The following is a 55298-nucleotide window of genomic DNA, read 5'->3' as shown; positions in this document are numbered from 1 at the left end:
CTGTGCAGAACACCTATCAGGTGCTTCTAGAAGAGCAGAGTCCTTCCCTACCTTGGCGAACTGTTGATATCTCCAGCGGTTTTGACAACAGCCTTGCGGGGGATGTTCCTTCAGAAATTGTCATGGTGGAGGATGGTCCTGAGATGAATGTGGCGCCTGAGCCCTTCACTCCTATCCGTGGCATGTGGTAGATCCGTGATTGAGGGGGTCTAGCAATCTGGTGAATGCAGCGAACTCATAATTCGCCTAAGGCGAGTTCGATCCTCGCGACCCCCATATTTTCTTCATTCAATGAGGTTGTTTTTCCTGGCTTTATTGCTGGTTCTACCGGCTTTTTTCGCGGCTGGAGAGGTTGCCTTGTTGCGGCTGCGGCCTAGTCGAGTACAGGTTTTAGTGGAAGAGCAGCAGCCCGGAGCTTCCGCCGTTCATCGTCTTCAGCGCCGTTTGAGGAGGGCGTTGATGGTGTCTCAACTGGGTGGAATGCTGGCGTTGGTAGCCCTGGGCTGGGTTGGCCGTGGTGTTGGACATCGCTGGTGGCCTCTAGCTGATCCTGCTAGTCGCTGGTTGGACGGGGGGCTTTTTCTGCTGCTTGTGGTGTTGGCCACCTTGTTGGCTGGTTTTCTTCCTAAGGCCTGGGTGCTGAACCGTCCAGAGGCTGCAGCTCTAAACCTCGCTCCATTGTTGGAGATGGTGATGCGTGTGCTTGCTCCCCTTTTGGCTCTTCTGGAAGCTGTCGCTTCGATGATGTTGCGGCTGGTTGGTTTGAATGCACATTGGGATTCTCTTGTTCCTGCTCTCTCTGCTGGTGAGCTGGAGTCTCTGATCGAAATTGGTGGTGTAACAGGCCTTCGTCCTGATGAGCGCAACATCCTTGAAGGTGTTTTCGCCTTGCGCGACACTCAAGTTAGAGAGGTGATGGTGCCACGTTCTGGCATGGTCACCTTGCCTGTTGGGGTCTGCTTCGCTGAACTGATGAGAGTGGTGCATAGCACCCGCCATGCGCGCTTTCCAGTGATCGGTCAGTCCCTAGATGATGTCAGGGGTGTGCTTGATTTACGTCGGTTGGCGGAACCCATCTCCCGGGGTGCTTTGCAGGCAGAATCTCCGCTTGAACCTTTTTTAGAACCAGCTGTAAGGGTTCTTGAGACCAGCACTTTGGCTGAATTGTTGCCGATGATCCGAAGTGGACAGCCTCTACTGCTTGTCGTTGATGAGCATGGCGGTACCGAAGGATTGGTTACAGCTGCCGATCTCACTGGTGAGATCGTGGGCGATGAGCCCCATGCAGACGACGATGAGCCTGATCTTGAGCTGATTGAGGGTCAGTCAGACACATGGATGGTTGCAGGAGATCTTGAGATCATTGAGCTCAATCGACAGCTCAATCTGGACTTGCCTGAAGCTGATGGACATCACACCTTGGCTGGCTTTCTGCTTGAAAAGTTGCAACACATCCCTTCTGCTGGAGAGGCCTTGCGCTGCGATGGTTTGCAATTCGAGATCGTCACGATGAAGGGTCCTCGTATCGAGCGTGTGCGACTGATTCTTCCCAGTCACGATCACACTGAGGAATGATCGTTGATAATTTCCCCGATGCGCCATGGCCTGCCGATGACCGATCCCATGGTTCCGGTGAAGGTCGGTGTGATCGGGATTGGCAATATGGGTTGGCATCATGCCCGTGTGCTCAGTCTGCTTAAGGATGCGCAGTTGGTGGCAGTCGCTGATCCCGATCCTGAGCGTGGTCAGCTGGCAACTGAACAGTTTGGATGCGATTGGTTCCCTGACTACCACAGCTTGCTAGGCGAGGTCGAAGCCGTCTGCATTGCTGTGCCGACATTGCTTCATCACAAGGTCGGGCAGGCCTGCTTGGAGGCAGGCCTGCATGTGTTAATCGAAAAACCGATTGCGGCCAGTCAGGAGGAGGCATCCGCATTGATTGTGGCGGCGAATAAGGCTGGACGGCTCTTGCAGGTTGGCCATATTGAACGCTTTAACCCTGCCTTTCGAGAGTTGATCAAGGTGGTGGAAAATGAGGAGGTTGTGGTTCTTGAGGCTCGTCGCCATAGCCCCCATGGTGACCGAGCGAATGATGTGTCGGTGGTGCTTGATCTGATGATTCATGACCTCGACTTGGTTCTTGAGCTGGCGGGTGCTCCGGTGGTAGGTCTGGCTGCTGCAGGGGGCCGCACTGCCGAGGGCCCGATCGATTACGTCAATGCCACGCTTGGCTTCAGCAATGGTGTGGTGGCTAGCCTCACTGCTAGCAAGATGAGCCACCGCAAAATTCGCAGTCTCAGTGCCCATTGTCGGGGCAGTCTTGTTGAGACTGATTTCCTGAATCACACCCTGCATATACATCGTCGTGCTCATGAGTGGTATTCAGCCGATCACGGTGAGTTGTTGTATCGCAATGACGGTTTTATCGAAGAGGTCAGCACGACTTCTATTGAGCCTCTCTATGCCGAGTTGGAGCATTTTCTTCAGTGTTTGCGAGGTCGTGAGACACCAGCCGTTGATGGGGAGCAGGCTTCGCGCGCGCTTCGTTTGGCTGACCTGATTGAACATGCCGTCGAACACCCCGGCATGGGGCTTTCCTTGGAGGAGCCCATCTGAGTCGTTAGCAACACATCCGTCCAACAACCCTCTCGGCTCGCACAGCGCTACTTTCTCAGGGGCTTCTTTGCAAATCGGCTGTTGCTCCATTCGCTTGCTTGTGGCGATTGGGCTTTGGACTCCATCGATTGCGTTCAAGGTTTAGAGCACTAAATTTTCAACCTCAGTTGTCTCGCTGATGGAATCAACAAGCACCGCACCGAGCGATCAATACCGTCGAAGAGTTCTAGGTGTGCCAGTGGATGCATGCCGCGATGTTCAGGCTGCGGCGATTGGTTTGCATGCTCGTGGTGGTGGCCAGATCGTCACGCTTAATGCGGAGATGACAATGGCGGCTAGAGAGAATCCAAGGCTAGGTGATGCTATTGCCGCGGCAGATCTAGTCATCCCAGATGGGATTGGCGTGGTTTGGGCGCTGAGGCGTCAGGGAGTTGTGGTGCCGCGTAGTCCTGGCATTGAACTGGCACGTTCGTTACTTGCCTATGCAGAGGCTCATGATTGGAAGGTGGCCCTAGTGGGAGCAACCCCGCAGGTCATGGATCGTTTGAGGCAACTCCTGAAGCAAGACCTGCCTGCTCTGCGACTTGTGATGTCTTCGCATGGTTATCAACCCCAAGATGCTTGGCCTGGCCTGGAAGCCAAGTTGAGAGTTTTGCATCCTGATCTTGTGCTTGTGGCTCTAGGAGTTCCCCGTCAAGAAACGTGGATAGCGCGCGTAAGGCGGGCATGTCCAGGCCTCTGGATGGGTGTTGGGGGAAGTTTCGATGTATGGGCTGGGATGAAAAAGCGAGCCCCCGAATGGATGTGTCAGTTAGGGCTCGAATGGCTCTATCGGTTGGGCCAAGAGCCCAGCCGATGGAATCGCATTCTTTGTCTGCCTACCTTCGTCTGGGAGGTATGGCGTCGAGGAAAAAAGCGTTGATTGAAATGAATGCTTCAGCGGAAGCCCACAGATGCTTGCCAAACAAAGACAAGCAGGAAGAAGAAAATGGGGATGAGTGGAAGAACATCCACTGCTGGAGCGTAGGCCTGATAGGCCTCTGGCAGTTGGGCCATCAGATCGAGAGTGAAGGCTGCCATCCCTAGTTGCTCAGCTGCGTTTCATGGACGTTACCACGTGTGATGTGCTGCTGAGTCCGGTTGCCAAGGAGCGAAATCCTCTGAAAAACAGTCATCTTGAATTGCCTGGCTAATAGCTGAGGTGAATCTGATCAGCTGGGTGAGGTTGTGCAGGCTTAGAAGCGTGAGCCCTAGGAGCTCCTCGTTGCGAATCAAGTGATGCAGATAAGCCCGGCTGTGATGGCGGCAGGCTGTACAGGTACAGCTTTGATCTAGGGGTGTGTGATCTTCACGAAAGCGGGCATTGCGTAAATTCCAGCGCTCGCCAGCGACAAGTGCTGTGCCATGTCTTCCCAGGCGGGTAGGCAGCACACAGTCGAATAGATCGATACCGCTGGCAACTGCAATCGCTATTTCTCGCAGGGTGCCAATCCCCATCAGATAGCGGGGGCGATCCTGGGGAAGCAGAGGAGAAACCTGGCGTACGATGCGATGAATGTCTTCAACCGGTTCACCCACGCTGACGCCACCGATGGCGATGCCAGGCAAACCAAAGCTGGCCACGATTTGAGCACTTTGCTCTCTGAGGTGGGGAAAACACCCTCCCTGAACAATGCCGAATAGGGCTTGATTTGCGTGTTGATGGGTGTTCGAGCAGCGTTCCAGCCATGCATGGGTGCGCTTACAGGCAGTCTCTACATCGCTTTCGCTGGCTGGGTATGGGGGGCATTGGTCGAAGGCCATAGCGACATCAGCACCAAGGGCCATTTGAATTTCGATGGCTCGTTCTGGCGTGAGTTCAATCTGGCTGCCATTACGAGGGTTGCGAAAAACGACCCCGTGATCATCAATACGATTCAGGTCTGCCAGGCTGAAAATCTGAAAGCCACCTGAGTCGGTAAGCAGTGGGCGGTCCCAGCCCATGAAGCGATGCAGGCCACCGGCATCGGCCACGATCCCCTCGCCTGGCTGAAGATGGAGGTGATAGGTGTTGGCTAACACCATCTGAGCTCCGGTGTCGGCCAGTTGAGTGGCTGTGATGCCTTTCACCGTTGCCAACGTGCCCACAGGCATGAAACGAGGTGTGTTGACAGAACCATGAGGAGTGCGGAAGCAGCCAACGCGAGCACGTGTGTGTGAACAGTGGGCGTTGATCTGAAAATCAAACACGGCTAGTGCTACGGCGATACTTCAGCGCCACAGGGCACCAGGCCGATCATGACCCTACGTTGGGCTTTGCCTTTGGCTGGAGGTTGGAGATCTTGCGCGCTCCCCTTTGGCTCCGGGATTTGGCTGGGGCATGGATCTTCTACTCCGTATTGCCTGCTTGGCCAGGGCTGAAGCCACGTTTTGAACGGATTGCTCGCTTTGCTCCTTGGATCGGATTGGTGCTGGGAGGACTGCAGTCTTTCCTTTGGCTTGTCTTGATCCGTGCCGATTGGCCGACCTCGGCAGTGACACTTTTGGTCATCGGGCTGGGTGCCTGGCTGTCGGGTGGTCTTCACCTTGATGGGTTGATGGACACGGCCGATGGTCTGGCGGCTGGTCGTGAGCGCTGTCTGCAGGCTATGGACGACAGTTGTGTTGGAGCTAGTGGAGTCCAGGCTCTGCTTGTGGTGGTGTTACTTCAGATTGCATCCCTACTTCGGCTTGGTTCTCTAGCCCCTTTGGCTTTGCTGATTGCTGCCTTTTGGGGGCGTTGTGCGCCGCTTTGGGCCATGGCGCGCTTCTTTTACTTGCGTGAGGGGCAGGCTGGCACCGCATCCTTTCATCGTCGTTATCGCAAGGGATGGCAGGAAGCATTACCAGCATGCTTAGTGCTGCTTTTGGCATTAACGGTTGTCCCTTCACTCATGATCGTGGGGTGGCCCAGTCAGATGGTTTTGATGGCAGGAATTGGTGTGGGTGTCTTGCCGGCGTTTTTAGTGCCTGAACTGCTTGGACGTCGTCTTGGTGGGCATAGCGGGGATTCTTATGGCGCTTCAGTCGTGCTGGTGGAAACAATCACGCTTCTGTTGCTGGCGGTCTTACTGCCGGCAGGCTGAGCAGAAAGGCATTCCCTTCGCTGGGAAGGGCTGGATCAAGGTTCGCTGGAGAGGTGATCAGTTGCAGCGAACCTCCCAAATCTTCAGCCAGTTGGCGTCCCAGGGCGAGGCCAAGGCCGCTGCCGGGGCGATCGCCACTGCTCTGGCCTCGAATGCCTCTGCTGAAGATGCGCTCACGCTCTTGCTTGTTGATGGGTTCACCTCCATCCCAGACGCATACTCCGTTTTGTTGCAGGCAAAGGCCGATAGGGCGGCCTGCAGGGCTATAGCGGAAAGCATTCTCCAGCAGGTTGGCCACGATTTCAGCGACCACTCCATCTCCTGAAGGACGTAGCTCTTCAGTCCAGGCAGGCCATTGGCTGGGTCCATGCCAAGGGCGTTTTTGCAAGGCTGATGTGGCTATGGCGCGTTCGATCAGTGGTGTTAGTAAGGATTTGATAGTGAGATCAGTGGCTTGAGGCAGTAATGGAGGCAGCAGCAATGGGGCCTTGATGCTTGGTTGGATGGGCAGATTGTCCTGGCCGATCTGGTCGAGGCTGGAGATATAGCGATCTAGTTGTGCTTGCTCGCTCAGCAGACCCTTGATCAAGGTGCGGTGACGACTATCGGGCTCTAGGCGCTTCATCAAGAGTTGGGCATAGGTTCGAAGCGCGGCTAGCGGATTGCGCAGTTGATGCACCATCAGGCTGATTTGTTCCCGTTGCTCGGCCAGCTCATCAAGCAGCCTGGCGCGCTCAAGCTCAAGACTGAGGCAATCGGTGATGGCACTCGCAGTAGCAAGCAGCCGTCGGTCTAGGCGGGTGGGCCAGGATGGCGAAGAGAGGGGTTTTTCGGCTCTGAGTACTCCAAGCAAGATCGTTCCTTCTTGAAGCGGGTACCAGCGTCGATCAGGTGAGGGTGCACGAAGCTCAGGGTCTGCCTCTACAGGTGGCAGGGATTTGTTCCCATTGGCGGGCCACTGACTTACGGCTTCCAGGCTGGGGGCGCGCCCGTCTCTTGCTTGAGCGATATAGACCACAAGCTTCTCTAGTGGAGCCTCCGCTTCGAAGCTGCTGAGTTGTTGCTTCACCAGATTGAGGAAGCGGTTTGACAGCTTCATGGCGAGCGATGTGCCTCTGGACACCGACACCAAGAGGCTGATACGAATGACACCTTGTAAATTCTGAAAAAAGTATTAAAATTTGAGCGCCGATTGGCTTGAAAGCCTCGCCCAGAGGCTGTAGCTCAAAGTCGGACAAGGCAGAGGTTGCACAAATTGTGTCACCAAAGCCACAGCAGAGGTTGCACAAATCGTGTCGCCAAAGCTACAGCAGAGGTAGATGCGTCCTCTGTTGGATCCTCGGCCTCGGCCGATCATGTTGAAAGTGATCCCTCAGGGTGTTGTAGCTCTGCTGCGATTCCCTGAGTAAGGCTTGCTGACATTTGGGCATCTTCATGCTCTTGCATCGTGCTTGAGCGCTATTTGCAGGACGGTCCTAAGCCGCCCCGTTCCTCTCTCCATCGCACTCCTATAAAGGAGTTTCCCGTTTATGTCTAAGAAGCGCAAGCGGATCAGCCGCAGACGATTGGCTGGTCAACGGGTGTTGGCTCATGTGCCTACTTTCCATCTCGAAACCGGTGAATACAAGCCTGTGACGGCAGCTCGTCGTTACATCGCCGAATCTGGTTTGGTCTCACCAGCGATCCTTAATGTTCGTCGTAACGAACACACCACTGATCGCTTTTTCTGGGGCGAGAAAGGATTGTTTAGTGCTCAGTACGCTGAAGAGAACCATTTTCTCTTCCCCTCTTTGCGCTTGATCGTTGACTCCGTTGGGGAAGAGGTCATGTTTGAAGGCCTTGAACTGACTTCCGACGACTGGGAGGAGATCGAGGAGTATGAGTACGCCTTCGTTTGACTATAAAGCGATTCCTTAGTTGAACCAAGAGTGCAAGGCCTGTTGCATCCGGGGGATTAGTTCTCCCGGAATGCAGTGGCCCCCTTCGAAGCTCACTAATGCCGTCTCCAATCCGCTTGTTTTTAGGCTTTTGAGGAGTTGTTCAGAGGCGGCGTAGGGAACTACATCGTCTTGGCGCCCATGTAGGAGAAGCACAGCGGGGCGAATGCTTGGCGCTACCCAATTTGGATGTGGGTATGCACTGCAGCCGATTAGGCCTGCTAGAGGTAGATCACAACCACTCGCCAGGGCCATTGCTCCCCCTTGAGAGAAACCCAGTAAAGCCGTTCTTTGTAGAGGAATTTCTGGGGTTTCCAGGGCTTTCAAGCGAGCCTGAAGTTGAGAGATCGCATCAGGAACGGCTGCCCAGTCGCTTGGAAAGAGTCCATACCATTGCCGGCCCAGACCTTGAGGATGACGTTGTTGTGCCCGTAGAGCCACTAGTTCTACGGGAGGCTCGATGACTTGGCAGAGCTCTCGGCCAAGGGGCATCAGATCGTCTGCATCTGCACCCCAGCCATGCAGCAGCACAAGCCTGTAGTAAGCACCTTTGGGAATGTCGCGGAGAAGGTTGTCGCTCACGGCAGGTGTTGTATCGCTGCTGCGTAGGTTGGCCCACGGAATGCTTTCGTCTCTGCTGCCATGGCTCCCATCGCCTTGTTGAGCGTTTCAAACAAACATGGGATTGTGCCTCTAGCGGAATCCTTGCATCGCATGCATGGGTTTCAGCTGCTTTCCAGCGGTGGCACAGCCAAAGTGCTGGAGGATGCCGGTCTGCCCGTGACGCGGGTTGCTGAGCACACAGGTGCAGCGGAAATTCTTGGAGGAAGGGTGAAGACTCTGCATCCTCGTGTCCATGGAGGCATCTTGGCGATGCGGGGCGACCCTGATCATGAGGTCGATCTGGAGCAGCATCAGATCCCTCCCATTGATGTGGTGGTGGTGAATCTTTACCCGTTTCGGGAAACAGTGGCCAATCCGCAGGTGAGTTGGGAAACTGCAATTGAGAATATTGATATCGGTGGCCCCGCCATGGTGCGAGCGGCGGCAAAGAACCATGCGCATGTGGCTGTGCTCACGAGGCCGGATCAGTACGACAGATTCCTAGTGGCTTTAAGTGATGGTGTGGATGACCAGCTCCGTCGTGAGCTTGCCCTTGAAGCCTTTGAGCACACCGCTGCCTATGACGTGGCCATCAGCCATTGGATGGGCGAGCGGCTGACTGAGCAAGCTTCCCAATGGCTTGAGGCTATTCCCCTTAGGCAGAGGCTGCGCTATGGCGAGAATCCCCATCAGCATGCGGCTTGGTACAGCGCTCCGCAGCAGGGTTGGGGAGGTGCCATTCAGTTGCAGGGCAAGGAGCTCAGTACCAACAATTTGCTTGATTTGGAAGCTGCCCTGGCCACTGTTCGGGAGTTTGGATATGGCACGGAAGGCGCTCAACAAGCTGTTCAAGATGCTGCCGTGGTGGTTAAGCACACCAACCCTTGTGGCGTCGCGATTGGCACTGGCGTGGCGTCGGCCTTAAGCCGTGCCTTGGATGCGGATCGGGTGAGTGCATTTGGAGGGATCGTGGCTCTGAATGGATTGGTGGATGCCACGACTGCTCGGGAGCTCACCAGTTTGTTCTTGGAGTGTGTTGTGGCACCAGGCTTTGAACCAGAAGCTCGGGAAATCCTTGCCACCAAGGCCAACTTACGTTTGTTGGAACTGGCACCAGGTGCCATTGATGCGGCTGGTCGTGATCACATTCGCACCATCCTCGGCGGGGTGTTGGTGCAGGACCAAGACGATCAATCGATTGATCCCACCAGTTGGACTGTGGCCAGCAAACGCTCGCCTAATGCTGAAGAAAACGCGGATCTCACCTTTGCATGGCGCCTGGTGAGACATGTGCGCTCTAACGCCATCGTGGTGGCTCGTGCTGGCCAGAGTCTCGGAGTTGGAGCGGGCCAGATGAACCGAGTCGGCTCGGCGCGACTAGCCCTTGAGGCAGCTGGCGATCAAGCCAGGGGAGCTGTTTTGGCTAGTGATGGCTTCTTCCCCTTTGATGACACGGTGCGTTTGGCGGCTAACCATGGCATCTGTGCCGTAATCCAGCCTGGTGGGAGCAAGCGTGATGCAGATTCAATCGCTGTTTGCGATGATTTTGGTCTGGCAATGGTGTTGACGGGAAAGCGCCACTTCTTGCATTAAGTTAGTAATAATCAAAGTTAATATCGAGCCAATTTGTTTGCCTATATTTTGACTTTGTTGATTTCCTTGATGAGTTTCATTCTGACTGAATTTGCTTTGGCTTTGTTCCTTGCTGCCAGTGAAATGCGCCCTGGCCCTGCACAAAGCAAGTAAAAGAAAGTAGTTGCATAAACACCAGACAATTCAAAGGCATAGCTATGGTTTTCGACCACGGCGAAGGGGAAGCCTTGCAGGCCAGTATCAAATAAGTGGTATGTAATGGCAAAAGCCATTGTCGATAGAAGGCCAAGCGCACAGAGCCTAGTAGCAAGTCCGAAAGCGATTCCAATTGGACAAATGATTTCTGTTAAAGCTGCTGCATACGTCCACAGCATAGGGTCGCCTGGTAGGAAGTTAAGGTGTTGGCTGATGACAAATTCCGAGAAGCCTTCTGGATTTTGGAGCTTCTCTAATCCGTTGTGGACCATCAAAATGCTGACCCCGAGCCGGAGTATGAGAATTCCAAATTCGGAGAAGTAGTTAATCGATTCTGACGATGAACTGGCTTGAGGTCCTAGGTCAGAGTCAGATCCCTTTGCTTTAGGGGTTTCGGAGCCGGCCATCATCACCATGGATTGCAGGTGAGCACTTTAGAGAATCGGTTTGCAGATCAAGGCGATAACAGGGTTGACTCGCTCAGAAAGCTGCATGGCGACGTGGTGGGCAGGTCAGTCCATGGGTGGCATGGAAGTCTTCTTGAACCTTCCATGTAAGTCGGCGCGAGATTTGTCGCACGACTTGCCTCAGCAGCTGGTCACCACTTGTCTGTACAAGACCATCTGGTAGCAGGGTGATCACTTTCGGTAGTTGGATCCACACCGAAAGATCCAAATCCCAGTTCACGATGGTGGTTTGTTGGACAGTATTGCTGGCTTCTGTTTCTGATGGCTCCAGTTTCAGCCCAGCCTTGAAGTCCACATCGTAGTGATCACAAAGGGGCAGATCTTGATGCGTTAGGTCCACATTGATGATTTGGTAGAGCCCTTGCTGCTGAGGAAGCAGCTTTAGGCCGATGCAAGGCTCCACTTCAAAGCCAAAATTTCCGAATCGACCAAGCGTGAGGAGATAGGACTGATCATCGAGGGCCTTGACCTCCATGGGTGCAGCACAGCGTTGAAACCAGCCTTGATGGTGGTCAAGATATGCCGCCACGTTTTTTGGCGGCGCAAGCATCTCCATGCGATCGGAAAAATGACTTCGATAGCAGCGGACTTGGGATTTGTCGCTGAGGCGCAGATATTGGTCGGCAGGTATCGACAAGGGCGGCACGGATGGTCATCCCTGGCTGGGTTGGCCTGGGATATTAACAAATGTAAAGCCAGGGTGTTGTTCAGCCGGAGGTTAGGTCGATCAGCTTCTGAATCACATGTTCAACTACTCGATCGGGTGTTGAGGCTCCGGAGGTGATGCCGACGCTCACGCTTCCAGCAGGTAGAAAATTACTTTCGATGAACAGATCTTCTCCCAGTGGCTTGTGTTGGATGCTGTTGTTATCACCAATACGTTCTGGGGTATCGATGTGGAAGGATCGGATTCCTCGGCTGATGGCGATTTCCTGTAGGTGAGTGGTGTTGGATGAGTTGAAACCACCAATCACCACCAGTAGATCTAGAGGCTCATCAACTAGCGAGAACATTGCTTGTTGCCGTTCCTCTGTGGCGTCACAGATGGTGTTGAAGGAAAGGAAATGTTTGTTGAGCTCTATTGGGCCATATTTTCTGAGCATGGTGCGCTCGAATAAACGACCGATTTCCTCGGTTTCACTTTTCAGCATGGTGGTCTGATTGGCTACCCCAAGGCGTTGGAGATCTTGATCTGGGTCAAAGTTTGCAGAGCATGCCTTAGCAAAGCGTTTCATGAACGCTGCACGATCTCCTTGGCCCAGGATGTAATCGGCGACTAGTTGGGCTTCATCAAGGTCTAAAACAACTAGATAGGTCCCTGCAAAGGAGCTGGTGGCCAAGGTTTCTTCATGCTTCACCTTGCCATGAATAATTGAGGTGAATTCTTGCTTCTTATGTTTCTCCACGGTGTGCCACACCTTGGAAACCCATGGACAAGTGGTGTCGATGATGTGACAGCCACGCTCATGAAGCAGCTCCATCTCCTGAACAGTGGCACCGAAGGCGGGCAGGATCACTACATCGCCATCATTGACGCAGGAAAAATCTTTGACACCTCCTTCAGCGTGGATGAACAGCACGTCCATTTCGCGTAAGTGTTCATTCACTGAAGGGTTGTGAATAATTTCGTTAGTAATCCAAATGCGCTCGCTTGGGTAGTGCCTACGGGTTTCATAGGCCATCGCAACTGCTCTCTCTACTCCCCAGCAGAAACCAAAGGCCTCAGCCAATTTCACCTGAAGCCGGCCATGTTGAAGCACATACCCATTGTCTCGAATCGAGCCAATTAGGCTGCTTTGGTAGGCCTTCTCAAGGTTGCTGGCGACTTCGTTGGCTCGCCCGAAGCCCCTACGGTTGTAACGCTCAGAGTGATGGAGTGAGCGTTTGAAAGCTTGTGTATCCATCGTGGCAGCAGCAATCTCCTGACTCTATGGGCAGCTCAACACTTTTGAAGCACAAAAAAGCCCGGCACAGGGTCGGGCTTAATGGGATTCAGGTTGTTGATCAGGGTTTAGTTGCCGGCTGAGGCGAAGTCGGGATAAGCCTCCATACCGTGCTCACCGATATCAAGACCTTCGATTTCCTCAGCCTCTGTTACGCGGATACCGCCAAACAGTGCTCCGATGACAGACCAGGCAATCCAACAGGTCACCACGGTCCAGATGGCGTAGGCAGCGCAGCCTACAAATTGAGCCCAAAGCTGACTTGCGCCACCCCCAACGAATAGCCCAAGGGCGGAACCATCACCTTGGATGTCAAAGCCCCATAGGCCGATCACGAGGGTTCCCCAGATGCCACAGATGCCGTGGACAGAGAAAGCTCCAACTGGATCGTCGATGCCTAAAGAGTCAAGGGCTGAGACCGAGAACACCACAATGAAACCACCGATTAGGCCTGCAACCCAGGCCCCTACCAGCGTGAGATTGCCACAACCAGCTGTAATGCTCACTAGGCCGGCAAGGATGCCGTTGATGATCATCGTTAGATCAGGCTTGCCGGAGCAGAGGGTGGAAATGATCGTTGCGCCGATGGCGCCACCTGCAGCTGCGAGTGTGGTTGTTACAGCCACGTAGGGGACCCATTGATCCATGGCGAGCTGGGAACCGGGATTAAAGCCATACCAGCCGATCCAGAGGATTAGAGCGCCAAGGGTGGCGATGGACATGTTGTGTCCTGGAATCGCTTGGGCCTTGCCACCGACAAATTTGCCGATGCGCGGACCGAGCAGCATTGCTCCCACCAGACCTGCCCAGGCACCGACAGAGTGAACGATCGAGGAGCCTGCGAAATCAATGAATTCAACGCCTTCGCCAAAGGCAGTGTTGAGCCAGCCCCCGTTCCATTCCCAGCTGCCAGCGATTGGGTAAATGAAACCAGTTAGCACTAGGGAGAACACCACGAACTCGCCGAACTTGACGCGCTCTGCCACGAGTCCTGAGACGATAGTTGCAGCTGTGCCTGCAAAGGCTGCTTGGAAGAGGAAGTCGACGCTTGGGACAAGACCTGCTTCGCTGATCAGTTCAGGGGTTACAGCAGGATCAAAGAACAGGCCGTTGAAATAGAGCCATCCTGCCGAAACAGGATCGCCGTACATCAGCGAATAGCCGATGAACCAGTACGACGATACCGCTAGGGCAAAGACAAATAGGTTTTTGGCGAGAATGTTGACCGCGTTTTTTTGACGACACATTCCTGCTTCGACCATCGCGAAGCCGGCATTCATGAAGATCACCAGAATCGTTGCAACCAGAAGCCAGAGATTGTTGGCTAGGAAGGCAGCATTCAGTTCTGGCATCTCGGCGGCATGGGCCGAGAGGTTGAAGAGTCCTAGGCCGAAGAGAGCCAAGGGCACGCAAGCCAGCCACGTCAGTGAGCGATTGGAGCTGAAGCCACGGATGCTGCGCAGGAGGAGCATTGGCCCCTCCAGGAGGCTGGCCTCCTGGAGGCGTACCGTGCGCCGCCTGGAGCGCGGAAGCGGAGCAGTTGTCATTGGAAGAAGCAGATCTGCAAAACGAGCTGGAAACCTTTGTGATAGCTCAAAGGAGAAACTTGCTCAACTTGGGATTTTTTTATGTTCATGTTGATACGAAATATGGGATTGGTGGACGCTTTTAGGTCTATTTGCGGGGGTGAAAGTTCATTTTGTTACATCTGGAGCTCTTTTTGCTGTGTCAACTCTGTGTCGTCTTGGTAGGCCTAAGGCCTTCCCAGGTGATCTTGTCGAGGTGAAATCCGAAGCAACAGGGAATGACTTCCACGCCAGCTGTAAGAGCCAGACGAAAGAGTTCGCCATAGCGAGGGTCTGCGCTATCCCCTGGGGCGAACGCTTGGACATCGTGGCGGCTGAGGCAGGGCACCAAGACTGCTCTGGACTCTGGCAGCACACCGATTAGCTCTTTGAGATGTTTTTGCCCTCGTTCTGTCACCGTGTCGGGAAAGAGGGCTAAGGAGTCTTCGATCCAGGTGGTGTTCTTGACCTCTAAGTAAATGGGTCTGGTGTCGGAGCAATTGGCATCAGGGGTTAAAAACAGGTCAATGCGGCTGCGTCGGTTGCTTCCATAAGTCACTTCCGCACGGATTGCTGCGATCGGACCGAGGACTTGCTTGAGGTGTCCGGCTTCAATCGCTGCTCTGATCAGGCTATTGGCCAAGGCTGTGTTGATACCCACCCAGCAGAGGCCGCCCTGGGCGCTGGGTGCCTCCGCTTGCTCCCATGTCCAGGCCAACTTGCGCTTGGGAGAAGGCGCATGGCGGATTCTCACTCTGCCTCCAGGATGAAGAACACCAGTCATGGGGCCTGTGTTGGCGCAGTGGGCTGTCACGATTTCGCCGCTGACTAGCTCCACATCGGCAAGGAAGCGCTTGTAGCGCTTCACCAATATTCCTTCATCGAGTGGTGGGAATGTGAGCAGTGGACTCCCTAACAATCCTTCCGGGATGGCCTTGGTCATGGGGATGCTTGCAGGGCTTGAGAATGCTGCTAAATGATCAGATGGTCTGAGGCCCAAGGATGGGGAGATCCTTAAAGCGTATTGCTCTGGTTGTCACAGTCGGCACCTTGCTAAGCAAGGTGGGAGGGCTGGTTCGTCAGCTTGTAATTGCGGCTGCCTTCGGGGTGGGAGCGGCTTATGACGCTTACAACTACGCCTACGTCTTGCCGGGGTTTCTGTTGATTCTCCTGGGTGGGATCAACGGTCCTTTCCACAGCGCCATGGTCAGTGTCCTCAGCAGACGGCCGCGGCAGGAAAGCGCTCATGTGTTGGCGGCGCTCAACACCATGGTTAGTGCTGCTTTGTTGTTGTTGACGGCTCTATTAGTGCTGGCAGCCAATCCGTTGATCACTTTGGTGGGCCCAGGTCTGAGTCCTGAGCTGCATCGGATTGCTGTGGTTCAGCTTCAGGTGATGGCACCAATGGCTTTGTTGGCAGGTTTGATCGGCCTGGGCTTCGGCTCCCTTAATGCTGCTGATGAGTTCTGGATTCCGGCGGTTTCGCCAATCATGTCCAGTCTTGCTTTGGTGGTCGGTGTCGGAGTTTTGTGGTGGCAGGTCGGCACGAACATCGGCTCCATGCAGTTCGCCCTTAGGGGTGGCATTGTTTTGGCACTAGCCACCTTGGTGGGAGCCCTGTTGCAGTGGCTGATTCAACTGCCGGCGTTGATCAGGCAAGGCTTGACCAAGATGAAGTTGGTTTGGGATTGGCATCATCCAGGTGTGCGGGAGGTATGGCAGGTCATGGGCCCGGCCACCCTTTCTTCAGGCATGTTGCAGATCAATGTCTTTACAGATCTGTTTTTTGCTTCCGGCATTTTGGGTGCGGCAGCTGGTCTGGGCTACGCCAATCTTTTGGTACAGACGCCTTTGGGGCTGATCTCCAATGCATTGCTGGTGCCACTACTGCCAACATTTGCCAGGCTCACTGCCCAGGAAGATCGGCCTGCACTAGTCACTCGCATCCGTCAGGGGTTGATGTTGTCTACGGCCAGCATGGTTCCTCTGGGGGCCATGTTCGTGGCTCTTGGAACCCCAATCGTTGCTTTGGTGTACGAGCGAGGGGCCTTTGATGCCCAGGCGGCCAGCTTGGTGAGTGGATTGCTGATGGCCTATGGCGTGGGCATGCCTGCCTATCTAGCTCGTGATCTGCTGGTGCGTGTGTTTTATGCCCTAGGTGATGGCACTACCCCCTTCCGACTTTCTACGGCAGGGATTGGCTTGAATGTGGTGTTTGATTGGTTGTTGGTTGGTGGCCCAACCCCTTGGGGCCCTCAGTTGCCATTCAATTTCGGGGCTACCGGTTTGGTGCTGGCGACGGTTGCAATCAATCTGCTGACCTGCGCAGCTCTCTTGGTGGGCTTGCATTCGCGACTAGGGGGCTTGCCTTTGCAACGGTGGGCTTTTGATGGCGTCAAGGTGCTTTGGGCTGGCCTGGCGGCAGGGTTTGCGGCTTGGGCTCTGGCGACCTTGATGCAATGGCCTCAGGACCTGCTGGGACTTTTGATTGAGGTGTGTCTGTCAGTGATCACCGGCCTTGCTGTATTCGCTCTCATCAGCATCTCTCTTGGTGTCGCTGAGGTGCGTGAGCTAGCGCGGGAGCTGCGTTACAGAGTTATTCCTCGCTGAGGCGAACTTCGCGATCCTCACGGACTTGAATTGGTAGCTCCAGATGGTCTCGGCCCACCAGCTGGGGTCCCTGTACCGAAACGATGCGTGCTTCGATCCCGAATTCCTGGAAGGCGTTTTCGAGCTCTTGAATCAGAGCTTTCTCCACCTGGTCCTCAGCATCGACAACTTTGCCGATGAGTCGCTCCCCTAGTGGTCCGATGCGTTGACGCATCACTTCACGGGCGTTGGTGACCTCGATGATCAGCACTGGCCCTCCATGGATGGCAGCAACCTTATCGGCAGTAGGGCTCCAGGATCTCCTCAAGGTCACGAAGTTGAGAGGCTGGGATTAGGCGCGCCAGTGGTAGGCGGGTGCTCCCTCCACCTAGGGGCACTTGCACTGATTCCAGGGCTTGGCGGGCTGCCACATTGGCGCCTTCATTGAGCCTGACGCTGCATTCGATGGCAAGGTTTTCTGCAAGCCCTGCATCGCCCAGATAAAGGTGCCAGCTGGCGATCTGAAGGTAGATGCGATCGGCAAGGGATAGTTGTAGCTCTTTTAAATCTGCTGGATCGATTGTCATAAGTGATGGTCTTGCTAGGTGGATGCTGGCTTGATGTTGGGATCAGGCTTGCTCTTCGGTGGTCTTGGCCTTGGGTCTTTTGACGACTACAAATGCAAGGTGGATGAAGAGTCCAGCAAGCCAGATTTCGCTGAACCAATCCAAGTGTGGCCATGGGTGGCGCATTTGTTGAATGAACCAAAGGCCACTGTTGAAAGCTGCAAAGGCCATGGCATGCAGGGTGAAGTTGACGATTCGAGCGAAATGTTGATAGGTCGGGTCGGTTGTGTCGGCGTTGCCGTACCAGCGAATTGGCATGAGCAGTGTCCTTGTAGATCTCTCGATTGTGGCGCTTGGATGAGACTCGGTTGACGAAGGCCCCCATGATGAAGTCTGATGTTTCCTTCTAAGCGCCTGTAGCTCAGCGGATTAGAGCATCTGACTACGGATCAGAGGGTCGGGAGTTCGAATCTCTCCAGGCGCGCTGATTAACTGCCCTTCGGGCAGTTTTTTTTTGCACTTGGGTCCGGCGGCAGTCTTAGGGCTAAGGGCTTTGCTTAAGACGTGAAGAACCATTGCCTACGATCCGAAAACTGTTGGGTTCTGTAAATGACGGATCGCTTCTTGGCTTCTATTAATGCTGCCCTGACGGATTCCGACCCGGCGATTGCAGGCTTGATCGATCAGGAAAGGCAACGTCAGGAGACCCATCTAGAGCTGATAGCCAGTGAGAACTTCACTTCTCAAGCTGTGATGCAGGCTCAGGGTTCTGTTCTCACCAACAAGTACGCCGAAGGTCTTCCCCATAAGCGCTATTACGGCGGTTGTGAGCATGTCGATGCGATTGAGGAGTTGGCGATCGAGCGTGCTCAGCGGCTCTTTGGTGCGGCTTGGGCCAACGTGCAACCTCATAGTGGCGCGCAGGCCAACTTCGCCGTCTTCCTGGCGCTGTTGCAGCCCGGTGACACCATCATGGGGATGGATCTATCCCATGGGGGGCATCTCACTCATGGTTCTCCTGTCAATGTCAGCGGCAAGTGGTTCAAGGTCGTTCATTACGGCGTGGAGCGTGATAGTCAGCAGCTCGACATGGAGGCTGTTCGTCAGCTGGCCCTGAAAGAGCGTCCTCAACTGATCATCTGCGGCTACTCGGCCTATCCCCGCACGATCGATTTTGCTGCTTTTCGCAGCATCGCTGATGAGGTGGGCGCTTACTTGTTGGCGGACATGGCACACATTGCCGGCCTTGTTGCGGCTGGGGTCCATCCGAGTCCTATCGCCCACTGTGATGTGGTGACGACGACCACCCACAAGACATTGCGTGGCCCCAGAGGCGGCTTAATCCTTTGTCGTGATGCGGACTTTGGCCGTAAGTTTGACAAGGCAGTGTTTCCTGGCAGTCAGGGCGGCCCTTTGGAACATGTGATTGCAGCCAAGGCTGTGGCCTTAGGAGAAGCTCTTCAGCCAGAGTTCCAGGTTTATAGCTGTCAGGTGGTGGCGAATGCCCAGGTTCTTGCTGGTCGCATTCAGGAGCGCGGGATTGCGGTGGTGAGTGGAGGAACAGATAATCACCTTGTCTTGCTGGATTTGCGCAGCATTGGGATGACCGGGAAGGTTGCTGATTTGCTTGTCAGTGAAGTGAACATCACCGCCAATAAGAACACAGTGCCCTTTGATCCTGAGTCGCCTTTTGTGACCAGTGGTCTGCGCTTGGGCACGGCGGCCCTCACAACTCGTGGCTTTGATGATGAGGCATTCCGTGAGGTTGCTGATGTGATTGCAGATCGTTTGCTTAAACCGCAAGATGAATCGATCAAGGCGCAGTGCTTGGAACGGGTGAGACAACTTTGTGGCCGTTTCCCTCTCTACAGGGATGTCCTCCAGCCAGCGCTTGCTTGACTGGCCCTTCGCTCTGGAATCACAGGTTTGCTCTGCCTAGGATTCATTCCATCGGCCCTTCTTAAGGTCGCTTGCTACAGGAGCAAACTTGACTCTCGCGAGCAGCCCCTTTGCGTTTGCTACGGCGAGCTTTGTGATAGCTGCTGTGCTTACCACTTTGGTTGTCCCACTCGTGCGGGCGCTAGGCCTTCACCTCGGTCTCACTGATCAGCCTGATTCCCGCAAGCAGCACAGCACTCCGATGGTGCGTCTTGGTGGCATCGCCATGGTGCTGGGATTTGGTTTGGCTCTGGCAGTGACATGGGGGCTGGGGGGGTTTGGTTTACTTGCGCCTGCGAAGGATCAGCTGATCTGGTCCACGCTGGCGGGGGCTCTTTGCTTTTTTGTGATTGGCCTAGCAGATGATTTGTTCGTTTTGTCTCCTTGGCCTCGTTTGGCAGGACAGGTGGCCGTTGCGTTTGCGATGTGGACTCAGGGGGTACGCATTGGAACGATTGAGTTGCCTTGGTTGGGGGAAGGCTCTTCTTTAATTGCCTTGCCGGATTTGCTTAGCCTTGCTGCCACGCTGGTGTGGCTTGTGGGTATTACCAATGCCATCAATTGGCTAGATGGTCTTGATGGTCTTGCGGCAGGAGTGGCTGGTATTGCCGCTGTTGGTCTTGTGTCGGTCAGTTTTTCACTTCATCAAGTGGCTGCAGGTTTTCTGGCAGCTGCTTTGGCGGGCTGTTGTCTTGGTTTTCTGCGCCATAACTTCAATCCAGCCCGCATTTTTATGGGTGATGGCGGCTCCTATTTCCTTGGTTTTACCTTGGCAGCAATCAGCATCGTGGGACCAGCCAAGGGACTCACCACCGTCAGTTTGTTGCTGCCACTGTTGATTTTGTCTCTACCTTTGGCTGATATGTCGGCGGTGATTATGGGGCGTTTGCGGGAAGGCCGTTCTCCCTTTTACCCTGATCGTCGCCATCTTCATCACCGTCTGCTGCGCGCCGGCTTCAGTCATCGCCGAACGGTGTTGTTGATCTACGTGTTTACACAATGGCTAGCAGCATTGGCCCTCGTGGTGGCCAATGCTGAAATGCGTTTTTTGTGGCTGGCTTTAGCGACAGCCATTCTCGTGGCGACAGTCGTGATCAGCCGTCGTCAACGTAGTGCTGAAGGTGTTTTCGTAGACCCTTCTAGCCCCCTTGCAGCTCCTAGTGATCCACGTGCCTATCGCGATGGTCATGGCTGAAGCTTCGGCTAGGCATGGTGTTGAGATCCTTTGCATTGGCACGGAGCTGTTGCTTGGCAACATCCTTAACAGCAATGCACGTTGGTTAGCTGAGGAGCTGGCTGCTCTGGGGCTCCCTCATTACCGCCAAACTGTTGTAGGAGACAACGTTGAACGTCTCAAAGAATCAGTTTTGGAGGCTGTTGATCGCAGTCGGATTCTGATCACCACTGGTGGCCTCGGACCAACGCCTGATGATCTGACTACTGAAACTTTGGCGGCTGCTTTTGATACGCCGCTTGAGGAACGTCCAGAACTTTGGTTCGAGATTCAGGCCAAGCTCACTGCTGGCGGCAGCATTTCTGCAATCAGCAATCGCAAACAGGCGTTGTTCCCTCGTGGAGCTGAAATCCTTCCAAATCCTTCCGGTACTGCGCCGGGGATGATCTGGTGTCCTCGGCCGGGGTTCACTGTGCTCACCTTTCCGGGTGTGCCTTCTGAAATGAAGCAGATGTGGTCCCAGACAGCCGTGCCATGGCTGCGTCAGCACGGAGGACTTGCTGACATCTTTGTGAGTCGGCTGTTGCGGTTTACAGGAATTGCTGAATCCACGCTTGCTGAAGAGGTGGCTGATTTGCTTGAGCAGGGCAATCCAACAGTGGCCCCGTATGCCGGCCTGGGAGAGGTGAAACTACGGATCACGGCCCGAGGGGCAACGGTGGAGCAAGCCAGGCAGCTATTGGATCCAGTGGATGCAGCGCTCCGTCATCGCACCGGCTTGTTCTGTTACGGCTCGGATGATGAGAGTTTGGCATCGGTTGTGCTGGATTTGTTGCGTCAACGAGGTGAGACCGTTGTAGTGGCAGAGTCTTGTACAGGTGGCGGCGTTGGTGCAGCTTTGGCTGCTGTTCCGAGAGCTTCTGAGGTTTTTCTTGGCGGGGTCATTGCTTACAGCAATGCCATTAAGCAAGCCCTATTGGGTATATCCACAGACCTTTTGCATCAGCACGGTGCAGTTTCGGATCCTGTGGTGCGGGCTATGGCTGAAGGGGCGCGTCAACGGCTGGGGGCAGATTGGTCCATTGCGGTGAGCGGTGTGGCAGGCCCTGGCGGTGGTACGCACGCCAAGCCTGTGGGGTTAGTGCATATCGCAGTAGCGGGACCGCATGGCTGTGATGCAAGCCCTGTGCAGTTCGGTGTTCGTCGTGGAAGGTTGGCAATTCAGGAGCTGAGTGTGGTTCGCAGTCTCGATCAGCTGCGCAGGCTCCTGCTGGATGGGAGCTAAGGTTTTCGGCTACTGCCTCTGAACCTTGAGCTCCGGCACCCTCTACGACAAGGTGTGGGATCTCCATCGGGTGGCTGACCTGCCTGGTGGATCCACTCAGTTATTTGTGGGTTTGCATTTGATCCATGAGGTCACCAGCCCGCAGGCTTTCGCTGCTTTGCAGGACAAGGGTTTGCCGGTGCGGTGCCCTGAGCGCACCGTGGCGACTGTTGATCACATCGTGCCGACGATTAGTCAGAAGCGTCCGTTTGCTGACCCTTTGGCTGAGGAGATGCTCAGCACCTTGGAACGAAACTGTGCCAACTACGGGATTGTTCTTTGCGGCCTTGGCAGTGGCCGCCAGGGCATCGTGCATGTGATAGCTCCTGAGTTGGGGCTGACCCAGCCGGGCATGACTGTGGCTTGTGGTGACTCACACACGTCCACTCATGGGGCGTTTGGCGCCATTGCGTTCGGCATCGGCACCAGCCAGGTGCGGGATGTGCTTGCTAGTCAGAGTCTTGCCATGAACAAGCTCAAGGTGCGCCGGATCTGGGTCGACGGTCAGCTTGGTTCCGGTGTTTATGCCAAGGATTTGATCCTTCATGTGATCCGAAGCCTTGGGGTCAAAGCTGGCGTGGGCTATGCCTATGAGTTCGCCGGACCAGCCATTGATGTGCTCTCTATGGAAGAACGCATGACCCTCTGCAATATGGCGATTGAGGGAGGCGCCCGCTGCGGATATGTCAATCCTGATGGGGTCACTTTTGACTATTTGCAAGGACGGTTTTATGCGCCTACTGGGGAGGCTTTGCATCGGGCAGTGGCCTGGTGGAGGAGCTTGGCCAGTGATCCAAATGCTGTTTTTGATGATGAGGTGACCTTTGATGCGGCCAGTATTGCGCCCATGGTGACCTGGGGCATCACTCCCGGTCAGGGCATTGCTGTAGACGAATCGGTACCGACTGCTGATTCGCTTGAGCCAAGTGAACGTCCAATCTCCGAGGAAGCTTGTCGCTATATGGATTTGGAGCCGGGAATGGCGATTGAAGGGGTTCCAGTTGATGTTTGTTTTATTGGCAGTTGCACCAATGGTCGTCTTAGTGATTTAAAGGCTGCTGCCGCTATCGCCAAGGGCCGCCATGTAGCACAAGGGATCAAGGCCTTTGTGGTGCCAGGATCGGAACAAGTCGCCAGGGCTGCGGAAGCAGAGGGGCTTGATGGTGTTTTTCGGAAGGCTGGATTTGAATGGCGTGAACCAGGCTGTTCCATGTGTCTGGCAATGAATCCTGATCGTCTTGAGGGGCGTCAGATCAGTGCAAGTTCCAGTAACAGGAATTTCAAGGGGCGTCAGGGTTCGTCCCGAGGCCGCACCTTGTTGATGAGCCCCGCAATGGTGGCTGCTGCTGCCATTACCGGTCAGGTCACTGATGTGCGCAAGCTAATCAGCAACACTGTTCCTTCTAAAAGCTTCCACCAATGACGATTGAGGCTATACCTTTCCCCCATGGCTCTATAGACCAGGTTCGGGGCCGTGCCGTGATGTTGCGTGGTGACGACATTGACACGGATCGGATCATCCCAGCCAGGTTTCTTAAATGTGTGAGTTTCGAGGCGCTGGGAGATCAGGTTTTTGAGGATGATCGCTTGGAACTGGGTGGTTCACATCCCTTCGACCTGAAGGTTCATCAGGGTGCTTCGATCTTGGTTGTTAATGATAATTTTGGCTGTGGTTCTAGTCGTGAACATGCACCGCAAGCTTTGATGCGCTGGGGTGTCCGTGCGCTGATTGGACAGAGCTTTGCAGAAATCTTCTATGGCAACTGTCTAGCGCTGGGAATTCCATGTGCAACTGCCGCCTTTGCTCAGATTGATGCCTTGCAGCAGGCGGTAGCAGCGGATCCGTCGCAGTGCTGGGGCTTCAATCTTCAGGCTCAGAAGTTGACGAGTGCTGCGGGTTCATGGGATTTACAGATTGAGTCTGGCCCTCGCGAGATGCTGCTTAGCGGACGTTGGGATGCCACATCGCAGTTAGTGGCTCAGGACGCAGCCCTAAAGCGCACGATGGCAGACCTCCCATACCTCAATGATTTTGTGGCGTCTCTGCATTGAATGTTGTTTGTTGAGGAAGCGGAAGATTGAATTTTTAGTGATTTGCTGCGGCAGATTATTTGCAGCGTGTCTATGAAAAGAGAAAGCGAGCTGGTCATGGTTTCTCTCCGTTATATCTGGACTGTGGTGCTCGTTCTGTTAGCTCCTCCAGCATTTGCGGCGCCAGTTGTGTCGCTCAATGTTGAGCCTTTTACAACACAGATGGAGCAGTTGTACCAATTCGGAGCGTGTAGGAGTTGTGATTTGCGCGGTGCAGACCTCCGTGATGCTCATTTGATTGGTGTAGACCTTCGCGATGCTGATCTGCGGGGTGCTCGTCTTGAGGGAGCGAATCTTGAGGGTGCTGATCTAAGTGGTGCTCGCTTGGATGATGCTCAGCTCAATGGGGCGGTGCTTACGAATACTGAGTTGAGTGGGACAGACTTGCGGCGTGCAGATTTACGTGAGGCTGTGGTGATCAATGCTTACTCACCAGACGTGCTTACAGAAGGAATGCAGTTTGCCGGGGCTGATTTAACTGGTAGTCATTTGATTTATGGGGGTGCTCCTTGATCAAGTGGATTAGAAAAGTTGATCTTCAAATTGATCGAATTGATTAATGGGTGTATATGGAACAAAAGGTACGCCGGTGCCTGTGAAGTTGAAATCATTAAGACGGAAACGAAAGCCACCGATGCCTTGGTAGGGGTTGAAGTAAAAACCGAAGTCATAGGAACGACGTTGCCAGCGCAGTTCGATGTTTGAGTTAATGATGTCGCCGTAGTAAATGGAGTCGGGGTCTACATTCATTCCTATGCCTGCACTAAGTACTAAAGGGCCTGCAATTTGCTGGTTGATGCCTATCCCAAATGTCCCTAAGTCAACGGCTTGGTCAAATTCAAATGGGCTTTCGCCTTCTTTTAGAGTTATTCCGCCGCTGAGCGAAAGTTGTGTGTAGTCAAGGAAAGGTTTGCTGAATGTTCCTAGAGTCAGGGTTGGTCCAGCACTAAAAGTAATGGTGTTTTGAGTAGCAGTATTAATTTCACTACTGTAAGCGCTTAATGTGGCTCTTAGATTAGTTCTAAAGTCCAGACCAGGTACGATAGCTACAGGAGAATACCGGTAGGCTGCTTCTGGCGTGAGGGCAGCAGGCTTGCCACGCCAGACTGGGTACCTACTATTTAGAGATCCATAGAAGTTGATACGCCATAGATCTGAAAGATTTTCATTGGTAAATGATTCCGCTTGATAGTTGCCTACACCAGTCCTGATGAGAAAGTTGTTTCTTAATTTCCCCCATGACCAATCACCTTCCTTTTGGAGGAAGGCACCATAGGCTGAATAAATATCAGTTTCTCCTAAGGATCCATTCCAGGCTTCGTAGCGATAAGCCGCAAAAAGGTTGGCCTGTAAAGAGCCAATCCAGGGGATATCAAAGTTCCTTTTGAGATCACCCCAGTAACGGCTTCCATTAGCAATGTTTTGGGGGTTAAAGGTGCTTATATCAGCATTAATATCAACATCCCACCCCAAAGTGCTCCCAGTTAGTTCTGCTTCTAGGCCGAATAAATCAGCGGCCGTAATTGGCTGGGTTATTTTTTGGCTGTCAATCGAGCTGTCAGGAGCGACGTAGCTTTTTGTCTCTCCGTCGATGGCTCGCTCTAGAAGGAATTGAGGCTGTAGGGAGAGGGTGTAGTTCTTTGTTAGCTCAATAGGTTTTAGATCACGGCCAACAAAGAAACCATCTCGATCATTATTGTCTATGCCAAATACCCAACGGTTCTCAACTTCTTCCTGCTTTTTGATGGTTTGTGTTCTGGAGACTGGGATGGGAAAACGATCTTCTATAATTAGTCGATTGCGGCGGCTTTGGATTACAATATCTCCACTAGGTTCTTCAGTGGCAATTACATCTTCGGCATCAATACGCGTTTGAGAAGGTGTGTAGGGATCATTGGAGAAGCCCATGCGATCTGCTTTCCATCCCTCTGGGTTGATCGTGACATTGGCGGCTTGAATCCTCCAGCGGCTGATCGATCCTGTGATTAGCTTAGTGTGCGCTACTTGCTTTAATTGAGAAACTTTAACTCCGCCATATGCATTTGTTTCTCTTGCCTCCCTTGCTGAGGCCAGATTTCCTCTTTGCAATCCAATGGTGAGAGCTTGTTGGAACTGGATGCTGCTAATACGTTGATCGATCTTGGCAATTGCCTTGGCGCGCAAAGCTTCTTGCTCTGCTGGAGAGAGCGTCGATGAATTCGTCTGGGCGAGTCTTTGTCGCGTGGCAACAGCTTGGGGAGGTCTGGTGCCAAGAGGGAGAGCTTCTGCTTGGGCTTTAGGGTCACCCTCTCCAAGGGTGATCGACTCAAGGGTCTCGTGGAGCCCTTGGCGAGTTATTCGATTAGCACGATCGGGGTCAGGACAACCCAGTGGTGGCGGAACGTCAACTTGCTGCGGTGCAGTTTTGTCTTGGCCCCAGCGGTATCTCAAGCCAACAAGGTAAGCATTACTTCCTTCCTTGACACCGCTATAGGTGCCGAAGGCTCCTGAGCGATGGTGAATGCGTCCCACAAGAGAGAGTTCTTGTGAGACTGCGGCTTCAAGCTCAAAGCTCAGATAGTTGAGCAATTTTGCATAGTTCTCGCGGTAGGTCTTCTCATAGTTGCTATAGGCCGTATTGAAGCTAATTCCCTCGATCACGCCAAAACTCAACCACGGTTGCACCCATAGCCGTGCTCCTATACCCAGCACACCTTCACCAAAGCTCTGCGCAGGTGTGTCTGCAAATGGTACTGATTGATTGAATGCTCCTCCAGCTTGTTGGTTGGCATGGTGAGCAAAGAGGTCTGTTTCTAGTTCAAGAGCGAAGGGGCCTGCACGAGCGATTCTTTTCTGCAGACCCAGGCCCAGGAGATATTCCTCCCTCATTCGGCCATTGAAGAGAAAGGTGTCTCCAAAATTTGAATCAATCATCTGGCCACCCCAAGCCGTTACGGCCCAGGGATGGGGATGCCAATCTGGTATCGGTGGCAGCACAGGTGGACAGGCCATGCCTGGTTGGTTGTTTGCGTCTTGTCGAGATTTCTCGGACGATTGTGGTGGCTGATCTAGCTGGACCCATTGATTGTTTTGGGCAAGACTTTGATCCCAGATCGTTGTTGAAGCGTTCTGGTTGCTGATAGCTCCAGCGGTGGTGCTGTTTAATTCAACGTCTAAAGCTGTGGGGAACCCGAGGCTTTTACTTTCTTGTATTGCTAGGCGCCGTGGTGGCTTTGAGGGGCTTTGTGGGATCTGAGCTGCATCGAGTGAATTGGGGCCAAGGTCGATTGCTGCGCTGTCGAGATCTAGAACGCCATAGACGTCCTCAAGCTCCCCTTCTTTTTGAATCAGGCTGTAGCGGAGGGAACTGGCTTGGAAGTACTGAGATCCCTTGCGGTAATTAACGCTACCCCTGGCATAAAGGGTGTTGAAGTTGCTGTCGAACTCAATGCGGTCTGCATGAAGGACGCCTCCATTGAGAACGGCCTTGACGTTACCTTCAGCGATAAAACGCTCTTGTCGGGCGTCATAGCGTTGGCGGTTAGCCCGAAGTTTGAGCTCTCGGGGAGGTTGGAGAGATTGTTCTGGAAGGCTGGGCTGGCGTTGAAGGCCTGCTGATTGCCTCAACTGCCCCCCTGATCTTGCGATAGGAGCCGTTTGGGTGGGCGAGGAGGTGACTTCTTTGTATGAGTTGCTTGACTGAGAATTTGCTTCAGCAGGGATTAACCCTGTCGCAAGAAAGAGCCCAATGAGAAGGGTTGGGGGACTGTTCGCCGCCAATAGGCTTCAGCTGGGTCAGCTGATCTTCCCATAATTGATGGAAGATATGAGCAGGCCTCAGTCCAGTGTGTTGCGTGACCCGAGAAGTTTCGCTTGCAAAGGCTTTTAGTCTTCGAGATCCTTACGGGCTGGTGTCCTCGAAGGATCGCTGGCCAAGAAGCCGAAGACGAAAACCGCAATAAAGAAGAAGACGACCGAGTAAACGGAGAGCTTGAGGGCGAGCATGGAGAGACCGTTCAGCTTCTAGTACATCGATGACATCTTATGGGGCATAGAGGGCACTTAGGGATGGAGGAGCAGCTTCAAGCCCGACGATTGGCGTGGATTGAAACTTTTCGAAGTCGCTCTCGGTGGGATCTCAAGCCAGGTTGGTATCGCGTAGGGGATCGTGATCGGTGGTCTCTGCTTCAAGATGATTGGGCTCAAATCCATCGACCCGACTGGGTTGCAAGGGGTTTATTGGTCTGGCCTCGAGGCGGAGTATGGCTGCAATTGCAGCAGGAGATCCTTTGTCCGGAAGATTGGAGACAAGCTCAAGCAAGTTCTTTGCGGCTGGTCTTGGGTTGGTGGGCTGATCAGATGCGGCTGTGGGTGGATGGTGTGTTGGTGCATGAGGGGGATCTGTTCGATACCACTTGTCGGTGGAGCCTTCCTGAATCGATCCCTTGGGAGCGACCTCTAACACTCTTGCTGGAGTTGAGGAGTCCTATTCATGACGATGGCGCGTTGATCAACAGTGAGTTGGTGCTGGAACCCAGGGCCGGTGCAGTGGATCTAGATCAGGTTCTGCTGCCTGAAGCGCTGGCGCTCTATTTAGAGGTGGGAGAGGTGTTGCCGGAGGCTTGGCTTGAGCTGGATCCGCACAGTCAGGAGGCAACCGTGGCTGTCGAACAGCAACTACGCAATGCAGCGCAGCCGCCGGGGCTGATCCATTGGATCGGCCATGCCCATCTTGATTTGGCCTGGCTGTGGTCAGTGGCTGACACTTGGCAGGCGGCAGAGCGCACGTTCCGCTCTGTGCTGCACCTGATGCAGCGATTTCCTGATTTCCATTTCAGCCACTCCTCGCCAGCTCTCTATCAGTGGGTTGAACATCACCGTCCAACTCTTTTTGCTGCGCTTCAGGATGCAAGTCGGGCAGGTCGTTGGGAGCCGATCAATGGCCCTTGGGTCGAGACTGATTGTGTGCTGGTGAGCACTGCTTCGCTTTGGCGACAGTTCACGCTTGGACAGCAGTACAGCCGATCAGCATTTCCGGAGTGGTCTCATCAGTTGGCCTGGCTTCCAGACAGCTTTGGCTTTGCCGCTGGTTTGCCAGCGGTAGCTACCCAGACAGGAATCCGTTGGTTCTGCACCCATAAACTGGCCTGGAATGCCAGTAATCCCTTCCCGCATCGACTGTTTCGTTGGTGCAGTCGTGGCCAGGCTGAGGTGCTAGCGCTGATGCTTCCGCCAATTGGCACTGATGGGAATCCGATGGCCATGCTTCGCGAGCAGCGGTCTTGGCAGGCGTCTACCGCTGTTGAAGAGGCTTTGTGGGTTCCGGGAGTTGGCGACCATGGAGGTGGCCCCACTGCAGAAATGCTAGAGCAGCTGCAGCTTTGGGAGGATCATCCTCAGGCTTTGCCCCAGAGGCCGGGCACAGTAAGGGCTTACCTTGTGACGCTTGAAGCTCATGCTGAGACTTTGCCGGTGTGGCGTGATGAGCTCTATTTGGAGCTTCATCGCGGTTGTGCGACGACCCGTCCCGATCAGAAGCGTCAAAACCGTCACCTTGAAAGGCTTTTGAGGGAAGCCGACCTGGCTATAGCTTTGCTGGCTTGCCAGCTTGGCGATAGGGCTGACGTTCCTGGAACCTCTGCATCTTCATTGCCAGATTGGCGGCCTTTGCTCTTTCAGCAATTTCACGACATCCTTCCAGGCACATCGATTCCTGAAGTGTTTGAGCAGGCTGTGCCGGTCTGGCGATCGTCATGTCGTGAATCAAGGCGGAGCCGCGATCAGCATCTGCAGCAGCTTTTTCGCAGTGGGGTGTCCTGCTCCGATCGATGCGATTCAGAGTCTTCGGGTGGGTGCTGGGTCTGGATGGGTCTACAGCCACTACAGCGTTGGTCGCCTGTGCTGAGATTGCCACGAGATCAATGGGGCAGCGCCGGTAGGCAGCTTCCATGCCAAGAGGCCAAGGGAGGCGGAACCTGGGTGCAGTTGCCTGTGCAGCAAGGGGTGACAGCCGTTCCGCTTCAGCGTTGTGTCAGTAAGGCCTTAGATGTTGTTGATGGCTTACCTGTTCGTGGGGTTGTGCAGATTCAGTCCCTTGACCAAGGCGGTTGGCGGATTAGTAATGGCCTTTTGCAAGCTGATTTTGGTGCCGAAGGCTTGCAGCAACTTTGGGATCGGAACGGGACACCTCAGTTGGCAGGACCTCTGATCTGGGGGCTTTTTCGCGATAGTGGCGAATTTTGGGACGCCTGGGATCTGGCGGCAGATTATCGCCAGCATCCATTGGCTCTGAACTGGAATAGTTCGATGGAGCTGGTGGAGCGCGGACCTCTTGTAGCGCGCTTGGTCTTGCGAGGTTGGGCTGGGAGCAGTGCTCTGCGCCTTGATGTGCAGCTGAGAGCTGATTGCCCCTGGCTCGAGCTGCGTCTAGGCGTGGATTGGCGTCAAAGTCATGAGCTACTGCGTTTGGAGGTTCCCCTGGCTTGCTCAGCGGTGAGATGGGCGGCGGATACCAGCGGTGGAGTCATTGAACGGCCTGCTGACGCTATGACGGCTAGGGAAAAAGCACGTTGGGAGGTCCCTGTGATCTCCTGGTTGGCGAGCGAGTCGGCGGCGCCGGGCGGTGGCCTTGCGGTGTTATTGGATGGGCCTCAGGGCGTTCATGTGTGCCCAGACAGGCTTGGTGTTTCTCTGCTTAGAGGGGCTACCTGGCCAGATCCCTCGGCTGATCGGGGTTGGCATCGTCAGCGATTAGCACTGATGCCTGTTCCCGATGGTTGGAGTCGGGAGGCTGTGCCTCAGGCAGCGTTGGCTTTTCGAGAGCCGGGCTGGTTGGGGCCTTCTGATCTCAAGGTGTCATGGTCAGGATTGCCGTCGCTGCCTTCAAAGCTGATTCCATTGGCTGTGACGTATGCCGAATTAAGGCAGCTGAAGCTCAGCGTGCTTAATGCCGGTGCAACACGCCAGTCTTGGGCCGTAGGGAAGACTTGGCGGGTTGGTAGCGCTCACGAGTCCTGTCTCGGCGAAGCGGTAGAGCTGAAGCCTGGAGAGTTGGCTGAACTATTGCTTGAGCGTGTCGATTGATGTGATCGTCAGTCTTCGTGTTCTTCAAAGGGGTCTTCGAGTTCTTTTGAGGGAGGACCAAAAGCTGTGTAGAGCCCGTATCCGGTCAGCCCGAAGGTGATGGTGACCATGGCAATGAGCAGGGAGTAGGTCTCGGAGGAGGAGTTTTCCATCACATCTCTCGACAGGATTAGTCCGTATGCGGACTATGACCATTACAGTAGGCATGCTTAATCACCATCCGAGACCGAAGCTCCGTTATGGCTCAAAGCACCCGTCTGGGAAATCTGATCAAATCTCTACCCGGCTACGCCCCTGGCAAGGTAGTGCCAGGTTGGGGCACTACCCCAGTGATGGCTGGGATCGGCTTCATGTTGCTGATTTTCCTGGTGACCATCTTGCAGATCTACAACCAGTCGCTTCTTCTCCAAAGCATCAGCTTTGAATAGATTGTCCTCGGCTCTGCTGGGCTGAGGCTCGCCTATGAATGTGTTCGGCATCGGTCTCCCCGAGATGGCGGTTATCGGCGCCATAGCCCTGCTTGTCTTTGGACCTAAACGACTTCCAGAGTTTGGTCGCACGCTTGGTAAAACCTTGAAAGGTTTTCAGGCAGCCTCAAAGGAATTCGAGCGTGAGATTCATAAAACGATGGCAGAACCTGAGTCCATCGAACAGGCTGCGACGGAAGAGTCCATGCAGCAAGACACCAATGCAATAGGTGAAACCCCTCAGGAGGCTAAAAACCCTCCCGCTAGCTGAGAGTGGTATGAGGCCGGGTCGTTTACGTCTATTGGTAGGCCTAGGTAATCCAGGCTCAAAGTATGTCGGTACCCGTCACAACATCGGCTTCATGGCCCTCGATAAGTTGGCTGCGCAGAAGTCAGTCAGTTTCAGGCCGCAAACAAAGTTCCATGGACTGATGGCGGAAGTGGCGGTTGGCTCAGAGAGGGTTCGATTGCTGATGCCTCAAACTTATATGAATGAAAGCGGTCGGGCGATTCGTGCAGCCATCGATTGGTTTGGCTTGGAGGTTGATCAGTTGCTGGTGCTTGTAGATGACATGGATTTGTCTTTGGGTCGACTGCGGCTTCGCGCCCAGGGAAGTGCAGGAGGTCACAATGGTTTGCGCAGCGCGATTCAACATCTGGGGACTCAGGATTTTTGTCGTCTGCGGATCGGGATCGGTGCTCCAGGTTGTACCTCTGAGGAACGAAGAGCTCGAACCGTCTCGCATGTGCTCGGGGTGTTTAGTCGGCAGGAGAGCCTCCTAGTCGATCAAGTGCTTGATGAGGTGCTGATGGGTTTGGATCTGATTCAGTGCCTTGGGTTGGAACGGGCAGGTAATCGTCTCAATGCTTTTCAACCGGAGGGTTGTTCTGCCTGCTGATGAGTCATTTGCCTGTCACCACGGCTCGCCTCTGTGTACACCGCCAAAGCTTTGCCGACCAACGCTTGGATGGGGAGGTCTCCGCTGGGGGGTTTCAGTGGCAGTTCAGCTGGGCTTTCGATCGGGGTGAACTGAAAGTGGAACCCTCTCTTGGGCGAGCACTGATTGAGGATGCTTTATTGCGCTTCCTCGTTAAGGCTGACTACCACCTTGAGCCTGGTGGGGATTATATGTTCACTGTTAGGGCCCGATTCTGAAGTTGGGTGGTCCGGCCCAAAGGAGTTGTTGCCCGAGGTGGTCTTCAAGCAACACCATTGCGGCTATGGCGTCTAGATGATGGGGAGGCAGGATCATTCCTCGGGGTAGCCAGCGGCGCCAGTTGCTTGGGGGCCATAGCTCCCAATAGCGATGGCGGGCGCGCAGTGTGCTCCCACGTTCTTCGACCACATGCAATGGGGCAATGTGCCGCAGAAGGTTTTGCCAGTATTCACTGCTGGTGCCGTTGCCGATCAAGATGCCTGCTAAGGGTGCTTGGTTTTGCCAATGCATGATGAGGTCGAGCACAGCGGCTGCGGCCACCACTTTCCCCTCAAGCACAGCATTTGTTGCTGTATCGGCAAGAACTAATCCACATTTATTGCGACCAGGATCTACGGCCACAAGCCTTGTCATGGTTTGTCTTCGGCAATCTTTGTCCAAGGACCACCCACGGGCTGCAGGACAACTGCTACCGGATCGGCTGTATCGCTGTTGCGGAGTGCCACGGCTTCTAGCTCAATCCGCTCTTGAGAACGGTTCAGTAATGCCTTGCCGAGCCGGTTCATCTCACTGCCATCGAACTGCAGTCCGGAACTGAGGGATCCGCGTCTTTTTACCTCTGCCAGAGTTGATGCAAGCAGGAGGCTAAGTCGGTTGCGCACGGTTTCGCTGCTCTTCTCGTTTTGGTCAAGAGTCGTTCGTGCGAGAACTTCGCCTTGTCGGACGATGTTGATATTTTGGCGAGCATCCGGGAAGGCATACACCACGTTCTCACCACGCAACACGTTTGCGGCAGAGCGCACATAGACCACCCAGGTGCCTGGCTTTCGGATGATCTGTTCGATGCGGTTGATGTCGGTGCGTGGCACGAGCAGGATCTGTCGATTGGCTTCTTCACCGGGACGTACGCGTCGAAAAGCCTCCAGGTTTGCTTCCTGAAGTAGGCGGTCGATGACGGCTTTCGCCTGGCTGGGGTTATCGAGCCGCAGGGTGGCTGCAGCAAGTTGCTGCCCACTGCTCAGCACAACATCCCCTCGACGTAAGGCAATGAGGTTGGTCTCGAGCTGCTTCAGTTCTTTTTCAGCCGCGCTAATCCTGCTGCGAACATTGGCTAGTTCAACTTCCGTTCGGCGGATGTCGGCATCTTTTTTGGAAATGTCGCGACTGAGACGAGCTCGTTCCGCCTCGAGCTGTTGTCTTTGTTTTTGTAGTGGTGCGAGTTCGTTGCGAAGGGCGGTAGCTCGCTTTTTGGCTTGCTTCAGTTCATTCTGAACCTGATTGCTGTCCGACCTGGCCTGCTTGAGATCCAGCTCGGCATTGAACTGGGCCGACCGACTTGAATTGAGGGCATCACGGCTTTGTTGGAGTTTGGCCTGAAGGTCATCCAGTTCAAAAAGTCCTACTCGCAGTTGTCGACTGACCAGCAGCATCAGTCCTAGGGACAGGGCGCTAATTAGGCTGCCAGTGAGAACGGTGATGAAGACGGCTGTCCTTCGCGGTCTGAGATTGAACAGGCTCAGCCTTGCTTTGCCTACACGGCTGCCAAGTCGATCGCCAAGGGTGGAGAGCACACCACCGAGGACGAGTAGGGAGAGGATCAGCAGCCAGCCGGTCACGACAATGGGCGGGTGGGATCAGGAATAGTGTCAACCCGTTTCACCATCCTGGACTGGGACGGGGATCAGTTGAATTTTTTAGCAAGGGCAATCGGATCAAGAACGGTGATTTTCTTGCGATCGATTTGCACTAGACCTGAATTGCGCAGGTCTCCCAACAGGCGAGTAATGGTGACGCGAGTGGAGCCGATTGCTTCAGCGATGGACTGATGTGAGAGGCGCAGGTCAATGGTGATTCCTTGTTCCCCTGGAACCCCGAAATCCCGGCAGAGGACTAGCAGGAAACTCACAAGCCTTGATGACATGTCGCGGTGAGTGAGGGTCTCGATCATGGTCTCGGTTTGCAAGATCCGACTTGAGAGACCCTGCAGCAGAAGTAACCCCACGCTGGTGTCGTTTTCGATCGCTTGGCGAACTGAGGTGGCTGGCGCTGTGATCATTTCGACTCGGGTGAAGGCTACGGAGTGATAAAAACGGTCCGAGCGATGGCCTGTGAGTAGAGAGAGCACTCCAAATAGGCTGTTTTCACGCAGCAATGCCACGGTGATCTCTTCACCAGATTCATAGACCCGAGATAGCCGAACCGCGCCGCGTCGAATGAGATAAACCTTTTCGGCAGGATCGCCAGGAAAGAAGATGGTTTTGGAACGCTCCACCATTTCGTTGCTGGCGCCATCCAGTTCACGGATGACTTCCAGCAGGGTTTTCTGGGGTGGAGCAGGCGAGTTGGCCATACTTCCTGACCCTTGAACATAGGGTTGCTGGGCGTAACGGCTGAAGCCGCGGATGACGCCGGCCATGGCTGCGCAGCAAACGGCAGAAATATGAAGTTAGGGAGTGGACCTCCACTACCATGTAGCAATGGTGACGGTTTTTAGTCTTCTTGCATTAATGCCGAGCGTTGGAAGGCTTGTAGATGTTGCAGGCCGGGTTCTGCCAGATTCAGCAAGTCGTTGAGTTGATTCCGGCTGAATGGAGCCCCTTCAGCGGTGCCCTGCAGCTCCAATAGGTGCCCATTGGAGCCCATTACCACGTTTAGATCCACATCAGCCCTGGAGTCTTCGCTGTAGTCGAGGTCGAGAAGGGGATAACTCTCCACTAAACCAACGGATACTGCAGCAACTTGCTCGATGACGGGTTGATGCGTGAGCAGCCCTTGTTCCAGCAAGCGATCGCAGCCTCGTTTTAAGGCAATCCAAGCGCCGGTGATGGAGGCTGTACGTGTGCCGGCATCGGCCTGAATGACGTCACAATCAATTCGCAGGGTGGTTTCCCCAAGAGCGGCCATGTCGATCACGGCGCGCAGGCTGCGGCCAATGAGGCGTTGAATTTCTTGAGTGCGTCCGGAAAGCTTGAGCAGTTCACGGTTCTGTCTTTGCGGGGTAGACCCAGGCAGAAGGCGGTACTCGGCGCTGAGCCAGCCTTTGCCTTGGCCTTTGCGCCAGCGGGGTACACCTTCTTCAACGCAAACACTGCAGAGCACTGAGGTGCGACCAGTGCGGATGATTAACGAACTGAGGGCAAAGCCCATTGGATCCCATGTGATCTGAAGGGGCCGCATCACGTCAGCAAGGCGGCCGTCAGCACGTGGCTGGGGGGATGTGAGCATCGTGCCGTTGGTGGTTGAGATGAACTGAGCCTGGCAGAAACAGGTGCTTTTACACCATGGATAGTGTCAAGAGCCTTGTTAAGCAGCTTTCCACCGCTACATTTGATTTCTGCTGGTTTTGTCGGGGCGATTGAGACTTTTATGACAGCCAGCCTGAGCCCTAGTCATCGCTCCGTGGATCCGTGCATGACGGACCATCGCTCGCAGGAGAGTGATGGGAGTCGGTCTTTGGCAGTAGTTGCTGATAGGCGTTTGCTGCATCTGGTAGCTCCTGAAGGGCAGCTTCAGGTTTATACAGCCCCCTATCGAGGCAGTTTTTCTGTTGTCTTGAGTCAGGCGTTAAGAGCGGCTGGGCTGGGAAGTCGTGTATTGGTGGCTCAGTTCCTCAAGGGAGGAGTAGACCAAGGCCCAGATGGGCGTGTGCGCCTATGTGGGCGACTTGAGTGGCTGCGCCCGGCGGTTCCTGGCTGTCTATCTGAGCCTGCTTCAAGGCTTGCCGTTGACTCCAGCGCGCCTGAGGCCGTGGAGGCCATTTGGCATGAATGTCGGGATCGCATCATGGCGAGTGATTTGGATCAAATGGTGTTGGATGAGGTTGGTCTGGCGATTGCTCTTGGTTATCTCGATGAAGCTGATGTGTTATCAACTCTGGAACAGCGCCCCGGCTCGATGGATGTCATCTTGACTGGCTCAGTCATGCCATCGATCCTGATGGCAATGGCTGATCAGGTCACTGAGTTGCGTCGTGGTTTCTAATGCTTAAAAACGATCGTTGGATCACCGAACAGGCCGCAGCAGGGATGCTTGAACCCTTTCAAGCCGGACTGATTCGACATCTTGATCCTGAGCAGCATCAACGGCCTGTACTCAGCTTTGGCTGTTCTTCCTTTGGTTATGACCTAAGGCTCTCTGCGAAGGAGTTTTTGATCTTTCGCCATGTACCAGGCACGGTGATGAATCCGAAGCGATTTAATCCTGCAAATCTCGAATCCACCCCTTTGCATCAGGACGAGGATGGCGAGTATTTCATCCTGCCGGCTCATTCTTATGGTCTCGGTGTGGCGCTGGAGAAGATGAAGGTCCCATCAAATATCACTGTCATTTGCCTAGGTAAGAGTACCTATGCCCGCCTTGGTATTATCGTTAATACAACTCCCGCCGAAGCCAGTTGGGAAGGGCATCTCACGCTTGAATTCAGCAATAGTTCTGGAGCTGATTGCCGTATCTATGCCAATGAAGGCATTTGTCAGCTTCTTTTCTTCGAGGGTGATCCCTGCGATACCACCTACAGCGATCGCCAGGGTAAATATCAACATCAGCCAGAACGCGTCACTCTCGCCAGGATTTGAACGAAAAAGATCTGTTGAATGCATGTCTGCTCTCAACAGATCTTTTTGATTTTGTAGACATTGATAGAGTGAAGCTACTGATCTCATCCCCCACGTATGTCAGACAAGCAGCCAAAATCCGCACCTCCTGAGGTGGAAGTTAATACCTCAGGTGATTATCTTGGTGGATGGGGACAGTTTGGCAACTCTTTTGTCTTTTGGGTGAGTGCTGTCGTTCTCGCTGCTTGTGTAGGAGTTTTGGCGTTCAGTATTAGCCTGCTTCAAGGTTAAAGATGAGATTTTTTGAAACTTAATTCTATGAGACGGACTTCTTTGCTGTTCAGGTTTTCTGCGGGCTTTGAAATTCTTGGTGGGATTTTTGCTCTTGTTCTGCCTGTTAAATTTTGTTCACTACTTTTTGGTTATACGCTAGTCACTGAACTGGTAGGTATTGCAAGATTATTTGCATTGGCAATCATTGCTCTTGGCTGGGCGTGCTGGGAAGTTTCCAGCCATGCGCCGATGCAAAATCCGAGAAGATCTCTTTGTTATTATAATATTGCTGTTGGCCTTTTGTTAGCGTCTATTGGTGTGAGTCAAGATTTAACTGGTGTTCTTTTGTGGCCAGGAGTATTTATTCATCTTGCAATAGGGATTTTGCTTTTGCCTGGCCTTACAAAACTAGAGATTTCCTAGCCAAGGGAATTGATTCTATTGATTTGGTTAAATGCCTAAATAGCTTATTCGCAAATTAGGCCGAGATATAAGAAGAATTTAGCTAGACAAGCAAACCTGCGATTGTTTAGAGATTGGGATATTGGGCCTAATCAGCTTTTAGAGCTAAGTTCAACAAGGTGTCTAAAGATCGCCTCAGCTGTTTAACTTATTGACCTTTCCTGTTGGCTTGCCGCATTCAGTCACTGTCTGCGAAGGAGAGCTGTCAAGCTGGAGTGTCTCTTGTGGCATTGGTGTTACTTCCAGTGAGAAACTGGGGTCGGCTAGCTAGGGAGCAGTGGTCATTCATCTAGTCTATTGGAGAGAATTTGTTAGCGATAAAACTACTGATAAGGAATAAGAAAGCACTTTAATTACTTCACTGAAGTAAGATTTATTTTCGCGTTATGGTCGATAGGCTGCTTGCGATACCTTGTTCTAGCCTTATGCGACTAGAGCTTTGGTCGCTGGACAATATTGATATTCTTCTTGATCTATTTAGTCGATATAATTATATTAGTTGATGGCTCAAGAGCTTCTGCGATGGCTCGTCATGTTATCGATATTTGCTTATTGACTGCTTTTAGATTAGCCATGGCTCATTGGCCTAATAGCCTCTAAATCGTTTTGCTTCTCTGTTCGTTCTTGTGATGCATTCAGGTTGCTGATAGCGCCTACACCGGCGAAGTTTGGTAGTGGTTGGTTTTGAATCAGAGCATCAGTTAATTGCTGTAGTTGTTCTTGAGTGCGTGCACCCAGTGAGAGACCCTGCAGTTTGCCTTTGTTATCAAAGAAGTTCAGCTGGGGAATGCCGTTGACGTCGTAGCGATCGACAAGGTCTTGCCAGCGGGGGTTGTCGACGTTTACCAGCACAACGTCGAGCTGGTCTTCCCTGTCACGTTCCGTTTTGAGCATGGCTGGGGCCATTTCACGACAGGCTTGACACCAATCAGCATAAAATTCGATCACGGTCGGTCGACCATTGGTGAGTGCGACATCTGGGTCGAGGGAGCGCCGTGCCAGTTGTTCGAGCGGTGCCTCAGCATTGAGGCCGCCCCGCAGCAGGAAAAGAACGACTGCTAATCCCAATGCTGTGAATAGCAGGATCAACCTTTGGCCTTGGCCGAGAGTGGAAGACGGGGAACTTCCGGTCATGATGGGCAAGATTCTCGATGCACTTTGGCAGGTCTGTTTTGTTGTTGTTGCTCGCTTCAATGGGCTAACTGGTCAGAAGTGAAGCGTCTTTTCACCATTCGTTGAGGCTGATGCAGATGCTGCGTCTCCTCGTTGTGCCCTTTCGTGCCCCCTCGTTGCTGTTGCTCTTTGGGGTGGCGGTCGTTATGGGCAACCATTGGTCGTTGCTTCAGTCTGAGCAGATAGACAGCCTCGGTATTGATGTTGAGCTCTTCTGGGTTGTTGAGCTCCTTCAGGCGGTCGTGTTGGTCGTGATTTGCACGATGCCGGATCTGATCTTGCGTCAGGTTTCCTTGCTGATGGCTGCCAGTCGTGCAATCAGTTTGCTGGTGGTTTTGTTGTTGGTGATCACCGCTGGCCTGTACCTACTGCACCTGAGCCTGCTTGCGGATGTTCTCATCCTTGCTTCTGCGATATTGCTTGCGCGCTTGGATCTCACTCGCATTCGTGTGGTTCCACCACCGGTTGTGATGGCGATTGCTCTGGGGTTGATTTTGCTTGGCGGGATATGGATTGGCCAGCAGATCTCTATGCCTTTACATCTCAGTCTCGCAAAGCTTTTTGCTGGATAGGCCTAAATAGCTCCAGAGGTTGCCGAGAACTTTTTTTGTATACAGGCGTGTCTCTGGGTAAGGGATTCGTTCTACCCAGAGCTCAGGGTCCGCAGCCAGTTCTGGGGTTAGCCAGTCGGCTACTGCAGCGGGCCCTGCGTTGTAACTGCCCACTGCCAGCCATGGATTGCCTTGCCATTGCTTCAGCAGCATTGCTAGGTAACGGGCCCCAAGTTCAATATTGGTTTCAGGAGTGGACAGCACTTGCTTGTTCAGAGGGCTATCGCTGAGTTCTGCCGCTGTTTCCGGCATCAGTTGCATCAGCCCTATTGCGCCTACTGGAGACTCCACGCCTGGCGAGAAGCGTGATTCTTGCTTTGCTATGGCCAGCAATAGTTCAGCTCGGACGTCACTGCGGTGACTCGCTTTTTTGATCTCAGGCCAAAAGCGATATGGATGTTGGCTGTGATGGAGCAGTTGGCGTGTGTGGCAGTCCTCTCCTACGAGTCGCAGGCTTGTTCGCCAGAGCTGACTTAGCCCCGTCCAGTTATCGCCGACGGCCATCCTGAGCCGCCCTTCCACCATCCTGGTGTTGGGATCATGTTGTGCGCGATCGACTTCAACCCTCAGAGTCCGCCACGTTTCCCAGGCCTCCATTGCGAGACCAAGTCGCCAGAGTTCGTCTACAAGCTTTTCTCCACTGCCTAGTGGGGTCCAGGATGGGAGCTCAGGGTTCGCAATTGATACGGGTTGCCCTTGCAGTGCAGGAAGATCAGCTCGACCAAGGCGTGCCTGGGCGCGCCAGGTGTAGTACCCATTGGGATGGGATCGGAGCAGCTTTTCCCAGATCTGGGTGGCCTCTCGATTGCGACCCTGTTTGGAGGCAGTGAATCCGATCCAGAACTGTTGCCTAGCGGCGAGGGGCTCCGGCAATTTTTGGCTTGGGATGCTTTCGAGAATCGATTGGGCCTTGTTCCATTGCTCTTTCAGCAGAGCGTCTCGGCTCAGATCCCATTGCAGTTGCCAGCTAGCAGGACTATCAGGCCAGCGTTGAAACACCTCGTCTGCTTGGATCCCATTTTCGAGGCGTACGCGGGCTGCCGCCACGCTGGGGGAACGATCAGCAAGGGCAGGCGGCAAGGACTTCAGCAGAGTCGCCTTCGGATGAAGAGGTTCACTGAGCAGGCTCACCGCTTCAAGGCTTTCAGCAGCCTTTGGATCATCTTGAGCCAGCTTCAAGAGCAGAGATTCGCCCTGGAGTTGTTCCTCCTTATTGCCTCGTAGCAGTGTCTGGCCAATGGCTAGGGCTGCTGCAGGATCAGGGGGTTGTTCTTGTAGGCAGCTCAGGGCTGTTCTGCCGTCGCCTAGTTGTGCAAGACCAAGGGCTAGTTCTTGTCGCTCTTGGTTTGAATGTCCGTTCCTTGCCGGAGCGCTGCAGGCGCTGCGTAGGACTTCTGCGGCACCTGGCCAGAAGACCCCCCAACGCGTGAGATGAATGGCTCTTTGATGGCGACTGTTGCTGGTATCCAGTTCAATTGCGCTGGCTAGTGCCGCTGGATGAGCAGGATGTTGCTGAAGGAGTTGCTGACGCAGTTCAGGGTTATGGCGCCCGAGGCTGTAATACGCATCAGCAGCCGTCGTCGTGTTTGGAAAACGTTTCAGCAGGCTTTGCCAAAGATGATTGGCCTTTGATTTTTCCCCAAGACGCTCGGCTGTTTGGGCTTGCAGCTTGAGGGCAACGGCTGCTAAGGGGCTGTTCCCCCAGCCTTGGCCGGCCAACAGCCTCTGATGCCTAAGGGTTGATCCTTTTGTCTTGCTCACGAGCAGCAATGAGGCATCTCGGCGTTGCTGGGGATCGATTGACCAGCGATAGGCCTGCCAGAGCTCTGTTTGCGACATTCTTGGCGTAAGTCGCTTGAGCTGTGGTTTTAAAAGGGCTTGCCCAGCGAGGCTTGCCGCCAAGCTGAGTAGGGCTGTACCTCCGAGTAGAGGGAATCCGCGAAAGGGGCTCGCGATCACGCCAGAGCAGAAACTGTTGGCATTCTGTGGTGATGAAGTTCAGTTGTGTGATGCAGTCTTCGCAAGGATTGATGCCGCTTGCTCAGGCTCACCGCTCTGAGTGTGCATCCGTTGCGGAAGCGGCATGATTCGTTGAGGGATTGTGCTGGCTTTGGCCCATGCCGTTGTGGCCTTGATGGATTGTGGCTTTGGTTGTGGTTTGAAGCGTGCCTGAACCCGTTACTTGGCTCTGGGCTCCCATGCTTTTGGCGTTGAGACTGTCTTCGATCATGTCCCCTCTCGCTTGAGTCTCAGGCGCATGCCCTTTAACCTTCAATCCACTTTTGAGACCTGATGGTCTTTGCTGCTCTTGACCCCTTAGGTGTTCCCCTCGGGACGGCCCAGGCCAGCTTCGGCACAGATGGCATTCGCGGTCGGGTCGGAACGTTGCTGACGCCTGCGTTTATTTTGCAGGTGGGCTACTGGTGTGGTCAGGTGTTGCCTGATCAAGGCCCGGTGTTGATCGGGATGGATTCCCGTAGCAGTGGGGCCATGGTGGCCTCGGCATTAACGGCTGGTTTAACCGCTGCAGGGCGGGAAGTGTGGACCTTGGGCTTATGTCCCACCCCAGCTGTGCCTGGATTAATTCGCAAGCTTGGTGCTGCAGGCGGTTTGATGGTTTCAGCAAGTCATAACCCACCTGAAGACAATGGCATCAAGGTGTTTGGGGCCGATGGTGCCAAATTAAGCCCAGCAAAGCAGGGTCTCATCGAAGCGGGGCTTCGCGGCGAGGCCATTGGTGACAAAGGTCGACCAACGATCACGAGTTGCGGCCCTGCTTATCAGCGCAACGAGCTTCTTAGCCACTATCGCGATGCCCTGCTTGCCTCAGTGCTGCATCAACGCCTGGATGGCGTGCCCATTGTGCTTGATCTCTGCTGGGGAGCGGCAACAGCCTGTGGTGCTGAGGTGTTTGCGGCCCTTGGGGCTGATCTCACTGTGTTGCATGGTGAACCGGATGGCAGGCGCATCAATGTCGGTTGTGGTTCTACCCAGCTCGAGCCGTTGCGTCGAGCTGTGATTGAGCGCGGCGCGATCATGGGCTTTGCCTTTGATGGGGATGCTGATCGGATGCTGGCTTTGGATGGACACGGTCGCGTCGTCGATGGTGACCATGTGCTCTACCTCTGGGGATCAGACCTTCAGGATCGGCAGGCTTTACCTCAACAAAGGCTTGTGGCCACGGTGATGTCGAATCTCGGATTTGAGAGGGCTTGGCAGCAAAGAGGTGGGGTTCTTGAACGCACGCCGGTAGGTGATCAGCATGTCTATGCCGCCATGGTGGAGAGCAATGCTGCTTTAGGTGGTGAACAGTCTGGCCATATCCTTTCAGCAGCTCATGGCCTTTGTGGTGATGGTGTGCTCACTGCTTTGCAGCTTGCCACTCTCTGTCATGGCAGGGGGCTGAGTCTTGGTGAGTGGTTGGATCAGAGTTTCCAGGCGTTCCCACAAAAGTTGGTCAATGTGCGCGTTCCTGATTTGGAACGACGTATGGGTTGGCAGCATTGTGAGCCTCTGCAGGAGGCGGTCTTGGCGGCAGAAGCAGCCATGGGTGAAGATGGCCGAGTCTTGGTAAGGGCGAGTGGAACGGAGCCGTTGTTAAGAGTGATGATTGAAGCGGCGGATTCTGCTGCCGTGGAGTTCTGGACAGCACAGTTGGCCGACCTTGCCGAGCAACACCTCAATCGGGGTTGCGTTTGAGTTGGCGAAGTGCAAGCTGCAGAGCACCATCCAGAGCATCCCCCTGGCCTTTGATCCAGCTTGCAGTAGGCAGTCGCTTGGCAATGGCTTGCTCGATCAGCTCGCGAAAGGGTTGTAGATGTTCAAAGGCTCCGCCGTTGCCACAGATCTTGGGAGCCGATAACTCAAGGCTTTGGGCAACTCCTGCGATCGCTTCGGCGATGCAGTGGGCTGATTGTTCAAGGATTGCGATGGCATCCTTATCGCCTACCTGAGCTTCTGCAACGACGAGTGGGGCGAGTTGAGCAAACCCGGCAGCACCGAAACTGGGCTGCACAACAAGGGCTTTGATAGCTGCTGCCGATGAGCAATTGAGAGCGCGCCAGAGTTTCTCGCGTAGAGGTCGATCGGGGATACGGCCATCGGCCATGCGCAGGCTGAGCTGTAGCCCCTTTTGTCCGAGGTTTTGAGCTGAGCCACCCTCATCAAGTAGCCAACCCCAGCCGCCACAGCGTTGTTCTTTTCCTTGATCGTTTCGCCCGATGCAGATCATGCCGGTGCCACTGATCAACACAATGCCTGCGTCTTGGGGGAAGGCCCCATGCAGGGCAATGCGTTCATCCCCAGTTGCTAGGCATTGGTTTGATGGGATGTTTAGACAACGCGCGAGCAAGTGCTGCGCTTGCTCTTGCAGTGGGGTGTCATGTTCTATTCCGCTTGCTCCGACGGCCGCTGCAGAGATCAGAGCTTTTTCAGATCTCAATCCAGCATTGCCGACAGCCTTGCTGAAGCTGCTTCGCAGTGCTTTCTCAAAGTGTTCTTCACCGTCAGAGGCGTGCAGGTGAATGACGCCGCTGCCGAGGCCCTCTGCAATCGGCAACCATTGATTTTGATGCCAGCGGCTTAGGCGGCATCGGGTTTGTGTTTGGCCTGCATCAAAGCCTGCAAGGAAAAGGCCGTTCACTCTGTCTGTTGGAGTTGCTTTTGTTCTGGCTGTGTTTGGGCCAGTGTGGCGAGGCAGAACCAGCCCACGAGTTGAACCTCAGGTCGAAAAAAAATGGTATCTGTGATGCCATGAACCGCAAGCCCAGCGATGGCGGCCAGGCTTGCTAGAGCGGGGAGGGCCAGCGGATGATTTGAGTTGAGGCCAGCGAGGCCCTTGCGCATGCCGGTAATTACTAGAGCGAGACTTGCCATGAGGCCAGCCAGTCCGGTTTCTACAAGGATTTCCAGGGGAACAGAGTAGGCACTTAGGGCGTTGAATTTGGGCTGTTGAAAGAGCGGATAGATCCTGTTGAAGGCAGCGTTGCCAGGGCCAATACCCAGCCACGGGCGTGCCTGAATCATTTCAAGGCTTGATAGCCAAACGTTGATGCGGAAGTTGTTAGAGCTGTCACTTCGCCCTGCGATCAAGCTTGTGATTCGGGTGCGGATGGGCTCAATCTGGGTTGCGGCTATCACCAGCATGGCTGTGCCTAAAACAATCACGATTAGGGGCAGCAGACGACGCCAGACGAGAGGCCAGTGGCTGGTACTGCGCAACAGCAGCAGCACCAAAATCACAGCTAGAGCCGAAAGCATGCCTAGCCATCCACCGCGGCTGAAGCTGAATAGGGTTGCTGTGATACCAAGCCCTAGAGCGACCATCGCGTAAAGCTTTGCTCCCAAGCCTTGCCATCTCAGTAGGGCTACTAAGGCCAGCGGCAGGATGGGCATGAGATAGCCGGCTAGCAGGTTGGGGTTACCAAGCGGACCATAAATTCGCACTGTCCCTGCAGCCACTGAATTGGGATCTGCCCAGTGGGCCATTTCCTCAGCAGGGGCATAGAGCTGCCTGATTGCGATCACAGAAGAGATCAGTTCGCCGGTTAGGAGGGCAGCCACCAGGCGATCCCACCAGTCGCTACTGGTGGCTAGTAGCTGTCGCATCAGTGCGTACACCCCCAGGTAGCTGATGAGTTTGATCAATCCTTTGGCAGCTGCTAATGGAACGGGTGAGAACCCTGTGGCGAGACATGCAATAGCGAAAAACACAAGTAAACAGCTACTGATGCTTCCAATTCGGCCAGCTGGTGTCACGCAGCCCCAGATGATCCATAACGCTCCGGCCGCGAGGATTGTTAGTCCAAGTCCGGTTCGAGTCAGCATGGGCAGGGTTGCTAGGAGCATCATCAACAGCAACCCCGCAATCCACTGCAGGCGCATTTGCATCGCCTCAGAGGAGGGAATGTGTCCCTGCCAGCGCAGTAGAAGGGGCTGTGGGGCCGCAGTCTTAGGCATCAGCAGTCGCTATGTTCTTCTTTACTTGGATTATCGACCTGTTGCCATAAAGCTTCGAGGTTGGACAGTTCAGGAGCTTGTTGGTCGTTGCGTTGGTAGAGCCTGCGGTAAACCTGTAGGCCCTGATCGAGCACATAACGTTCTCGCTCCGTCGGCACGGGCAGTGGGTTGGCCTTTTGCCAGGCATGGGAATCATTTTTAGGACGCTCGAAACAGTTGCTTTGTTCAATCAGCATCACCATCGGCTCGATAACAGACAGCACATCACTCTGGATAAAGAGTTCACGGCCTGGTTGCAGGGCTGTTGCTAAGGCGATTAACAGGGAGGGTTGCAGCACCCTGCGCTTCTGATGACGACGTTTAAACCAGGGGTCTGGGAACTGGATGGACACCCATTGCAGCTGATCTCTAGGCAGGGCATCAAGCCACTCCTCAAGGCTCACATTGACGTTGCAGAACAAGAAGCGGAGGTTGTCGAGTTCGAGTTCTTGGCGATCCCTTTCCGCTGAAAGCACAAGCGGGTGGCGAATCTCAACACCCACATGATTCCACTCTGGTTGAAGTGGAGCCAGGCTTAACAGGAAGCCACCTCGAGCACAACCGATGTCGAGATGGAGAGGGCGGCTGGATTGCGCAAACATTTCTTCCGGGCTTGGCAGTGGCCTTGGAAGTTGGAAGAAACGGCTGAGAGGATTGACGTGCTGGCGCACACTTAGACCGATTTGGCTGGTTCCGAGGAAGAGGGGTCATGCCTAAGCAAACCCCAGCAGGCCGTGTAACCGTGAATGTGGGTAGCGCCAACGCCTCCGGCAGGGCCGATTTCACCGTTGCAGAACACTCCAGCGATAGGTAGTTCTGCCATCAGTTTGCGTGCGATGTGTACATCACCATTGGGTACGCCGTAGAGGCCATGTCCTCGCCCGAGGCAAGCCATTAATAGGCCGAAGAGAGGGGGGCTGGTATTGCGCTCTCTTGCGGCACCGAGCAGTAGCTCAGATTCTTGCCGTGAGGCCTCAGCTTCCCGCAGCTGAAATTGCACGTTTTGGCCAGCTCTTATTTGCTCGGCGACGGCAACGGCACCATTCTTGGGATCTACTCCGATCAGGTTCCTCACCAAAAAAGCTCCTTGAGGCTGAGGTGCTCCGGTTCCTGCTAACACCAGATCGCGTCGTTCTATTCCTAAAAAAAGTGAATGCCGGACCATCTCTCGTTCTTCTTCTGAGAGATCATCTAACACGCGTTGTAGGCAGGCCATCGGACTGTCCCGCTGGTTTTCGTGACTGAGCTCCAAAAGAATATTTTTTTGCACCTGTTCAATGGCGAACACAGGACCAATCGGTTTGCAACCCTGTGCGACCACGACTTCCAGATTCCAGTCGCCCCCAAAGCTGCAGCCAACGGCGCCCATGACAACGCGGTCGTCAAAGAACAGGGAGCCATGAGGGGCATTATGAGGGCCGGCAATGCCACCGAGTTTGGTCGTGGTTGGGTAGGCGTAATCCAGGCCGCTAATGAGATCATTGATTGAGCGTGAGCTGGGATCCACAAGCAGCAACATGCTGCGGGCATTGAAAGGATCAGCTCCAACCCATTCTTGCCAGTGCTGAGCTGGTCCATCTAGGTCTGGTAATGACTGGGTTTCAAGGTAGAAGGGCTTGAGAATGGCTCCTGGCAGCTGCAGCATGGTGATGCTGAGAGCAGGTTCTTTTTCGAGCTCTGAGGCATTCCCTTTGGCTGTGGTGCCAATCACGCCTCCACCGGCACACCCCAACCAGTGGGTTGCTTTCAGTCGACGCTGCAATAAAGGCAGCAATCGCTGTAGATCGCTGGCGTAGTGGGTGGAGGCAAAGACGAGTGCTAGATCGGCCGAGCTGCCCCCCGCCAGGGCTGCCGCCACCTCGTTAACCGCAGCTTCAAGGGAAGGTTGGCTGGACAATGCCGTTCGGCAGCTGGCCTGGGATGAGCTGCGTCTGAACCAATTGAGCGGAGAGAAGGGCTCCATGAATTGGACCCTAACAACACTGACGGAACTCAGGCCAGCATTGATAATGACGCCTTCACGAACCTCCTAAGTGCCTGAACTCCCCTATCGCACTCTGGTCTGGCTGACCTACCGCCTTGCGGCAATGTTTGCACTGGGCCTGCCATTTGTTTTGTTGATCTGGGCTTCGGTGCGTCGGGAGGCTTCGATGGTGCGTTTACTGACCATCTATTGGAAGATTGCCAGTTTGCTAGCCATCAGCGTGCTGTTGCTGACCGATCAAAGGCCTATTGGTTATCTGACGACCTTTTTGGCACCCTTGTTGATGGTGGCTTCAGTTTGGTTTTGGGTAGACCTTAATGAGGAGCTTGCCGATTTACCCCCCTGGCGGCCTCTGCCATTAACGGTGCGTATTTGGCGCTGGGCTCTGAGCGGATTCGGTCTAATGGCCGCGGCTATGGCGTCAACCAGTCTTGCTTGCGTCAAGGACGTTGCAGGGGCTAATTGTCGCGTCTGGCTTGAGGCTCCGCAGGGGTTGCATCGGGTTGCGGAGCGACTGTTCGATTTCGTTTTCGGTGGACAGTGGACCGAAGCGGTCGCCGCATTTATTGGTTATGTGGCCTTGGTGGCTTATGTCGTGGGCTTGCTGCAGTGGCTCCTGGTGCGACTTCCCCGTCAGGGTCGGGTTGCTGGTGAATTCTGACCCTATTGCCTTTGATGCGATAGAGGAGCTGTGAGCAAAATCACCTCAGGTCTTGCGGCGCGTCAACACAACACAGAGAACTTGCAGAGAAGCTATGTGCATCGAGGACAGGTTGTCCTCACAACCAAATCAGGACAATGACATTCGACAAAGCCGAGCTGATTACCGACAAGTTCTTTACGCTGATTGCTGCAATTTGTATTGCTGCGGTTATCTGTGGATCACCTTCCGCAGAAGCTAATACAAATTCGAATGCAGGCCTTTTAGAGCAGGCGAGCAAAGAAGAGACATCTTTTCTATCTGGTTTGCCTGACGTTGACCCTATGCCATTGCCGGATTCTGCTACTGGAGCTTTTTGATGGAGGCTTGATCATTGAATCCACTGCGCGATTGAATGATTTTTTGGCACCCTTTCGATGCTTTGAGTTTTGCTTTTTCAAGCAGAATGTTCAATGACTGCCGTTCTGGATGCGTGTGTGCTGCTTGTGAGCTGATGTCATCACCGCATTGACTTGGATAAGCCTCTGGATATCGCTAGTGACGCAAAGGCTCAGTGCTGATGACATTGGTGGTGACATGGTTGTGATGGATGGGGGGGCTGTCGTGGAGCCCCCCCCCCTTTTTTTTTTATTGATGTTCGAGCACGCCCACGCAGCGTCCGCAAAGGGTGGGATGTGTCGTGTGCTGGCCGACATCAGTTTCGTAGTGCCAACAGCGTTCGCATTTGCTACCGCGAGCCCTGGCAACCTCGATCGTCGCTAAGGCGTTGTCCTGACTTGCCAGTAGTTCTGCCCATGGTTCACCACCTACTTGTAAGTGAGATACCAGCAACCAGTCGCGCAATCCATCCACATCGGGATCTCCTTGCTGCCTGAGCCAGTCGAGTGCTTCCTGGAGCGCTTCGCTGTGCGCTTCCAAACGGACAGCTGCTTCAAGTGCCGCACCCAGCTCTCCTTGGCTTCGGCAGTCTTCTAGAACGCGGTTCACGGCGCTGCGCAGTTCACGTAGCTGGTGCATTGGCGCCATCATTGAGGGGTCTCGCCAGGTCTCTGGGACCGTGGGCCATCCCCTACGAAAGACAGAGTCTTCCGCTACGGAGTAGGGCAGGTTCTGCCAGATGTCTTCCGCCATATGACATAGCACTGGGGAAATGGCCCCAGCTAAACGCTCAATGATGAGAGCCATCGCCGTTTGACAGCTGCGTCGGCGACGTTCGGATGGTGAGCTCACATAGAGCCGGTCCTTGGCAATATCGAGGTAGAAGTTCGATAGGTCGACCACGCAGTAGCTCTGGAGTAACTGGAAGAAGCGATAGAACTCGTAGCGATCAAAGGCCGTTGAGATCTCATCCATGACCTCAGCTGTGCGTTGCAGCATCCAGCGATCGAGTAGGGGTAGTTCTGGCACGGGAATCGCGTCGCGCTCGGGATCGAAGTCGTGCAGGTTTCCCAGCAGATAGCGGGACGTGTTACGCACCTTGCGATACACATCTGCGATCTGACGCAGAATGCTGGCTCCGATCGGAACATCGGCGGAGTAATCAACAGAGCTCACCCATAGGCGCAGAACGTCGGCGCCGTAGGGAGGTTCTTGTTTCTGGTTTTTGCCACCGTCGATAATCACCGCTGGATCGACGACATTCCCTAGTGATTTGCTCATTTTTCGGCCCTTCTCATCGAGGGCGAAGCCATGGGTGAGCACCTGCCGATAGGGAGCTTGGCTGTTGATGGCTACGGAGGTCAGCAAAGAAGACTGAAACCAGCCCCTGTGTTGGTCAGAGCCTTCTAGGTACAGCTCAGTAGGGTAGGCGAGGCCCTCTTGTTGACTGGCAACAGCCGCCCAACTCGAGCCCGAGTCAAACCATACGTCCATCGTGTCGGTTCCTTTACGCCATCGTTCAGCTTCTGCGGCATAGGCCGGTGGCAAAAGCTCGACTTCATTGCGTTCCCACCACACGTCGGCACCATGTTCTGTTATCAGGGCCTTGACATGAGCAAGGGTCTCGTCGTTCAACAGCACCTCATTACCTTCTCGCTCGTAGAACACTGGAATCGGTACGCCCCAAGTGCGTTGTCTGGAAATACACCAGTCGCCCCGTTCTCGCACCATCGCTTCCATGCGATTGCGGCCCGAGGCTGGTAGCCACTCCACGCTGTTGATGGCTGTCAATGCTTCATTGCGGAAGCCTTCGACAGAGGCAAACCATTGCTCTGTGGCGCGAAAAATGGTGGGTTTCTTTGTTCGCCAGTCATAGGGGTAGCGGTGGGCATAGGGTTCGTGCTTCAGCAGAGCACCTCTTTCCTCAAGTGCCGCAATGATGGTGGGGTTGGCGTCTTTGAGCACGTTGAGACCAGCGAATGGACCCGCCTCGCTTGTCATTGTTCCGCTTTCGTCTACTGGGCAGAGCATGCCCAGGTCGTGCTTTTGACCTGTGTTGAAGTCGTCGACACCATGGCCTGGGGCCGTGTGCACAAGACCAGTTCCCGATTCGGTGGTGATGTATTCACCGCCGATCACGATTGGACTGTCTCGATCCAGTAGTGGGTGTTTGTAGATGAGACCTGCAAGAAGGGCTCCCTTGACCGTGGCGCGAGCTGTGAGTTCCAGCGCGAGGGTGTCGCGTAACGATGGCAACAATTCAGCGGCCACTAGGAGTAGTCGACCTTGGTTGTCAACTGCAAAGGAGTAGTCGAGTTTCTCGTTGACCGAAACCGCAAGGTTGGCGGGCAGAGTCCAGGGGGTGGTGGTCCAGATTGCAATTTGCAGAGCCTGGCCGAGTTCGAGGCCGTTATTCGGCAGCTCTAGGCCCTGATTGCCAAGAGATGTGCGTAATTTCTCGGGCAGCTTCGCTGCTGGAAAAGCAACGTAGACACTTGGGCTGGTGTGACCGTCTGGATATTCCAACTCCGCTTCAGCAAGGGCTGTACGGGAGCTGGGACTCCAGTGCACCGGCTTGAGTCCCCGATAGATGTATCCCTTTTGAAACATCTTGCCGAACACTTGGATTTGGGCGGCTTCGTATTCCTTCTGGAGCGTTAGGTAGGGATGCTCCCAGTCGGCCCAGATGCCCCAGCGGCGGAAGCCTGCCATTTGGCTGTCCACTTGCTTGCGTGCAAAGGCTGCAGCTTTCTTGCGCAATTTCAGTGGTGTGAGTGCTTCGCGCTGCTCTTGATTGAGGTTCTGCAACACCTTCAGTTCGATCGGAAGGCCGTGGCAGTCCCAACCGGGCACGAAACGCACTTGACGGCCACGCAGGATTTGATGCTTGTTGATGATGTCTTTCAGCACCTTGTTGAGGGCATGGCCCATATGCAGGGCTCCATTGGCGTAGGGCGGCCCGTCATGAAGGGTGAAGTTTTGGCCCTGATTGTTCAGGCCAAGCTCTAAATCAATGCCTTGTTGCTTCCAGAACTCTTGTAACTCTGGTTCTCGTTGGCTTGCATTGGCGCGCATGCCAAAGCTGGTCTGTAGGAGGTTGAGAGTGTCCTTGTAAGAGGTTCGTGCAACACCATCCGGTTGTTTTCCCTGGGTCACGGTGTCGCTGCAGCAGGAGAAATTATCAATGGAAGGCTGTGTCGATTCAGTTTTTACCGCTGGTGTCTCTTGAATGTCTTTAGTGTCTGAAGTTGTGTATGGCTCGCTATCTCTTGGGGCCTTGGCGGGAGCCACCTTAAGGATGTCTTTGGGCTGTTGGGCTTGAGATGGCTGTTGAGTCTCAGTTGGCTGTTGGTCAAACGTTTGCTGTGGCGTTGAAGTCTGCTGCTGGCTTGCTTTCGGCTCTGGGCGTTCTTGAACCTTTGCTTCAGGGTGTGTTGAGTCCTTAGGGGAGTCAGTTTTGCCAACGTCAATAGTTTGGTTGCTCTTAGCGGGTTGCTGATCTTCTGATCGTTGCTCAGCGGTCTGATTGGGGGCTACCGATGTCTTGAGGCTGGTATTGGTTTGAGCCGTAGAACTTTCTTTAGGCTCAGAGTTGGTTTTTGCTTGATCGGCTGCTGCCGCCTCGGTTGACACCGCTGGGGGAGTGTTGGCGGCTTGTTGATTTGCTGATGAAGGTTGGCTTGTAGATGGCTGTTGCTCAACAGCTCGTGCTGCGTCTTGGTCGGCGGTTGGTTCAGGCCGCACCCATTTTTTCTTGCTTGAGTTTGCTTTTGGCCGCACCCGTTCGATCAACCCGTTGAGCCTGTCACCGATGCTTGCCAGTGAGGCAAACAGTTCTTTGAAACTCTCAGTGGTGAGAGGTTCAGGGCTTCCTCCTGATTCAGGGCTGGGTTCAGATCCCTCCGCTGATGTGATCTCGTTGGACAAAGCTGAGTCTTGGTCTGCGTTGGGTTTTGGCCGCAGCCGTTCCATCAATCCTTTGAGGGTGCTGCTCAGGTTTGCGATAGAGGCGCCTAGTTGCTTGAGGCTGGTGGTCCATCGTTCCCGAGAAATCAGCCCTTGCTGATCATCCGAACTTAGTTGCTGCCAGCGGTTTTGGGCGACTTCCACCCCGAGCCTGCTCACGAGTAGTGCGCCACAGATCACTGCCAGCATTGGGGGGCCCTGCAAGCGACCGCTGCTGGTGATCAGCCCAAGCCCCAGCATGAGCACCACAACTCCCCACAGCCCGTCACGGGGGCGACTGAGTTCAGTGGCAAGCAGCGGTAGCAGGAGTACTGCCAGGCCGAACAGGAGAGAGAACTCCCCGAGGAGGGTGGCCAGCATCTTTGGCACAACGGTGTAGGCCCATTCTGGAGTGGTGTTTAGAGTTCAGTACGTGCCCATCTGGCGGAATTGGTAGACGCGCTGGTTTTAGGTACCAGTGGCTTAGGTCGTGGGGGTTCAAGTCCCCCGGTGGGCATCCTTTTTAAAGCCCCTGGTTTGATCAGGGGTTATGTTTCCATTTGATGACTCAGGTACTCTCCAACCCGGATCCTGTTGAGGCTGAAGCCAGCTCCAAGTCGGCCTCTCAACAGCTAACGGTGCCGAAGGAGTACCTTGATCCGCCTTCCCCTTGGAATCCCACGGTGGGATTGTTTTTGGGTGGTTATGGCTTGGCGGCTCTAACGATTTGGCAGTGGTGTTTTGGTGATTGGCCTTTGCAAGTTCTGGTGGCATTGGCGTTTTTCGCCTTGCATATGGAAGGCACTGTGATCCATGACGCTTGTCATAAGGCGGCTCATCCGAATCCTTGGATTAATCAGTTCATGGGTCATGGTTCAGCAATTTTGCTGGGCTTTAGTTTTCCTGTGTTCACAAGAGTGCACCTTCAGCATCACTCACATGTGAATGACCCCAACAATGATCCGGATCACATTGTCAGCACTTTTGGCCCGCTTTGGTTGATTGCGCCGCGGTTTTTCTATCATGAATATTTCTTCTTTCAACGACGCTTATGGCGTCGCTTTGAGCTGATGCAGTGGGGGCTTGAGCGCGGTTTGTTTGTTTCCATTGTGATCGCTGGTCTTCATTTTGACTTCATGAATTTTGTTTATAATTGTTGGTTTGGCCCTGCCTTAATGGTTGGGGTCACCCTGGGCCTTTTCTTTGACTATTTACCCCATCGTCCCTTTACTGCAAGAGACCGTTGGCATAACGCCAGAGTGTATCCAAGCAGGATGATGAATTGGTTAATTATGGGTCAGAATTATCATCTTGTTCATCATTTATGGCCTTCTATTCCCTGGTTTGAGTATAAGCCGGCCTACGAAGCAACAAAACCTCTATTGGATGCCAGGGGATCACCTCAGCGACTCGGATTTTTTGAAAGCAGATCCGATGGATTTAATTTTCTCTATGACATTGTTTTGGGTGTCCGTAGCCATACAACACGTCGTAGCAAGATGCGTCCACTAGCCAAATTGATTCCCAGCCGCCGCTGGCGGCGACGTTGGATTGGTTTGTTGCATCGCACTGCTGTCTTGCCAGAACCCAAGAAACGTTGATTATTCGGCCAAAATTTTTGGCACTCTGAAGAAGTCGCCTTCCCGTTGAGGGGCAAGATTTAGAAGTTCTTCGCGTACTGGTGTCTCAGAGACCTCGTCAGTACGCGTCACATTCACCACTTCTACTGCTCGCGTGGTGGGTTTTACGTTCGTGGTATCAATTTCTTCAAGCTGGGCCACGTAAGCAAGGATTCTCTCTAGCTGCTCTGTATAGGTCGCGATTTGATCATCTGGCAGGTCTAGGCGAGCTAGCTGGGCCACTTTGCGTACGTCTTTGGCGGTGATCTTGCTCATGCTGCGGTAAGGAAGCTTGTTAGATCTTCGCTCAACGCGGTAGCCGCTGTCTCTAGTAATGAGGCACCATGCTCTGGCTTAGCGAGATAGGGGTTTGAGCCCATGCGGCCATCCGGATGCCGTCGGCGGAAATCCTCCGGGCCGTGGATCGGTCCTGCAGGGGCTGGCTCCGGTAGAGGCCGCTGTTTGCTTAGCAGACTGGGTTCTATGTGCAAGGTGAGAGCAATTTCGCTGGGAGTGGCGTGCTGGCCTTCTTGGTCGCCATATAACTCTCTGGCTGCGTGAAAGACAGAGCCCGCCATAAACCAGTTGGCCAGTTTGCATCTCAGTTTGGATGCTACGGGCAGGTCGTTGCTGATGGCGCTGCTGTAGGCCTGGGCAAAGGCGGCTTTAGTGGTGGCGACATTGCCGCCATGCCCGTTGATCACAAAGATCCGCTCGAAGCCATGGTTGGCAAGGGATATCACGAGATCGTGGATCAATGCGAGCAAAGTGGCGGGTTTTAAGCTCATCGTTCCGGCGAAACCAAGATGGTGTTCAGCCATCCCGAAGGCTTGGGTCGGTGTGACAAGCACCCCTGTGCGACGGCCGACTTCAAGAGCTAATGCTTCAGCGGTGAGTGCATCGGTGCCAATTGCGCCAGTGGGTCCATGTTGTTCGGTGGAGCCAAGTGGCAGGATCACGCCTTTGCAATGGTTCAGATAGTCGTCCACTTCTGGCCAGCTACGCAGGGCTAGGCGAATGGCGTTGACGCTGCTGACGGCGCTGGGCAGGGTGGAGGACATGATGGGGAGGGATGCTTTGACGAGGGATTATTGGGTGCTGCTGTTGAACCAATGGCTTTGTTGTTGCAGAACATGGGTTCTGAACAACAGCATGGCGGCCAAGCAAAAAAATGTGTAGCTCAATCAGAGAACGCTTTAGTTGCTGATGCTTTTCAAGCTGCCTGTAGGGCGTAAAAATCTTGGCTTAGTT

At 54.2% G+C, this 55298-nt stretch carries 57 protein-coding genes and 3 tRNA genes (1 of these 60 cut by a window edge); 31 read left to right on the top strand and 29 right to left on the bottom strand.

Annotated elements, in window-relative coordinates:
* The 5 genes from AKG35_RS09995 to AKG35_RS09980 all read left to right on the top strand — a co-directional run.
* Positions 1 to 191 carry the 3' end of a hypothetical protein gene (locus AKG35_RS09995; protein ID WP_011131234.1) on the top strand. 424 nt of this gene lie to the left of the window's left edge, so only the last 191 of its 615 coding nucleotides appear in the window; its start codon lies off the left edge, out of view; its stop codon occupies positions 189 to 191.
* 12 nt (positions 192 to 203) lie between these two features.
* Positions 204 to 276: transfer RNA gene (locus tag AKG35_RS13045), tRNA-Ile, on the top strand.
* Positions 277 to 291: 15 nt separating this feature from the next.
* Entirely contained in the window at positions 292 to 1575 is a 1284-nt protein-coding gene (locus tag AKG35_RS09990) for a hemolysin family protein (RefSeq protein WP_011131233.1), read from the top strand.
* Positions 1576 to 1611: 36 nt separating this feature from the next.
* Complete coding sequence (locus AKG35_RS09985) at positions 1612 to 2616, top strand: Gfo/Idh/MocA family protein (protein ID WP_041375225.1); 1005 nt, start codon at positions 1612 to 1614, stop codon at positions 2614 to 2616.
* Positions 2617 to 2794: 178 nt separating this feature from the next.
* Positions 2795 to 3538 (top strand): WecB/TagA/CpsF family glycosyltransferase, encoded by a 744-nt coding sequence (locus AKG35_RS09980; RefSeq protein ID WP_011131231.1) that lies wholly within the window; start codon positions 2795 to 2797, stop codon positions 3536 to 3538.
* A gap of 14 nt (positions 3539 to 3552) precedes the next feature.
* On the opposite strand, the gene AKG35_RS09975 is transcribed toward AKG35_RS09980, so the two are convergent.
* Both AKG35_RS09975 and tgt read right to left on the bottom strand, forming a co-directional pair.
* Positions 3553 to 3696, bottom strand: a complete 144-nt coding sequence (locus AKG35_RS09975) for a photosystem II reaction center protein K (protein WP_011131230.1) — start codon at positions 3694 to 3696, stop codon at positions 3553 to 3555.
* Positions 3697 to 3726: 30 nt separating this feature from the next.
* The gene (gene tgt / locus AKG35_RS09970) at positions 3727 to 4845 is read right to left on the bottom strand and encodes a tRNA guanosine(34) transglycosylase Tgt (RefSeq protein WP_011131229.1); all 1119 of its coding nucleotides are present in this window, start codon (positions 4843 to 4845) and stop codon (positions 3727 to 3729) included.
* A gap of 92 nt (positions 4846 to 4937) precedes the next feature.
* Between tgt and cobS the strand changes: the two genes are divergently transcribed.
* Positions 4938 to 5720 (top strand): adenosylcobinamide-GDP ribazoletransferase, encoded by a 783-nt coding sequence (gene cobS / locus AKG35_RS09965; protein WP_011131228.1) that lies wholly within the window; start codon positions 4938 to 4940, stop codon positions 5718 to 5720.
* On the opposite strand, the gene AKG35_RS09960 is transcribed toward cobS, so the two are convergent.
* A complete protein-coding gene (locus AKG35_RS09960; protein WP_041384688.1) occupies positions 5680 to 6819 on the bottom strand; it encodes a sensor histidine kinase in 1140 nt (379 codons plus the stop codon). The genes cobS and AKG35_RS09960 overlap by 41 nt on opposite strands.
* Positions 6820 to 7249: 430 nt before the next feature.
* Here AKG35_RS09960 and AKG35_RS09950 point away from each other — a divergent pair, with 430 nt between their 5' ends.
* A complete protein-coding gene (locus AKG35_RS09950; RefSeq protein WP_011131226.1) occupies positions 7250 to 7618 on the top strand; it encodes a DUF3155 domain-containing protein in 369 nt (122 codons plus the stop codon).
* 15 nt (positions 7619 to 7633) lie between these two features.
* Here the strand turns inward: AKG35_RS09950 and AKG35_RS09945 are convergent, their stop codons facing one another.
* A complete protein-coding gene (locus AKG35_RS09945; protein WP_011131225.1) occupies positions 7634 to 8239 on the bottom strand; it encodes an alpha/beta hydrolase in 606 nt (201 codons plus the stop codon).
* 60 nt (positions 8240 to 8299) lie between these two features.
* Here AKG35_RS09945 and purH point away from each other — a divergent pair, with 60 nt between their 5' ends.
* On the top strand, positions 8300 to 9853 hold the full coding sequence (purH, locus tag AKG35_RS09940; RefSeq protein ID WP_011131224.1) for a bifunctional phosphoribosylaminoimidazolecarboxamide formyltransferase/IMP cyclohydrolase: 1554 nt from the start codon (positions 8300 to 8302) through the stop codon (positions 9851 to 9853).
* A gap of 41 nt (positions 9854 to 9894) precedes the next feature.
* On the opposite strand, the gene AKG35_RS09935 is transcribed toward purH, so the two are convergent.
* The 5 genes from AKG35_RS09935 to sfsA form a co-directional block, all read right to left on the bottom strand.
* A complete protein-coding gene (locus AKG35_RS09935; protein WP_236069590.1) occupies positions 9895 to 10458 on the bottom strand; it encodes a DoxX family protein in 564 nt (187 codons plus the stop codon).
* A 70-nt stretch (positions 10459 to 10528) separates the two neighbouring features.
* Positions 10529 to 11161, bottom strand: coding sequence for a DUF1997 domain-containing protein (locus AKG35_RS09930; protein WP_011131222.1), 633 nt, complete (start codon positions 11159 to 11161; stop codon positions 10529 to 10531).
* Positions 11162 to 11222: 61 nt separating this feature from the next.
* Positions 11223 to 12419 (bottom strand): 4-hydroxy-3-methylbut-2-enyl diphosphate reductase, encoded by a 1197-nt coding sequence (locus tag AKG35_RS09925; protein WP_011131221.1) that lies wholly within the window; start codon positions 12417 to 12419, stop codon positions 11223 to 11225.
* Positions 12420 to 12526: 107 nt separating this feature from the next.
* Positions 12527 to 14005, bottom strand: coding sequence for an ammonium transporter (locus tag AKG35_RS09920; RefSeq protein WP_011131220.1), 1479 nt, complete (start codon positions 14003 to 14005; stop codon positions 12527 to 12529).
* A 181-nt stretch (positions 14006 to 14186) separates the two neighbouring features.
* Positions 14187 to 14966: a DNA/RNA nuclease SfsA gene (gene sfsA / locus AKG35_RS09915; RefSeq protein ID WP_052646242.1), complete on the bottom strand. Its 780-nt coding sequence runs from the start codon at positions 14964 to 14966 to the stop codon at positions 14187 to 14189.
* 59 nt (positions 14967 to 15025) lie between these two features.
* Here sfsA and murJ point away from each other — a divergent pair, with 59 nt between their 5' ends.
* Entirely contained in the window at positions 15026 to 16633 is a 1608-nt protein-coding gene (gene murJ / locus AKG35_RS09910; RefSeq protein ID WP_011131218.1) for a murein biosynthesis integral membrane protein MurJ, read from the top strand.
* On the opposite strand, the gene AKG35_RS09905 is transcribed toward murJ, so the two are convergent.
* The 3 genes from AKG35_RS09905 to AKG35_RS12475 are packed head-to-tail and all read right to left on the bottom strand — an operon-like array spanning position 16620 to position 17496.
* Entirely contained in the window at positions 16620 to 16883 is a 264-nt protein-coding gene (locus AKG35_RS09905) for a hypothetical protein (RefSeq protein WP_011131217.1), read from the bottom strand. The two genes, murJ and AKG35_RS09905, sit on opposite strands and share 14 nt — an antisense overlap.
* 25 nt (positions 16884 to 16908) lie before the next feature.
* Positions 16909 to 17199, bottom strand: a complete 291-nt coding sequence (locus AKG35_RS09900; RefSeq protein ID WP_011131216.1) for a DUF3181 family protein — start codon at positions 17197 to 17199, stop codon at positions 16909 to 16911.
* A 42-nt stretch (positions 17200 to 17241) separates the two neighbouring features.
* Positions 17242 to 17496, bottom strand: a complete 255-nt coding sequence (locus AKG35_RS12475) for a 2TM domain-containing protein (protein ID WP_011131215.1) — start codon at positions 17494 to 17496, stop codon at positions 17242 to 17244.
* Between the two features lie 92 nt (positions 17497 to 17588).
* Here AKG35_RS12475 and AKG35_RS09890 point away from each other — a divergent pair.
* The 7 genes from AKG35_RS09890 to AKG35_RS13040 all read left to right on the top strand — a co-directional run bounded on the left by AKG35_RS09890 (position 17589) and on the right by AKG35_RS13040 (position 24218).
* A tRNA-Arg gene (locus tag AKG35_RS09890) sits at positions 17589 to 17662 on the top strand.
* Positions 17663 to 17787: 125 nt separating this feature from the next.
* Positions 17788 to 19077, top strand: a complete 1290-nt coding sequence (glyA, locus tag AKG35_RS09885; RefSeq protein ID WP_011131214.1) for a serine hydroxymethyltransferase — start codon at positions 17788 to 17790, stop codon at positions 19075 to 19077.
* Between the two features lie 88 nt (positions 19078 to 19165).
* On the top strand, positions 19166 to 20311 hold the full coding sequence (locus AKG35_RS09880) for an MraY family glycosyltransferase (RefSeq protein ID WP_011131213.1): 1146 nt from the start codon (positions 19166 to 19168) through the stop codon (positions 20309 to 20311).
* Positions 20304 to 21575 carry a competence/damage-inducible protein A gene (locus AKG35_RS09875; RefSeq protein ID WP_197524614.1) on the top strand — a complete coding sequence of 424 codons (1272 nt, stop codon included), beginning with the start codon at positions 20304 to 20306 and terminating at the stop codon, positions 21573 to 21575. The genes AKG35_RS09880 and AKG35_RS09875 overlap by 8 nt, the downstream gene beginning before the upstream one ends.
* Positions 21576 to 21600: 25 nt before the next feature.
* Positions 21601 to 23037 (top strand): 3-isopropylmalate dehydratase large subunit, encoded by a 1437-nt coding sequence (leuC, locus tag AKG35_RS09870; RefSeq protein ID WP_011131211.1) that lies wholly within the window; start codon positions 21601 to 21603, stop codon positions 23035 to 23037.
* Entirely contained in the window at positions 23034 to 23666 is a 633-nt protein-coding gene (locus tag AKG35_RS09865; protein WP_041384683.1) for a 3-isopropylmalate dehydratase small subunit, read from the top strand. The genes leuC and AKG35_RS09865 overlap by 4 nt, the downstream gene beginning before the upstream one ends.
* Positions 23667 to 23762: 96 nt before the next feature.
* Positions 23763 to 24218 carry a pentapeptide repeat-containing protein gene (locus AKG35_RS13040; protein WP_041385219.1) on the top strand — a complete coding sequence of 152 codons (456 nt, stop codon included), beginning with the start codon at positions 23763 to 23765 and terminating at the stop codon, positions 24216 to 24218.
* Between the two features lie 9 nt (positions 24219 to 24227).
* On the opposite strand, the gene AKG35_RS09855 is transcribed toward AKG35_RS13040, so the two are convergent.
* Positions 24228 to 27464, bottom strand: a complete 3237-nt coding sequence (locus AKG35_RS09855) for a DUF3769 domain-containing protein (RefSeq protein WP_071818089.1) — start codon at positions 27462 to 27464, stop codon at positions 24228 to 24230.
* 105 nt (positions 27465 to 27569) lie between these two features.
* Positions 27570 to 27689, bottom strand: a complete 120-nt coding sequence (locus AKG35_RS12470; protein WP_011131207.1) for a photosystem II reaction center protein I — start codon at positions 27687 to 27689, stop codon at positions 27570 to 27572.
* Between the two features lie 63 nt (positions 27690 to 27752).
* On the opposite strand from AKG35_RS12470, the gene AKG35_RS09850 reads away from it, so the two are divergent.
* Entirely contained in the window at positions 27753 to 30767 is a 3015-nt protein-coding gene (locus AKG35_RS09850) for an alpha-mannosidase (RefSeq protein ID WP_041384681.1), read from the top strand.
* A gap of 8 nt (positions 30768 to 30775) precedes the next feature.
* Here AKG35_RS09850 and psbN read toward each other — a convergent pair whose 3' ends face one another.
* Positions 30776 to 30919, bottom strand: coding sequence for a photosystem II reaction center protein PsbN (gene psbN, locus AKG35_RS09845; RefSeq protein WP_011827045.1), 144 nt, complete (start codon positions 30917 to 30919; stop codon positions 30776 to 30778).
* Between the two features lie 87 nt (positions 30920 to 31006).
* On the opposite strand from psbN, the gene psbH reads away from it, so the two are divergent.
* From psbH to AKG35_RS09825, 4 genes are read left to right on the top strand one after another with little or no spacing between them, the layout of a single operon-like run.
* A complete protein-coding gene (gene psbH / locus AKG35_RS09840; protein WP_011131204.1) occupies positions 31007 to 31195 on the top strand; it encodes a photosystem II reaction center phosphoprotein PsbH in 189 nt (62 codons plus the stop codon).
* A gap of 34 nt (positions 31196 to 31229) precedes the next feature.
* On the top strand, positions 31230 to 31505 hold the full coding sequence (locus AKG35_RS09835; protein WP_011131203.1) for a TatA/E family twin arginine-targeting protein translocase: 276 nt from the start codon (positions 31230 to 31232) through the stop codon (positions 31503 to 31505).
* A 7-nt stretch (positions 31506 to 31512) separates the two neighbouring features.
* Positions 31513 to 32133 (top strand): aminoacyl-tRNA hydrolase, encoded by a 621-nt coding sequence (gene pth, locus AKG35_RS09830; protein WP_011131202.1) that lies wholly within the window; start codon positions 31513 to 31515, stop codon positions 32131 to 32133.
* Entirely contained in the window at positions 32133 to 32390 is a 258-nt protein-coding gene (locus tag AKG35_RS09825; protein WP_011131201.1) for a DUF3146 family protein, read from the top strand. Before pth ends, AKG35_RS09825 begins: the two co-directional genes overlap by 1 nt.
* On the opposite strand, the gene AKG35_RS09820 is transcribed toward AKG35_RS09825, so the two are convergent.
* The 4 genes from AKG35_RS09820 to rph all read right to left on the bottom strand — a co-directional run bounded on the left by AKG35_RS09820 (position 32374) and on the right by rph (position 35616).
* Positions 32374 to 32805 carry a resolvase gene (locus AKG35_RS09820; protein WP_236069589.1) on the bottom strand — a complete coding sequence of 144 codons (432 nt, stop codon included), beginning with the start codon at positions 32803 to 32805 and terminating at the stop codon, positions 32374 to 32376. The genes AKG35_RS09825 and AKG35_RS09820 overlap by 17 nt on opposite strands.
* Complete coding sequence (locus tag AKG35_RS09815; protein ID WP_011131199.1) at positions 32802 to 34007, bottom strand: DUF3084 domain-containing protein; 1206 nt, start codon at positions 34005 to 34007, stop codon at positions 32802 to 32804. Before AKG35_RS09815 ends, AKG35_RS09820 begins: the two co-directional genes overlap by 4 nt.
* A gap of 65 nt (positions 34008 to 34072) precedes the next feature.
* Positions 34073 to 34807, bottom strand: a complete 735-nt coding sequence (ntcA, locus tag AKG35_RS09810) for a global nitrogen regulator NtcA (RefSeq protein WP_041384680.1) — start codon at positions 34805 to 34807, stop codon at positions 34073 to 34075.
* A gap of 74 nt (positions 34808 to 34881) precedes the next feature.
* Positions 34882 to 35616, bottom strand: a complete 735-nt coding sequence (gene rph / locus AKG35_RS09805) for a ribonuclease PH (RefSeq protein WP_011131197.1) — start codon at positions 35614 to 35616, stop codon at positions 34882 to 34884.
* A 141-nt stretch (positions 35617 to 35757) separates the two neighbouring features.
* Here rph and AKG35_RS09800 point away from each other — a divergent pair, with 141 nt between their 5' ends.
* The 4 genes from AKG35_RS09800 to AKG35_RS09790 all read left to right on the top strand — a co-directional run bounded on the left by AKG35_RS09800 (position 35758) and on the right by AKG35_RS09790 (position 37640).
* Positions 35758 to 36372: a cob(I)yrinic acid a,c-diamide adenosyltransferase gene (locus AKG35_RS09800; protein WP_041385217.1), complete on the top strand. Its 615-nt coding sequence runs from the start codon at positions 35758 to 35760 to the stop codon at positions 36370 to 36372.
* A complete protein-coding gene (gene dcd, locus AKG35_RS09795; protein WP_011131195.1) occupies positions 36372 to 36965 on the top strand; it encodes a dCTP deaminase in 594 nt (197 codons plus the stop codon). Before AKG35_RS09800 ends, dcd begins: the two co-directional genes overlap by 1 nt.
* 96 nt (positions 36966 to 37061) lie before the next feature.
* Positions 37062 to 37235, top strand: a complete 174-nt coding sequence (locus AKG35_RS13035) for a hypothetical protein (RefSeq protein WP_155724711.1) — start codon at positions 37062 to 37064, stop codon at positions 37233 to 37235.
* A gap of 12 nt (positions 37236 to 37247) precedes the next feature.
* Positions 37248 to 37640: a hypothetical protein gene (locus AKG35_RS09790; protein WP_011131194.1), complete on the top strand. Its 393-nt coding sequence runs from the start codon at positions 37248 to 37250 to the stop codon at positions 37638 to 37640.
* A 606-nt stretch (positions 37641 to 38246) separates the two neighbouring features.
* Here AKG35_RS09790 and AKG35_RS09785 read toward each other — a convergent pair.
* Complete coding sequence (locus tag AKG35_RS09785; RefSeq protein ID WP_011131193.1) at positions 38247 to 38813, bottom strand: thioredoxin family protein; 567 nt, start codon at positions 38811 to 38813, stop codon at positions 38247 to 38249.
* Between the two features lie 116 nt (positions 38814 to 38929).
* Between AKG35_RS09785 and AKG35_RS09780 the strand changes: the two genes are divergently transcribed.
* A complete protein-coding gene (locus tag AKG35_RS09780) occupies positions 38930 to 39424 on the top strand; it encodes a hypothetical protein (protein WP_011131192.1) in 495 nt (164 codons plus the stop codon).
* On the opposite strand, the gene AKG35_RS09775 is transcribed toward AKG35_RS09780, so the two are convergent.
* Both AKG35_RS09775 and AKG35_RS09770 read right to left on the bottom strand, forming a co-directional pair.
* Positions 39389 to 41422: a lytic transglycosylase domain-containing protein gene (locus AKG35_RS09775; RefSeq protein ID WP_011131191.1), complete on the bottom strand. Its 2034-nt coding sequence runs from the start codon at positions 41420 to 41422 to the stop codon at positions 39389 to 39391. The genes AKG35_RS09780 and AKG35_RS09775 overlap by 36 nt on opposite strands.
* An 88-nt stretch (positions 41423 to 41510) precedes the next feature.
* Complete coding sequence (locus AKG35_RS09770) at positions 41511 to 41693, bottom strand: hypothetical protein (RefSeq protein ID WP_041384678.1); 183 nt, start codon at positions 41691 to 41693, stop codon at positions 41511 to 41513.
* A 62-nt stretch (positions 41694 to 41755) separates the two neighbouring features.
* Between AKG35_RS09770 and glmM the strand changes: the two genes are divergently transcribed.
* A complete protein-coding gene (gene glmM, locus AKG35_RS09765) occupies positions 41756 to 43162 on the top strand; it encodes a phosphoglucosamine mutase (RefSeq protein WP_011131190.1) in 1407 nt (468 codons plus the stop codon).
* Here glmM and AKG35_RS09760 read toward each other — a convergent pair.
* From AKG35_RS09760 to AKG35_RS09745, 4 genes are read right to left on the bottom strand one after another with little or no spacing between them, the layout of a single operon-like run.
* Positions 43143 to 44105 carry an N-acetylglucosamine kinase gene (locus tag AKG35_RS09760; protein ID WP_011131189.1) on the bottom strand — a complete coding sequence of 321 codons (963 nt, stop codon included), beginning with the start codon at positions 44103 to 44105 and terminating at the stop codon, positions 43143 to 43145. The two genes, glmM and AKG35_RS09760, sit on opposite strands and share 20 nt — an antisense overlap.
* Positions 44102 to 45421 carry an IctB family putative bicarbonate transporter gene (locus AKG35_RS09755; protein WP_011131188.1) on the bottom strand — a complete coding sequence of 440 codons (1320 nt, stop codon included), beginning with the start codon at positions 45419 to 45421 and terminating at the stop codon, positions 44102 to 44104. The genes AKG35_RS09760 and AKG35_RS09755 overlap by 4 nt, the downstream gene beginning before the upstream one ends.
* Entirely contained in the window at positions 45421 to 46131 is a 711-nt protein-coding gene (gene trmB / locus AKG35_RS09750; RefSeq protein ID WP_011131187.1) for a tRNA (guanosine(46)-N7)-methyltransferase TrmB, read from the bottom strand. Before trmB ends, AKG35_RS09755 begins: the two co-directional genes overlap by 1 nt.
* Before the next feature lie 2 nt (positions 46132 to 46133).
* A complete protein-coding gene (locus AKG35_RS09745) occupies positions 46134 to 47423 on the bottom strand; it encodes an FIST signal transduction protein (RefSeq protein ID WP_011131186.1) in 1290 nt (429 codons plus the stop codon).
* 70 nt (positions 47424 to 47493) lie between these two features.
* On the opposite strand from AKG35_RS09745, the gene AKG35_RS09740 reads away from it, so the two are divergent.
* Together AKG35_RS09740 and AKG35_RS09735 are read left to right on the top strand one after the other, a co-directional pair.
* Complete coding sequence (locus AKG35_RS09740) at positions 47494 to 48105, top strand: DUF3177 family protein (RefSeq protein ID WP_011131185.1); 612 nt, start codon at positions 47494 to 47496, stop codon at positions 48103 to 48105.
* 137 nt (positions 48106 to 48242) lie between these two features.
* Positions 48243 to 48464: a hypothetical protein gene (locus AKG35_RS09735; protein ID WP_041384675.1), complete on the top strand. Its 222-nt coding sequence runs from the start codon at positions 48243 to 48245 to the stop codon at positions 48462 to 48464.
* 268 nt (positions 48465 to 48732) lie between these two features.
* Here AKG35_RS09735 and ileS read toward each other — a convergent pair whose 3' ends face one another.
* The gene (gene ileS, locus AKG35_RS09730; protein WP_011131184.1) at positions 48733 to 51639 is read right to left on the bottom strand and encodes an isoleucine--tRNA ligase; all 2907 of its coding nucleotides are present in this window, start codon (positions 51637 to 51639) and stop codon (positions 48733 to 48735) included.
* 1224 nt (positions 51640 to 52863) lie between these two features.
* On the opposite strand from ileS, the gene AKG35_RS09725 reads away from it, so the two are divergent.
* Together AKG35_RS09725 and crtR are read left to right on the top strand one after the other, a co-directional pair.
* Positions 52864 to 52945 (top strand) — tRNA-Leu (locus AKG35_RS09725).
* Between the two features lie 46 nt (positions 52946 to 52991).
* Positions 52992 to 54029, top strand: coding sequence for a beta-carotene hydroxylase (gene crtR / locus AKG35_RS09720; RefSeq protein WP_041384673.1), 1038 nt, complete (start codon positions 52992 to 52994; stop codon positions 54027 to 54029).
* Here the strand turns inward: crtR and gatC are convergent, their stop codons facing one another.
* Positions 54030 to 54323, bottom strand: a complete 294-nt coding sequence (gene gatC / locus AKG35_RS09715) for an Asp-tRNA(Asn)/Glu-tRNA(Gln) amidotransferase subunit GatC (RefSeq protein WP_011131182.1) — start codon at positions 54321 to 54323, stop codon at positions 54030 to 54032. It abuts the gene before it with no gap.
* On the bottom strand, positions 54320 to 55108 hold the full coding sequence (locus AKG35_RS09710; RefSeq protein WP_011131181.1) for a creatininase family protein: 789 nt from the start codon (positions 55106 to 55108) through the stop codon (positions 54320 to 54322). The genes gatC and AKG35_RS09710 overlap by 4 nt, the downstream gene beginning before the upstream one ends.
* Positions 55109 to 55298: the final 190 nt, after the last annotated feature.

It is taken from the genome of Prochlorococcus marinus str. MIT 9313 (assembly GCF_000011485.1).
Classification (GTDB): domain Bacteria; phylum Cyanobacteriota; class Cyanobacteriia; order PCC-6307; family Cyanobiaceae; genus Prochlorococcus; species Prochlorococcus marinus_D.
Note: the sequence above shows the minus strand (reverse complement) of the source record. Positions and strands in the feature narration are given on the sequence as shown.

Excerpts from the sequence above, each read along its gene's own strand:
- AKG35_RS09990 (WP_011131233.1), top strand. The coding sequence starts at position 292 with ATGAGGTTGTTTTTCCTGGCTTTATTGCTGGTTCTACCGGCTTTTTTC.
- AKG35_RS09985 (WP_041375225.1), top strand. The coding sequence starts at position 1,612 with ATGACCGATCCCATGGTTCCGGTGAAGGTCGGTGTGATCGGGATTGGC.
- AKG35_RS09980 (WP_011131231.1), top strand. The coding sequence starts at position 2,795 with ATGGAATCAACAAGCACCGCACCGAGCGATCAATACCGTCGAAGAGTT.
- AKG35_RS09975 (WP_011131230.1), bottom strand. The coding sequence starts at position 3,696 with ATGGCAGCCTTCACTCTCGATCTGATGGCCCAACTGCCAGAGGCCTAT.
- AKG35_RS09960 (WP_041384688.1), bottom strand. The coding sequence starts at position 6,819 with ATGAAGCTGTCAAACCGCTTCCTCAATCTGGTGAAGCAACAACTCAGC.
- AKG35_RS09950 (WP_011131226.1), top strand. The coding sequence starts at position 7,250 with ATGTCTAAGAAGCGCAAGCGGATCAGCCGCAGACGATTGGCTGGTCAA.
- purH (WP_011131224.1), top strand. The coding sequence starts at position 8,300 with ATGGCTCCCATCGCCTTGTTGAGCGTTTCAAACAAACATGGGATTGTG.
- AKG35_RS09935 (WP_236069590.1), bottom strand. The coding sequence starts at position 10,458 with ATGATGGCCGGCTCCGAAACCCCTAAAGCAAAGGGATCTGACTCTGAC.
- AKG35_RS09925 (WP_011131221.1), bottom strand. The coding sequence starts at position 12,419 with ATGGATACACAAGCTTTCAAACGCTCACTCCATCACTCTGAGCGTTAC.
- AKG35_RS09920 (WP_011131220.1), bottom strand. The coding sequence starts at position 14,005 with ATGACAACTGCTCCGCTTCCGCGCTCCAGGCGGCGCACGGTACGCCTC.
- sfsA (WP_052646242.1), bottom strand. The coding sequence starts at position 14,966 with ATGACCAAGGCCATCCCGGAAGGATTGTTAGGGAGTCCACTGCTCACA.
- murJ (WP_011131218.1), top strand. The coding sequence starts at position 15,026 with ATGGGGAGATCCTTAAAGCGTATTGCTCTGGTTGTCACAGTCGGCACC.
- AKG35_RS09900 (WP_011131216.1), bottom strand. The coding sequence starts at position 17,199 with ATGACAATCGATCCAGCAGATTTAAAAGAGCTACAACTATCCCTTGCC.
- AKG35_RS12475 (WP_011131215.1), bottom strand. The coding sequence starts at position 17,496 with ATGCCAATTCGCTGGTACGGCAACGCCGACACAACCGACCCGACCTAT.
- glyA (WP_011131214.1), top strand. The coding sequence starts at position 17,788 with ATGACGGATCGCTTCTTGGCTTCTATTAATGCTGCCCTGACGGATTCC.
- AKG35_RS09875 (WP_197524614.1), top strand. The coding sequence starts at position 20,304 with ATGGCTGAAGCTTCGGCTAGGCATGGTGTTGAGATCCTTTGCATTGGC.
- AKG35_RS09865 (WP_041384683.1), top strand. The coding sequence starts at position 23,034 with ATGACGATTGAGGCTATACCTTTCCCCCATGGCTCTATAGACCAGGTT.
- AKG35_RS13040 (WP_041385219.1), top strand. The coding sequence starts at position 23,763 with ATGGTTTCTCTCCGTTATATCTGGACTGTGGTGCTCGTTCTGTTAGCT.
- AKG35_RS12470 (WP_011131207.1), bottom strand. The coding sequence starts at position 27,689 with ATGCTCGCCCTCAAGCTCTCCGTTTACTCGGTCGTCTTCTTCTTTATT.
- AKG35_RS09850 (WP_041384681.1), top strand. The coding sequence starts at position 27,753 with ATGGAGGAGCAGCTTCAAGCCCGACGATTGGCGTGGATTGAAACTTTT.
- psbN (WP_011827045.1), bottom strand. The coding sequence starts at position 30,919 with ATGGAAAACTCCTCCTCCGAGACCTACTCCCTGCTCATTGCCATGGTC.
- psbH (WP_011131204.1), top strand. The coding sequence starts at position 31,007 with ATGGCTCAAAGCACCCGTCTGGGAAATCTGATCAAATCTCTACCCGGC.
- AKG35_RS09835 (WP_011131203.1), top strand. The coding sequence starts at position 31,230 with ATGAATGTGTTCGGCATCGGTCTCCCCGAGATGGCGGTTATCGGCGCC.
- pth (WP_011131202.1), top strand. The coding sequence starts at position 31,513 with ATGAGGCCGGGTCGTTTACGTCTATTGGTAGGCCTAGGTAATCCAGGC.
- AKG35_RS09825 (WP_011131201.1), top strand. The coding sequence starts at position 32,133 with ATGAGTCATTTGCCTGTCACCACGGCTCGCCTCTGTGTACACCGCCAA.
- AKG35_RS09820 (WP_236069589.1), bottom strand. The coding sequence starts at position 32,805 with ATGACAAGGCTTGTGGCCGTAGATCCTGGTCGCAATAAATGTGGATTA.
- ntcA (WP_041384680.1), bottom strand. The coding sequence starts at position 34,807 with ATGGCCGGCGTCATCCGCGGCTTCAGCCGTTACGCCCAGCAACCCTAT.
- rph (WP_011131197.1), bottom strand. The coding sequence starts at position 35,616 with ATGCTCACATCCCCCCAGCCACGTGCTGACGGCCGCCTTGCTGACGTG.
- AKG35_RS09800 (WP_041385217.1), top strand. The coding sequence starts at position 35,758 with ATGACAGCCAGCCTGAGCCCTAGTCATCGCTCCGTGGATCCGTGCATG.
- dcd (WP_011131195.1), top strand. The coding sequence starts at position 36,372 with ATGCTTAAAAACGATCGTTGGATCACCGAACAGGCCGCAGCAGGGATG.
- AKG35_RS13035 (WP_155724711.1), top strand. The coding sequence starts at position 37,062 with ATGTCAGACAAGCAGCCAAAATCCGCACCTCCTGAGGTGGAAGTTAAT.
- AKG35_RS09785 (WP_011131193.1), bottom strand. The coding sequence starts at position 38,813 with ATGACCGGAAGTTCCCCGTCTTCCACTCTCGGCCAAGGCCAAAGGTTG.
- AKG35_RS09780 (WP_011131192.1), top strand. The coding sequence starts at position 38,930 with ATGCTGCGTCTCCTCGTTGTGCCCTTTCGTGCCCCCTCGTTGCTGTTG.
- AKG35_RS09770 (WP_041384678.1), bottom strand. The coding sequence starts at position 41,693 with ATGATCGAAGACAGTCTCAACGCCAAAAGCATGGGAGCCCAGAGCCAA.
- glmM (WP_011131190.1), top strand. The coding sequence starts at position 41,756 with ATGGTCTTTGCTGCTCTTGACCCCTTAGGTGTTCCCCTCGGGACGGCC.
- AKG35_RS09755 (WP_011131188.1), bottom strand. The coding sequence starts at position 45,421 with ATGCCTAAGACTGCGGCCCCACAGCCCCTTCTACTGCGCTGGCAGGGA.
- AKG35_RS09745 (WP_011131186.1), bottom strand. The coding sequence starts at position 47,423 with ATGGAGCCCTTCTCTCCGCTCAATTGGTTCAGACGCAGCTCATCCCAG.
- AKG35_RS09735 (WP_041384675.1), top strand. The coding sequence starts at position 48,243 with ATGACATTCGACAAAGCCGAGCTGATTACCGACAAGTTCTTTACGCTG.
- crtR (WP_041384673.1), top strand. The coding sequence starts at position 52,992 with ATGACTCAGGTACTCTCCAACCCGGATCCTGTTGAGGCTGAAGCCAGC.
- gatC (WP_011131182.1), bottom strand. The coding sequence starts at position 54,323 with ATGAGCAAGATCACCGCCAAAGACGTACGCAAAGTGGCCCAGCTAGCT.
- AKG35_RS09710 (WP_011131181.1), bottom strand. The coding sequence starts at position 55,108 with ATGTCCTCCACCCTGCCCAGCGCCGTCAGCAGCGTCAACGCCATTCGC.